Origin of the sequence: Pantoea sp. T14 (genome assembly GCF_036663535.1) — a bacterium.
Classification (GTDB): Bacteria; Pseudomonadota; Gammaproteobacteria; order Enterobacterales; family Enterobacteriaceae; genus Pantoea; species Pantoea phytostimulans.
The window spans coordinates 1-57,671 of record NZ_JAWUEB010000005.1 but is presented as its reverse complement, the minus strand read 5'-3'; the positions used below and the strand labels follow the sequence as shown (position 1 = coordinate 57,671).

Below are 57,671 nucleotides of genomic sequence, written 5' to 3'. Positions count from 1 at the left end.
ATGCCCATTTGCGTACCGTTACGCAGAATCGACGGTAGCCACAGCACGAAACCATACACGCCGATGCTCCAGGCGAAGTATTGCAAACACAGGATGATCACGTTGCGGTTACGGAAGGCTTCGCCGTAGTTACGTACCGCTTTGATATTCTCTTGCTCTTTCTGTAATTCAGCCTGTAAGGCCGCTTTTTCCGCTTCACTCATCCAGCGCGCCTGCGCCGGCTTATCTTGCACCAGGAACCACCAGGCAACGGCCCAGATCACCGCCGGAATTCCCTCAAAGATAAACATCTCGCGCCAGCCGAACGATTCAATCAGATAACCGGAAACCACCGACATCCACAGTACCGTGACCGGATTACCTAAAATCAGAAAGGTGTTTGCCCGCGAACGTTCTGACTTGGTAAACCAGTTGCTGATGTAAATCAGCATTGCAGGCATAACCGCGGCTTCCACCACGCCAAGTATAAAGCGAATGGCCGCCAGCATCGGAATGTTGCTTACTACCCCGGTCAGCGAGGCGCAGCCGCCCCACAAAATCAGGCACCAAAAAATCAGTTTTTTCACGCTACGGCGTTCAGCGTAAATGGCACCGGGGATCTGGAAAAAGAAGTAGCCGAGGAAGAACAGCGCGCCAAGTAGCGACGACATGCCTTTGGTAATGCCCAGGTCGTCGTTAATGCCTGCCGCAGAGGCAAAGCTAAAATTCGCACGATCCAGGTACGCCAGACTGTAGGTGATAAACACGATGGGCATGATGAACCACCAGCGTTTAGGCGCAATTGTCTGCTTTTTCATAGAAAAACCCTCTGTCAAAGCGATTGAGATGCAGGTTAGTATTCGCCCAATTGCTGACGCGTCGGCAAACCTTCGCTGTCGCCAATCACCTGAATCGCCAAAGAACCAATTTTGTTACCGCGGCGAATCGCCTGCGGTAGCGTTTTACCTTCCAGCAGCGCGCTAATGACGCCAACCGCGAAACCATCTCCAGCGCCGACGGTATCCACCACGTTGTCGACCAAAATGGCTTCTACCTGCCCTTTTTCGCCCTCCGCAGTTTTAAACCATGCGCCGTCACAGCCGGTTTTGATCACCACCGCTTTCACCCCTTTATCGAGGTAGAAGTCAGCGATAGCTTCCGGTTGACGATGGCCGGTTAAAATCAGCCCTTCATTTTCACCTGGCAGCACCCAATCGGCATATTCCGCTAAATGGTTAAGCTGCTTACGCATTTCATTTTCGCTGCGCCATAAAACGGGACGCAGGTTGGGATCGAAAGAGATCGTTTTGCCGCGTGCACGCATCTCTTTTGCCGTGTGTTTCAACAGCGCTAATGAACTGTCAGAAATCGCCGCCGCCACGCCGCTTAGATGCAGATGGCGCGCAGAGCCAAAATAGTCGTGATTAAAATCTTCCACCGAAAGGTGACTGGCTGCCGAGCCTTTACGAAAATACTCCACCAGCGGGTCAGAACCATCGTCCACTTTTGACTTAAGCTGAAAGCCGGTCGGATAGCGTTTATCACAGGCTACCTGCTGATGATCGATGCCTTCTTTATCAAGTTGCTGACAGATGAAGCGACCAAAGGTGTCATCACCGACACGGCTTACCCAGCCGACCTTCAAGCCGAGACGCGCCAGACCGATTGCCACGTTAAGTTCTGCGCCAGCCGCGCGTTTTACAAACGTTTCAGCAGCGGCCAGATCGCCGGTCTCACGCGCAACGAACATTGCCATCGCTTCGCCGATGGTCACAACGTCAAGCATGCCGGTTTGATGCGTTGTCATGTTTACTCCTTAAACGTTGCGCAGTAGCGCCACGTAATGACGTGTGACGGTCAACAAATCATTGCCTTCCAGCGGAAATTCAATACCGCGCGGTGCATTTTCTGGCAGCTTTTTCAACAGGTTTAGCCAGCTCTCATCCGCGTCGTCCAGCGCAATAGCGCGGAAGCTGTCGCCTTGCGCGACCGCCGCTTTAACATGGATATAGCTGACATACGCACCCAACTCAGCGGCAGCTTGCTCGGCGTTTTCTTGTGTCCAGCACCAGTTAGCCATATCGAACGTCATGCTAATGGGTAAATCTGCTTCGCTGACCGCAGCGAAAAAACGCTGAGACGGCGCCAGCTTGCCCTGTTCAGTTTGATCGTTTTCTACCGCCAGCTGGATATCGCTGCTGGCAAGAAGTGCGCGCAGCTGCTCGGTTGGCAGCGTTTGGAAGTTGCCCAATGCAATTTTCAAACGCTGAGCCTTTAACTGCTGCGCTTCTTCAAAGTAGTTCGTCAGCTGAGGATTTAATCCGCCGTCGTCACAAAACAGCGTATCGGGTACGGAATAGCTGGTACGTAACTGATGCTGCTCAATGGCTTTAGCCAGCGCAGGCAAGTCAGCCAGCGTGGCGTCATCAAACAGTTCGCGGCGGATTTCAACACCGTCTGCACCAGCCTGTTGAATGATCGGCAATAAGGCTAACTGACCACCCAGTGCGGCGATCTGCTGATGCCCATAGGCGGCGGTAACGACGATGATTTCTGCTTTCATGTTTTGCTCCTGCGGGGACATTCCCGTAACGAATATAAAAACGTTAGATGGAACCGGTTCCAAAGCAAAGAAGCAAAACTTGAAATTATGATCGTGCTCACGAAGTGAGCACGGCGTGGCGGGAAAGAGTCTTAAAAATTAGGGCAAACGCTGGCTGGAACCACGGATAATCAGTTCACCGGGAAAAACCTGTTCAACGATCGGCAGATCGTTGCTTTGAATACGGGCGATTAAGCGCTCCAGCGCTGCATAACCAATCTGCCAGGTCGGCTGTTTCAAGGTCGTGATGCCGACACCCGCTAAAGCGGCCCATTCCAGTTCATCAAAACCGAGTAGACCAATCTCATCGCCCCAACGCAGATTAATGCGTTGCAGAGCACGCGCGACTTGCAGGGTTAACGCGCCGTTAGCCGCCATCACCGCACTGCGCTTGCCCGCATGACGCTGGTAGAAAGCATTCAGGGCTGCATCCATTTCAGCGGGCTGATGCAGCGGCACTTCAGCGTTTTCATGCTGTATATGCGGGTAATCAGCGAGCACTTTTCGAAATGCCTGCAAACGCTCGCGACGCGTATTGACGCTGCCTAGCGGTTCGCTGAGAAACAGCAAGGCGTCATAACCGTTATCCACCAAATGACGCGTCGCCGTTTCAGCAGCTTCGGCATTATTCAGCCCAACCACATCACACGCAAAGTCAGGAATTTTACGGTCAATCAGGACCATCGGCAGCAAAGATTGTTGCAGGCGACTCAATACTTCTTCACGCATCCCAACGGCGTTGACCACAATGCCTTCCACCTGATAACTGCTGAGCAATTGCAAATAATGCTGCTCCAGATCCACTTCGTTATTGGTATTACACATCAGTAAGGTGAAGCCACATTCACGACAGGCCGCTTCAATGCCGCACATCACGTCCACAGAGTAGGGATTGGTGATATCGGCGATGATCAAACCAATTAGCCGGGTTCGGCCACGTTTTAGGCCGCGCGCCATCTGACTTGGGCTGTAGCTCAGGTCAGCAATAGCCTGCTCAATGCGGGCCTTGAGATCCACAGAAAGGAGATGTTGTTCACCGTTCAGATAGCGAGAAACACTGGTTTTTCCGGTTCGTGCCGCGTGAGCAACATCGCTGATAGTGGCGCGAGGCGGCCTGGTTTTCATGAAATACCCTGCTAAGTAAGAATCAGGCAGAGACTAGCACAGCCGAAGCCGGTCGCAAAAAACCGTTATGCGTGGGCCTGCAACTGTAGCCAGGGCTGCCAAAGGGTTTGTAATTGGTTTAACGGCGCACCATCAAGCAGAGATAAAACCATCTCCGCGACCCGTTCACCGATTTCATTGTTCGAGGCCTGCCGGATAGCAATAATCGGCTGATCGAGAATCGCATCACGCGGCAGACCATCCCAGGCAATCAACGTGACGGCATTGTCGCCCTGCAAACGGCCCGCTTGCTGGAGCGCCATCGCCGCGCCTTCCGCTAGTGGACTGCAATCGGTAATGATGGCCTGTGGCAGCTTGCCTTGCGCCAGCCAGGCGCAGGTTTGCTGATAGCCGCATCGCCGCGAAGGCGCAACCGCAGCCATAGCAAACGGTGGAATCTGGCCCAGAGCATCCAAATAACCCTGACGCCTGTCGCGCACAAACGTGCAGGGTTCGTTGCCGCCAAGCCAGGCAATCTGTTGCAGATTATTTTTCAGGCAATGATTTACCGCCAGCTGCGAACCGGCGTAGTTATCCACATCAAACCAGGCATAGGTTTGTGGTAAATCGCTGCGCCCCATGGCTAAAAAGTTAAAGCCCTTTTGTTGCAGTTGCAGTAAGCGCGGATCTTGCGGCGTGGTGTGAGTCACGATAATGGCGTCTACCGCACGGCTTCGCAGCATACGCGTTAAGGTAGGTTGGCTTTCTTTTGGCTTATTGGCGAGCAGGAGTAAGTCAATTTCATGGCGGGAAAGGCACTGATCCAGCGTCAGTAATATCTCGCTGAAGAAGCCATCACTCAATGGCGGCGCGCTGACCGGATACACTAAACCCACCGCATTAGCCCGGCCTGTTTTCAGATGACGAGCCGCCGCATTAGGGCGATAGCCGCGTCGGCGAGCTTCCTCTTCCACGCGCTGACGCGTTTCCTGCGCCACATCCTCGTAACCATTCAAAGCACGGCTTACGGTTGTCACTGAAAGACCTAATAGGGAAGCAATGGCTTTAAGCGACATGATGCGTTACTCACAGTTCGGATTTTGATCACGCTAGCATAAAGTTTAACCTGGCTCTATGTATCGGCACCTAACTGGAACTTATTGCGCACTTTTTACTCAAAGTTGTCGGAAAATGAGGTGAACATTAACGGTGTGCCCCCGGTTAAGAGGGCGACACAATTAACCAAGCGGCGTCAACGTAATCTCTACACGACGGTTCTGGGCTTTTCCATCTTCCGTGCTGTTGCTGGCGATAGGATTGTCCGGTCCCGCACCTTGAGTACGTAAACGATTATTCGCGACGCCCTGTCCAATCAACGTGCTGGCTACGCTTTCAGCGCGCTGCTGCGATAAACGCATATTCAGCGCACGCGTGCCGGTACTGTCGGTATAACCCACTACGTTAACAGCCGTTTTTGGATACTCTTTCAGGACCATTGCCACGCCAGACAGCGTATTGGTTCCCGCCGCTTTCAGGCTGCTGCTGTTGGAATCAAAGGTGACATTGTTTGGCATGTTAAGCATGATGTTATCACCCTGACGCGTCACGCTGACGCCCGTACCGCGCATCTTGTCGCGCAGTTTGGCTTCCTGTACATCCATGTAATAACCGACACCGCCGCCCAAGGCTGCGCCACCCGCAGCGCCAATCAACGCGCCTTTACCACGATCTTTCTTCGATGATGAAAGCACGCCTACGCCCGCGCCAACCAGTGCACCGAGGCCAGCACCCATGCCTGATTTACCCGCCTGAGATTCGCCGGTATAAGGATTGGTAGTACAGCCTGACAGGGCCAGGCTGCCGCTCAGTAACAAGGTAATCGCTAATAAATTTTTCTGCATTTTCGTTCCTTTACACTCTTCACAGTGGAGAAATGTCTCCTCTAAAACGGATCGATTATGCCGTGGAATGATGAGGAAAGGCGTGAGGGAAAGTCTTATTTTGTAAACAATGGCCGCTAAAGATTATCGGGATGGCAGAAACAGGTTGTTTGATGATCGTTAATCAGCCCGCAAGCCTGCATAAATGAATAACAGATTGTCGGGCCGATGAATTTAAAACCACGCGCTTTTAAGGCTTTGGAGAGCGCAATAGCCTGCTCTGACGTGGTGGGCGCTAAGCGGTAATCGGCGTGATGATGAACAATTGGCGCATTATCAACAAATTCCCAGACGAAACGGGCAAAATCTTCACCCTTTGCTTCCATTGCCAGATAAGCACGCGCGTTGGTAATAATGGCTGAAATCTTGCCGCGATGGCGAATGATGCCGCTGTTTAGCAGCAGTTGCTCGATATCATCCTCATTCATTAAGGCCACGATTTGCGGATCAAACCGACCAAAAGCTTCCCGATAATTTTCGCGTTTTTTTAGCACGGTAATCCATGACAATCCCGCTTGCTGCCCTTCCAGACATAACATTTCAAACAGCATTTTTTTGTCAGTTTGCGCGATTCCCCACTCTTTATCGTGGTACGCCAGATAGAGCGGATCCTGTGTTACCCAGCCACATCGTTGCATCGTAGTAATCCTGATTGTAGGAAAATTTTATCGAGACCCTTGATCTTAGGGACAATCGGTTAATAGTTAAACGACAGGCGCAATAACGATCCTTTAATCAAAGCGCCCGATCATTCCTTCAGCCTCGCCTGGAGAATTCATGTTGCAGAAAAGTCCGTGTACAGGCCAGCACTATCCAGTGCGGCTTTTTTGTAGTGCGTTGCTTTTAGCGATCATTCAACCCGCCTTTGCATGGGGTGGCGACTTTGCCCTGCATGACAATCAAAGTTCTACGGTCATCCCTCCCGACTACAACACCATTTTGGCGGAGAAAATCTCTCGCACTCCATTGGAATTTACCGACGAGCAGCAAGGATTATGGGATGCAGCGCTCAATGCGCCGGCATCGATCCCAATGGCATTGCGTAGCGAACCCGGCAGCGTTGGGGCAACGCCGCTAGGCACCCGTTTTAGTGCAGGCTGGGATTTGCCAATCAATCACTCGTTTACGACCGGTCCGGTGGCGCAATATGCTGTTGATCAGCGCCCGCTCACTTGCCCACAATGTGATTTCAGTGAGCGGCCCAATCACGATCAGGTCGCGAGTGTTGGCTGGCGCGTCGATTCAAAGTTAGGCTGGATTACGCCTTGGGCTCAGCTCAGTTACAGCCATCAGCTCGTGGAGGAGAATCTTAATTACCGTGCTGAAGACGATCCCAACAATCGTCAGGAGAATTGGGTAGACGTCAGCGTCGGGGCGCATATGCCGCTTAACAATAATCTGGCGGCTTTCGCCTCTTTTTCTCAAACCGATGCGCTGAATACCGGTGAACAGTTCATTTATAGCTTGGGTGTAAGCGCCAGCTTTTAAGGTGCGGCATAAAATGAGAAGGCGCGCGTGCTGAATGAAATATAATGAGCGCGCTAATCATAATACTGGTAACACTATGCGTGAAAATTTGACAATTATTGGCCGTGAAATGGCCGTTTTTATATTTGCAGCACTTTTCCTTATTTTGATGGTGGCGCCGATTTATATCGACGTTGCCTGGATGAATGATGCGCTGCATGAAACCTCCTTAACGGAAACCACCCAGGAAGCGTTACTGGCCATTGTGGCCGTGCTGTTCTTTGCTGCGGCGTACCAACGCCCTGAGCAGCGTGGCGCTTTAACCCTGATCGGCGGCTTTTACAGCTGTATGCTGATTCGCGAACTCGATTTCCTGTTTGACATTATTCATCACGGGAGCTGGGTATGGTTTTCGCTGGCCGTGACGGCTGGTTGCTTTGCCGTTGCGATTCGCTCACCGAAACGTACTCTGCAAGGTCTGGCGAATCTGCTGCAAAATCGCAGTTGGCCGGTAATGGCGAGCGGCTTTTTAGTCGTGCTGGTGTTTTCACGCCTGTTTGGTACGCATTATTTGTGGGAACACATGATGATGGATGGCTACAACCGCGTAGTAAAAAATATGGCGGAAGAAGGCACCGAATTGCTGGGATACAGTTTGTGCACGCTGGCGTCGGTACGTTATTTATGGCAAACCCGCCCGGTAACAGCCGCAGTTAGCGAGCCAGTCTTAAAACCCATGGCTTCTCATCGCAGCAAAGCGACGCCCATCACGTCGTCCTAAACGCCTCAGCGCTTTTTGAGCGATTCTGCGCGTTAAAAAAGGTACAATATGCACTTCTGCGTCGGACAGGTCATCTCTCCGGCGCAACGTGTTTGCTAACGTCAGGTCTCTTCATGTCAGTCAAAATCTTAACGTCAACGCTTATTGGCCTGGATGCTTTCCGTCAGGATCCACTTAACGCCCTTCAACAGGCTGACAAAGGCACGCTGGCGGTGTTAGAAGATTATGCGCCGGTGATGTACGCCATCACGCCGGAGCGTTTGGCGCAGCTCTTAGCGCTGGAAGCCGCCATACAGCAACCCAATGACGTGGCGCTGGATGACAGCCTGTTTAACGATGCGCCCGCCGCGATTCATACGCCGGTCGGCAAGTTTGCCATGTACGATGGCTGGCAACCGGACGCTGATTTTTCACGCCAAGCCGCAATTTGGGGCGTCGCACTCAGCGAATCGGTGACCGCCTCGGAGCTGGCTGCATTTGTCGCCTATTGGCAAGCAGAAGGCCGATTATTCCATCATGTTCAGTGGCAGCAAAAGCTGGCGCGTAGTATACAGATGAATCGCGCCGCTAACGGCGGGCAGCCTAAGCGTGACATTACGCAGTTGCCCAATCCCGACCGTACTATTCCCGATGGTTTCCGAGGTGAGTAATGAAAACGCCGACCGATCTCTTTAGCCGTCTGAAAAAAATGATGCCTGCCGGCACCCAACCTAAATTCACCAGTGGTGAAGATCTGCTGGCGTGGAATCAGGAACAAGGCCGCTTGCGTTCTGAAGCCATTGTGCGCGAAAACCGCGCGATGAAAATGCAGCGCATCATGGGCCGCTCCGGCATTCGCGAACTGCATATGAACTGCTCATTCGATAACTATCGCGTTGAGAATGAAGGCCAGCGTAAAGCGCTCGAACTGGCGCGACAATATTGCGCAGAGTTTGACGGCAGTATCGCCAGCTTTGTTTTTTCCGGCCGTCCTGGCACAGGTAAAAACCATTTAGCCGCAGCTATTGGCAACGATTTAATTTTACGCGGTAGAAGTGTGTTAATCGTTACGGTCGCCGATCTGATGTCCAGTATGAAAGGCACGTTTAGCGGCACCAGCGATATCACCGAAGAGCGGCTGATTCAGGATCTCAGCAGCGTCGATCTGCTGGTGATCGATGAAATTGGGATGCAAAGCGAATCGCGTTACGAAAAAGTGGTTATTAATCAGATTGTTGATCGTCGATCCTCATCAAAACGTCCTACCGGTATGTTGTCCAATCTCGACCACGCAGGTATGAATACTTTGCTGGGAGAAAGGGTGATGGATCGCATGCGCCTGGGCAACAGTCTTTGGGTGCGCTTCGACTGGGAAAGCTATCGCAGCCGGGTTCGCGGCGACGAATATTAAATCTTACTGCCCGCTTCGTCGGGCAGTTTTATTTCAGCCGCTGCCGTTTTAAAGTGCAGCGGGCAGACAGCATCACCTTCCATTTCCAATAACCGTGCCAGGACGCTGTTATCCTGACCAGAGATAAATCCCTTAATGCCGACGACGCTGCTGTGTTCGTTGGGCAGCCCTTCTGGAATCTGCGATGAACGTGCTTGATTATGCGGTAATGGCGCTGTATGCCCTGATGATCGTACTCATTACGCTATGGGCGATGCGGAAAGTGGGCAGCACGCGCGACTTTTTTACCGCTGGCGGCAAAATGCCATGGTGGCTTTCTGGCGTCTCGCATCATATGTCTGGCTACAGCGCCGCCGTCTTTGTCGCCTATGCCGCCGTTGCCTATAACATGGGCATCACGCTCTATTTCTGGTGGGCTTTGCCCATCTCCATCGCAGTATTCATTGGCTCACGGGTGTTTGCGCCACGTTGGGCGCGTTTGCGTATCCACATGAATATTGAATCGCCAATGGAATATCTCGTCACGCGCTACAATTTGCCAACGCAGATGGTGCTGGCGTGGAGCGGCGTACTGCTGAAAACCTTTGATGTCGGCGCCAAATGGGCCGCTATTGCGGTCATCATCAACGTATTTACCGGCATTGATCCGATCATCGGAATTTGCCTTTCTGGCGCCCTGAGCCTGTTTTATACCGTAATAGGCGGATTGTGGGCAGACGCCTGCAACGATTTTGGTCAGTTCATCGTGCAGTTTGTGGCGGCGATTGTCATGCTCATCGCCGTTGCCCTGCATTTGGGCGGTTTTCATGCTTTGCTGTCCATCTGGGATCATTTGCCAGTCGGCCACACGCAAATCGTGCAGGAACCCTACACGCTGGGGTTTATTTTTGCCTATTTCATTATTTACACGCTGAGCTACAACGGCGGCACCTGGAATTTGGCGCAGCGGTTTATTGCTGCTTCTGGGGGTCGCGAAGCGCGTAAAGCCGCCCTGCTTTCATCCGCGCTTTTCCTGATCTGGCCGCTGGTGCTGTTCTGGCCGATGTGGGCTGCTCCACTGCTCTATCCTGATCTTGCCGATCCGTCGCGTGCATATTCACTGATGGCTATGGAATTGCTGCCCAATGGCTTAGTCGGCCTGGTGTTGGTCGCTATGTTTACACATACGCTCTCAATGACCTCGTCTGATGCCAATGCCATCACCGCCGTTGTTACTCGCGATATTCTGCCCGGCATGATGCCGAACCTTTTCCAGCGCGGTAAAAGCTCTTTGCTGGTGGCGCGTCTCACCGCGTTTCTGTTCATTATTCTGACGTTAATTATCGCGATAAATGCCAGCCATTTTGGCGGCGTTTTATCGCTTCTGATTATCTGGTTTGGTGGCTTGGTCGGCCCCATTTCTATCCCTATGCTGCTCGGTTTGCTCCCGTGGTTTCGGCGCAGCGGCAGCGCGGCGGCGCTCACGAGTTGGGCCATTGGCGTTACGACCTTTTTCTACGTGAAGTTTGTATTGAACGATGTCAGTACCGCCACGCAGGTTGCCGCGCCCGTGCTCTCTTCACTGGTGCTGTTCACCGTAATGGGCTGGATGCGGCGCTCACCCGTTGATCCGCAGGTTGATGCACTTCTCCACGCACTTAATAGCGATCAGGGCATGCCGGAAAAATCGCGCTGGCCACAGGAAAGCTCCGTTTCGCCAGAGCGTTAATTGTGTAATGCCACGGCGATCGCCGCCGGTTATTGGGCGTTGTGTGAAACAGGGCATGAAAGTGTGGGGTGACGAATGCACAGACGCTGATACACTGAAACTCTTCTCTTCTGTTGAGTGAATGCGTCATGAAAGCCAGTGGCAAAGGGCCAGCATTATTGCGGCTAAATAACCAAAAGCGGGTGATGACGCAACTGCGCAGGATGCGCGTAACGTCACGCCAGGATCTCGCCCAAACCCTGTCGCTCAGTAAAAACACGGTTTCGTTGATCATTGATGACCTGTTGGAACAGGATCTTATCGAGGAGTTAGGCCCGGTCAGCGTGGCGACCGCAGGACGACCAAAGATTGAAATCACGCTGCGCCCGGAAAAGTTAAAAAGTGCTGGCGTGATGGTAGAGCGTAATACCATTCACTGGCGCGTCTGTGACTATTTTTCACAGGTACTTGCTGAAGAAACGCTACGCACTGACACCAGTAATCCCACTAAACTGCTGGCTGAACTGGCAATGGTTTGTCGTGAGATCAGCGATAAATTCCCCGACTTATTGGGCATCGGGCTGGGCTTTCCCGGCATTGTCGATCCGCAACGCGGCTGGATGCACCTTTCTACCCATCTCGGCTGGCAGGATGTCGATCTGCTCACCTCTCTGCGCAAACATGTCCGTATGCCTATCCGCGTCATGAATAACGTGAAAGCGGCAGCGCTGCTCTCTGTGCAGCAACTTGCGCTGACGACAGAAAGCAGCCACTTCTATCTGCGCATTTCGGAAGGTATTGGCGGTGCGTTAGTGCAGGATGGTGAGGTCTTTACCGGCAATAGCTGGACGGCGGGAGAAGCGGGCCATTTAACCGTACAACCAAACGGACCCCGTTGCAGCTGTGGCCGACAAGGTTGCCTGGAAGCTCTGATTAGCCAACCGGCGATAAAACAACAACTGGCTCAACGTCAGCCGGGCTTAACCTGGCAAAATCGAGAAAGCGCCCCAAAAATTGTGAATGAAGTGATGATGCAGGCGGGAAGTTTTCTGGGTAAGGCGCTGAGTCAAATCATGCTGCTGCTTAATCCGGCCAGCATCGTGATTGATTGCCCATGGAGTGCACATCTCGGGTTTTGCGAGGCAGTCAGCGGCGTGGCAGAGTCCAGCGCATTGGCTTTTACCTATCAACATACCGATCTGCATTTTCTGCAAACCCGGCTTAACCCGGCAAATGGATTGGCGCTAGCTGTGCTTGAGCAGTATGAGCAGCGAGTCAGTTAATCCATTCATTTTCCACATAAAGGGCAGCTTTCGCTGCCCTTTCATCTTATGAACGCGACTGATTAGCCGGTTCATTCACCAGAACGCCTTCCTCAGCCTCAACATTGAATTTCTCCAACACGCGCGCATGGATTTTTTCCAGCGGCACGCCCGCCGTTTCAGGTAAATAACGGAAGGTGAAGAAATACATGCCCACCGAGAAGATTGCGAACAACAGCAGCGGGAAGCCGCCATGGAAGACTTCAACCAGGTAAGGGTTGCTGTTCATAATCGGGAACGTGGTACTGATGATGAAGTTTGCCATCGACATTGCGCAGATTGAAATGCCCACGCAGATAGCGCGAATTTCAGTTGGGAAAAGTTCACCCAGCACCGTCCAGACAACTTGACCCCACGTGATGCCAAAGAACACCATGTAAGCGAATAAACCCACCACAGCCAGCAAGCCAGGCAAACGGTAATAAAACGCGACAAAGGTATACGCCAGGAAGATGGCAGAAGTGATGGCCCCAATCAGCAACAGCTTGCGACGTCCCATTTTATCAATTAATGACATGCCAATCAGCACACCCACAAACTGACAAACCGAGAGCCAGAAAGTTTGTAACAGCGCGGAATCGGTGCTGCTTGCGACATTTTTCAACAAGGTAGGACCGAAATATTGAATAACATTAATGCCGCTGATCTGGTTACCCACCGCTAATCCAATACCGATAATCAACAACGGCACGGTGGTTTTATTCAGGCGGAAGCGGGCTTTGTGCTGACTCGCGGCCTCTGTGGAGAACGAGCTTTTAATCTCCTGCAAAACGCTTTCTGCGTGATCGCGATTAGAGATTTTGCTTAGCGTATCCAGCGCCTCTTTATCTTTTCCCTTCAGAACGTTCCAGCGAGGGGATTCAGGAATGAAAGCGATAAAGAAGACAAACAGCGCACAGGGCACTAATGCGGTTGCCAGAATGTAGCGCCAGCCGATATCAATCATCATTTCTGGCAGCATCGATTTATTGATGAAGTAGTTGGTCAGCAAAACCACTGATTGCCCACCGACGCAGCACACGGCATATAACGCGGTAGTGCGACCACGAAACTTTGAGGGTGACAGCTCAGCAAGGTAAATGGGAGAAATCACCGAAGCCAGACCAATCGCCAGGCCGCCGAGAATGCGGAAAGCGACAAAGGTAACGAAGTTGTGCGCAATGGCGGTGCCAACTACCGAGGCGGTAAACAGCAGTGCGGTGATCGCGAGGGATTTTTTTCGGCCAAATTTATCGCTGAGTTTTGGCGCAATGAAGCAGCCCACCAGGCTACCGAGCAGAATATTTGACACAGCCCAACCGGTTTCAGCTGGTGATAACTGAAAATATTCACTTAGCGGCTCGATTGCACCGGAAATAATCGACGAGTCATATCCCATCAGCAGGCCGCCAAATGCAGCGACCGTACAACAGAGCATGACGTATTTCATGTTGTAGCGTTTTTGCCGGGTATCCATCTTTCAAGCTCCTGTTCTCTACTGCCTGAACGTATCCAGTTCAGAAAGAGGAGTCGTTATTGTCTTCGGGTTTAGCGGCTTCAGAGTGAAAGCACACATGAAATATATTTTCTAAATCGATCAATTTGGATTAATTTTTCCAAAAGTGTGAGCGGGGTTGGAATATTTCGTGATAGTAAAGATGGGAAACTATCAATTTTTGCCTTTAGGAACAGTAGGATAAACAGATAAAACCAAAAAAAGAGAAAACTATCAGTGATTACAAATGATTAACCCCTGAGAAAGTAACACGCTTACTTTTCAGAAAACTAAGCCAGTATGCTTGATGAAAATTTTTATTTAGAGAAATCATAAAGATAAGAAACAAGCTTTGACTATTTCATGACGTTCAGCTCAAAAACCTGTAGCGAAAAAGAACAGAAATTAAGACGGGAATTGATTTCTTCCCAAAAGATATGAAATTATTTTTCCATTATGGAGAGAGATAAAAAGAGAGAGTTGGAAGCGTTGAAGCTGTGCATTGCTTAACAGCCGCGTAAATAGCTGCGGTGTTTTCTGATTGGGATGCGATTACAGGAGTTAGTAATAACTTTAATCTCTTGATTTTAAACAACATTTTCATTTTTTGAAACTTATACCCCCAAAGATACCCCCAATTTGATAGTGTTCTTAACTTTGCAGCCACAGTAAAACCTCTTGCTCTTATAACGGATTGTAGAAACTGCTGCTTAGTTTGCAATGTCTGCTAAATGGTTATTTTTTTTCTTATTAAATCAGGCTGAATTCATTCGATCTATCATATGCATGTGATTTTTATAATCTTTTAATTTTGATTTTAGGATTAAATCTGTTCATTATTAATGGCGACTAATGTTTTTAAATCCTCTCATGCAGCAATTTGAAGATGATTGAAGTTAAGGAGAACCATATATGCCTAAGATAAATGTATATTTTTCTGACTTTTTTAAAGTAGCACCTGAAAAGATTAAGAGTTATGGTGCATTTAACATATCACTAATTAATGACCTTCCATTATTTATAGACCCATTTTTATTATTTAACAGCGATAACGGTCAGTATAAGAAACTACATAATGAGATAATCAACTATGTTGCTTTTCTAAGAGATGTTTCTGGAGGCAGAAAGCTCAGTAAAGGCCTTATTAGTAGCTGGTTCCTTTTTCCCGAAGTGAAGCAAAATTGGTTTGGCTACAGCATCGTTGGTAATGGTGGAAGTGGATTAGGCCCAGATTTCGCGAAAGCTTTAAATGCAAGCTTTTCCAATATACTGTCAAATTTTGGTAAAGAAGAAATCACCTCTGGTAGTCATTTAGAAAAACTATGCCTTATTAAAAGTGGAGTTGGTAAGGATAGTGTAAGCGATTTTACTACAAATTTAATCAAGTCTTTTTTGTTGGAATATACACAGGATTTTTCTACAAAAAACATAAACAAAAATTTTCTTAAAGAATTCAATGTAGAAAAAGTCCATTTCAACTATGAAACAAGAACGTGGGTGAATAAAAAATTCACTTTGCCATCTTATAATGATGACTTTGTACTGTTGACACCGAGAGATATTCTCACCAAAGATGAAACTTGGATTAACCGTAATGACATGATTGCTGATTTTAGAGACGTTTGTAATAGCATTCCTAATGAACAGTTGAGGGACCAACTTAGCGAATATTTTAATAGATGCCTTCCCGACAAGGCAAAGAAAAAGGATCTTGAAGCGGCTGCAGACTTAGTTATTAAAGATAATCCTACTTTCATTGACTATTATATTAAAATGAAAGAGAAGCAAAGTCGCTCTGCACATGAAAGGAGTATGGAAAAAGTTCTTGAATCAGAGAATGTTTTTATAAATAAGGTTCAAAAATTCATTGATTCAATTTTTGAGCATAACAACGATTTTTTCCACGAAAATCATGATACTTTAGAAGAATCGTATAATCGTGTTATGTATTTAAAACAAGTGATTGAAAATAACAATGGCTATAAGATTTTTTATCTGAAAGGCAACCCTATCAAGCGTGAGTCAGACTTGCAATTAATGTTTAGACTTACATGGTATGCTTCTGTATCTGATGTTAATAGTGAAGTTGACAATGGAAGGGGGCCTGTTGATTACAAAGTATCACGAGGTTCTAAAGACAAGACATTAGTTGAATTTAAATTGGCAAGCAACTCCAAGTTAAAACAAAATTTAGCCAATCAAGTTAAAGTATATGAGAAAGCAAATCAGACAAAGAAATCAATAAAGGTTATTCTGTATTTTACTGATGAAGAATTAAGTAGATTAATTTCTGTGTTCAAAGAACTTAAAATAAAAGAAGGAAAAGAACTTGTTATAATTGATGCTAGACCTAATAAGGTTTCAGCGTCAAATGTAAAGGAAGAAGATTGATTTAATTAATTTAAAACGGTCTGTTATTTAAACTGATAGACCGTATAAAATTTTAACTATATTGCTCCACATTTCTTTTCGGAGGGAGAACAACGCAACCCCCTGCATCTACGACAATACGATTGTGGGATTAGCCTTTCATTTTCCATCGTTCTAAATCCGAAAAATTCCTCTATTTTATTTAAGTCATTTGTTGCTTGTAGCTTACAGCAAGGGCAAATAGCTTGGATTTGATATGACATTCTTACATTCCTTTAAAATGGCAATTCCAATGATGCATCTGTTACCTCAAAACCTTTGCGCGCAATGCTATCCCCCGACACGCCTGCCCGATTTATGCGTCGCTTTTTAAGCAACTGCATGATGGTAGGCCGTGCCAGATGGGCTACTAAGGGTGTTGCTAGCGAGCAAAATCTGCATGCAAATCCATGCACCCTATGCATGCACACCTATTTATACTCGTCACCATGCAGAAAATCTTTAGAGTTATGACAAAAAAATCCCCGCTAGTTGGCAGGGATTGCAGAGGATTTGTGATCAGTGTCGGAATGCGGAACCGTAACGCCCCAGCGGCTGCCGTTGCCGTGTTGGCGGCGGCGGGGCGGCAATCTGTTCTGGTTCCGGTGGACTAGTAATCACCTTGACGATGTTCTCATGCGTTTTTGAAAATGCTGGAACACTCCAGATTCGTGCACTAATGATAAGCTTCCTTCACCTGTTCAGAAAGGTAGTGGCTGCTTTTAACGTGGGACGAATGGCGGCAGAACGGGCAGCTCATCATTGTTTGTTCCCCTTATCGCGACGCTTTATTTCAGCCCATTACTCAGCTTATGAACCGATGCTGGGCTGTTGTACAGATGCATATCAACACCGCTCAGGGCGGGGTTAATCACATCGCAAAAGCTCGCGCATGCGACCTTGATCAATTTCTTCACACGGTTTCAACCTGCCTACGCCATTCCAGTAGATACTGAGCGCGTCATCATTCCACGCAATAGGAGCAGGTCATGTTCATAGGCATTGATCTCGGCACGTCGGGTATCAAGGTGGTGTTAGTCGACGCGCACAGCAATGTGCTGGCCAGTCAAACGGAAAAACTCAGCGTGTCCCGGCCTAAACCGCTGTGGAGCGAGCAAGATCCTGAAGCATGGTGGCAAGCGCTAGACAGCGCAATGCAGGCGCTGAGCAAAGATCACCCTCTGCGCGACGTTAAAGCAATAGGGCTGAGTGGACAAATGCACGGTGCAACGTTGCTGGATAAGGAGTCTCGCGTGCTGCGCCCGGCCATTTTATGGAATGACGGTCGCAGCGCTGAACAGTGTCGTGAGCTGGAAGAGAGAGTGCCGAATTCACGTCACATCACCGGTAACCTAATGATGGCAGGCTTTACCGCGCCAAAACTACTTTGGGTACAGCAGCATGAACCCCATATTTTTCGCCAGGTCGCTAAAGTACTGCTGCCAAAGGATTATCTGCGCTGGCGTTTGAGTGGCGATTTCGCCACCGATCTTTCCGACGCGTCGGGCACGATGTGGCTGGATGTGGCGCAACGCGACTGGAGCGATGAAATGCTTCATGCCTGTAATCTGACGCGTGAGCAGATGCCGCGCCTGTTTGAAGGAAACGCGATCACCGGTACGCTGAATGCTGAACTCGCGACGCGCTGGAAGATGAACGCGGTGCCGCTGGCTGCGGGCGGTGGTGATAATGCCGCCGGTGCGATAGGCGTGGGCATGGCGGAGCCGGGGCAAGGCATGTTGTCGCTGGGCACATCCGGCGTCTATTTCGTCGTGAGCGACGGCTATCTCAGTAATCCCGAACGGGCGGTCCATAGCTTTTGTCATGCATTGCCGCAGCGCTGGCATTTGATGTCGGTGATCTTGAGTGCGGCGTCATGTCTTGATTGGGCCGCCGCGCTAACCGGTTGTGAAGACGTTTCGCAATTATTAAACGAAGCGGAACAGGCCAAAACGGATGTGTCACCGCTGTGGTTTTTGCCTTATCTTTCTGGCGAGCGCACGCCGCATAACAATCCTGAAGCTAAAGGCTGTTTCTTTGGTTTCACCCACCAGCATGGTCGGGCTGAACTCGCGCGTGCCGTGTTGGAAGGCGTGGGGTTCGCGTTAGCGCAAGGCATGGATGCCGTGCATGACTGTGGCGTCACGCCAGAGAGTATTATGCTGATCGGCGGTGGCGCACGCAGCGCAATGTGGCGGCAAATGTTGGCAGATATCAGCGGACAGACGCTGGATTATTGTCACGGCGGCGACGTGGGGCCTGCATTGGGCGCGGCACGTTTGGCGCAGTTGGCGGTCGATCCTGATGCTAAGGCCTCTACATTGGTGCTGGCTCAGCGCCATCAGCCTGATGCGGAACGCTTCGCTCGTTATCAGCCAATGCGCGAGACGTTTAGCCGGTTGTATCAGCAGTTACAGCCTTTAATGACGTGAGGAAGAAGTCAGTGATGGAGCAGCATCCTCTTCCCCCGCTTTGCGGGGGAAGGCCGGAATGGGGCCAGCGCACCTAGCCAAACTTAACCAATTGCGCCTAACGCATCTTCCTTGCTCTGCTTTTTCGGCAGTAAAAATAGCGTGGCGAGGATATCCAGCAGATAAATCAGCGCCAGCAAGGTAATCGCTGCAACGAAAGAGAACTTACTCGCCAACAGGCCGATCACTACTGGGCCAAAGCCGCCAACGCCGCGTCCGAGGTTGAACAATACGTTCTGCGCTGTGGCGCGCGCCTGTGGTGGGAAGGTGTCAGAAATCAGCGCGCCATAGCCGCCAATCATGCCATTCACAAACATGCCCATCAGCGCACCGGTAAACAGCATCACGGTGGGATCGCGCAGTTGCGCATAGATGATGACCATCGCCACCGCACCAAACTGATACAGCAAAAAAATCTTCCAGCGCGCAAAGCGATCCGCCAACACGCCAAACAGCCAAATACCAAACGTCATGCCGACCACGGTAACTGCCGTCCACAAGCCCGATTTGGTCAGGCTAAAGCCAAAGTTGGAGGAGAGATAGCTTGGCATCCAGATCATCAAACCGTAATAACCGAAGTTCTGTACTGAGCAAAGAATGAAGATGCCGAGGCTGGCTTTTGTGGTATCACGATCGCGAACCAACAGTTTGAGTCGCGCCATAAAAGACAAGGAAGGAACGTGCTTTACCTGCTGCGTGTAACCTTCCGGTTCGCCCATGCTGCGGCGAATGGCAAAGGAAACAATCGCAGGCAGCAAACCAACCAGGAACATGCCGCGCCAGCCAATCACGCTCAATAACGGTGGCGTGATAAACGCAGCCAGCAATACGCCAAGCTGCCAACCGATGCCCACCCACGCTGATGCGCGATTGCGCTTCTCTTCAGGCCAGGCTTCAGCAATTAACGCCATGCCGATACCGAATTCGCCCCCTAATCCCACGCCAGCCAGCGTGCGATAAGCCAACAAATCCCAGTAACCTTGCGCGACTGCGCACAGGCCGGTAAACACCGAAAAAACCAAGATGGTGATAGTCAGCATACGAATGCGGCCAAAGCGGTCGCTGAGATTGCCAAACACAATGCCGCCGATAACTGCGCCGATCAATGTCCAGGTCACTAACGACCCCGCTTGTGACGGATCAAGCGCCAGTGACACGCTAATAGCGGGCAACATAAAACCAAGGATCAGCAGATCAAATCCGTCCATGGCGTAACCACTAACGGCAGCCAGCATGGCTTTAGCAGGCGTGGCGCTCTGCCTGGAGTGGGGAGAAGAAGACATCAATTGGCACCTAAAAGGGGAAAGTGCCGCAAGTATAAAGGAGTGAGGGGGGCAACAGGAAACCCGTGCGTCAGAACAACGCACGGATTAAATCACATCAGGAAGGTTTATTGCTGCCGTCGTCACCGGAAAGCAGTTCATCTAACCGGTCACCGCCAACATGGCGGAAATCCTGACCTTTAACGAAGTAGAAGATGATTTCACAGATGTTCTGACAGCGGTCCCCGATGCGTTCAATGGCGCGAGCGCAGAACAGGGCGGTCAATACGCTTGGGATAGTGCGCGGATCTTCCATCATGTAAGTCATTAACTGACGCACAATGCCTTCGTACTCTTTATCGACTTTCTTGTCTTCACGATAGATTTCAATCGCTTCGTTAAGATCCATACGCGCAAAGGCATCCAGCACATCATGCAGCATCTGCACCGTGTGGCGGCCCAATGATTCCAGGCTCACCAACAGCGGCATATGCTGTTGACCAAACTTTTCCAGCGCGGTGCGGCTGATTTTCTCAGCCACATCACCGATGCGCTCCAGCTCAGAAATCGTTTTGATGATCGCCATCACCAAGCGCAGATCGATGGCGGTTGGCTGACGTTTGGCGATGATGCGCACGCAGGCTTCATCAATCTCCACTTCCATCATGTTGACCTTCTGGTCACCGTCGATGACGCGCTGTGCCAGTTCGCCGTCCAGATTGTGCATCGCGGTAATCGCATCCGTCAGCTGCTGCTCGACCATGCCGCCCATGATCATCACTTGGGTACGAATGTGTTCCAGCTCCGCATTGAACTGCCCGGAGATATGTTTATTCAGATTCAAATTGTCCATGGCAATCTCCTGACAAATCAGCCGTAGCGGCCAGTAATGTAATCTTCAGTTTGTTTCTGCGCAGGCTTAGTGAACAGCGTGTCGGTATCGCTGAATTCAATAAGTTCGCCCAGATACATAAATGCGGTGTGGTCGGAACAACGCGCCGCCTGCTGCATGTTGTGGGTAACAATCACCACGGTGTAATCCTGCTTCAGCTCGGTGATTAGCTCTTCAATGCGCCCGGTGGAGATCGGGTCGAGCGCGGAACAAGGCTCATCTAACAGCAGAACTTCCGGGCGAATGGCGATGCCGCGAGCAATGCACAGGCGCTGCTGCTGACCGCCGGAAAGACTGTAACCGCTCTGATGCAGCTTGTCTTTGGTTTCATTCCACAGCGCCGCTTTGGTCAGCGCCCATTGCACGCGCTCGTCCATGTCAGCCCGCGACAGCTTCTCAAACAGACGCACGCCAAAGGCAATGTTGTCATAAATCGACATCGGGAACGGGGTTGGCTTTTGAAACACCATACCCACGCGAGCGCGTAACAGCGCGATATCCTGATGCGTGGCCAAAATGTTATCGCCATCCAGCAGGATGTCCCCTTCAGCACGCTGTTCAGGGTAGAGCGAATACATTTTATTGAAGGTGCGCAGCAAGGTGGATTTGCCGCAGCCCGACGGGCCGATAAACGCCGTAACCTGATTTTTAGCAATATCCAGATTAATATTTTTCAGCGCGTGAAACTTGCCGTAATAGAAGTTCAGATTACGGACCTGAATTTTATCGGCAGATGAAGTCGCGTTACGCATTGTTCGTCTCTCTTAAACGGTGCCGCGCAAGGCAGCACCGGAAGTTAACCGTGTTTACCTTTGGCGAAAATCACACGCGCTATGATATTCAGTAGCAGCACGCACAAGGTAATAATCAGTACGCCAGCCCAGGCCAGGCTCTGCCATTCGGCAAACGGGCTCATAGCGAATTTAAAAATGGTGACCGGCAAGTTAGCCAGCGGCTGCATCATGTCGGTGCTCCAGAACTGGTTCGACAGCGCAGTAAACAGCAGCGGTGCGGTTTCACCGGCGATACGCGCGATGGCCAGCAGCACACCGGTGATAATGCCCGACACCGAGGCTTTTAGCGTGATGGCTGAGATCATCTTCCATTTTGGCGTACCCAGCGCGTAAGCCGCTTCTCGCATGGTATCGGGTACCAATCGCAGCATATTTTCCGTAGTACGGATCACGATCGGGACCTGTAACAGTGCCAATGCAATCACACCAGCCCAACCGGAGAAGTGCTGCATCTGCGCCACCACGATGGTGTAGACAAACAGGCCGACCACAATCGACGGCGCTGACAGCAGAATGTCGTTGATGAAACGAATCACTTCCGCCAACCAGTGTTTACGCCCATATTCAGCCAGGTAAACGCCCGCCAGGATGCCCAGCGGTGTACCGAAAAAGGTCGACCAGAAAATCAGCAGGCCGCTGCCCGCTAAAGCATTGGCTAAACCGCCGCCTGCCGTATTCGGTGGCGGCGTGGATTCGGTAAACAGTTCCCACGACAAACCATCCAGCCCGCGTGAAACGGTGGTATAGAGAATCCATACCAGCCAGAACAGGCCAAAAACCATGGTCAGTAGCGACAGCGTCAGCGCAATCTTGTTTTTTGTACTGCGCCAGGACTGCATTTTGCGGCGTGACTGCTCAAGCTCAGTGCGCGCCTGCAATTCAATTGTTGTCATGAGCGCGCTCCTTCACTTTTCGCCAGGCGTAAAATCATCAATTTAGAAATCGCCAAAACGATAAACGTGATCACAAACAGGATCAGACCCAGCTCCATCAGTGCGGCAACGTGAACGCCGGACTCTGCCTCCGCGAACTCATTCGCCAACGCCGAGGTAATGCTGTTACCCGGCATAAACAACGAGGCACTATCGAGTTGGTAGGTGTTCCCGATGATAAAGGTCACTGCCATGGTTTCACCGAGGGCGCGGCCCAGCCCCAACATGATGCCGCCAATCACACCGTTTTTGGTGAACGGCAGCACGATGCGCCAGATCACTTCCCAAGTGGTGCAACCGATGCCGTAAGCAGACTCTTTCATCATCACCGGGGTTTGCTCAAACACATCACGCATCACCGAGGCGATGTAAGGGATGATCATGATGGCGAGGATCACGCCTGCCGCGAGGATACCAATACCGAAAGCCGGGCCGGTAAACAGCTCGCCAACAATCGGAATGCCTGACAGCACTTCACCCACCGGCGTCTGAAAGTACTCTGCAAACAGCGGAGCGAAAACAAACAGGCCCCACATGCCGTAAACGATACTTGGAATGGCCGCCAGCAATTCGATGGCAGTACCGAGCGGGCGACGTAACCAGTTCGGAGAGAGTTCAGTCAGGAACAGCGCAATACCAAAACTCACCGGTACCGCAATGACCAAGGCGATGACAGAGGTAACGATAGTGCCGTAGATCGGTACCAGCGCACCAAATTGTTCGTTAGGCGCATCCCAGGTTTTGGTCCATAAAAATGAGAAACCAAATTTCTGAATGCTTGGCCAGGAGGAGATAATCAGGGAGACAATAATGCCGCCCATCAGCAACAGCACAATGATCGCGGAGAGTTTTACCAGCGCGCCGAAAATCTTGTCGCCTTGCTTGCCTGGAGCTTTGAATGCCGGCTTCGTTGCAGCCATAGAAGTCTCAGTCTTCAGAGGTTATCAGGGCGGCTCAACGCCGCCCATGAGGTCTGAACGAACAGATGTCCGATCAGGGTCATTCACTTACTGGTAAAGCGCTTTGCCAGAACTGTCTTTGATATTGGCTTTCCAGGCAGAGCGAATTTGTTCAGTCACGCTGTCTGGCAAGGTGGCGTAATCCAGGCTGGTGGCGGTTTTATCACCATTTTTATAGGCCCAGTCGAAGAACTTCAGCACTTCGCTACCTTTGTCAGCGTTAGCCTGATCCTTGTACAGCAAAATGAACGTGGTTGAAGAGATTGGCCAGGCGTCGTCGCCTTTCTGGAACGTCAGATCCTGGGCAAAAGATTTGCTCCAGTCTGCGCCTTTCGCGGCATTGCTGAAGCTGGTTTCGCTTGGTGCAACCGCTTTGCCATCGGCATCCATCAGCTTGGTGTACGTCAGGTTGTTCTGTTTGGCATAGGCATATTCAACGTAACCAATTGAACCAGGCAGACGCTGTACAAACGCCGCCACGCCATCGTTCCCTTTTCCGCCTAAACCGGTCGGCCAGTTAACGGTGTTGCCTTTACCAATTTTGCTGTTCCACTCTTCATTCACTTTCGCCAGGTAGCTGGTGAAAACGAATGAGGTGCCGGAACCGTCAGCGCGGCGAACCACGTTGATGTTAGTTTCTGGCAGTTTGACGCCTGGGTTCAGCTTGGTAATCGCCGGATCGTTCCACTTTTTAATGGTGCCCAGATAGATGTCGCCGACGGTTTTGCCATCCAGCGTCAGTTCGCCCGATTTGATGCCCGGCAGGTTAACCGCCAGCACTACACCACCGATCACGGTTGGAAACTGGAACAGGCCATTTTTTTGCAGATCTTCATCTTTCATTGGCGCATCTGACGCACCAAAATCCACGGTCTTGGCGATAATTTGTTTCACGCCACCCGAAGAACCAATACCCTGATAGTTGATTTTGCTACCTGTGGCTTGCTGATATTCTGCTGCCCACTTGGCATAAACCGGCGCCGGGAACGTCCCGCCTGCGCCCGTCAGATCGGTGGCTGCATAAGCAGAGACCGCGCTTACGGCGAAGGTGGCGGCGAGGATTCGGGCTACGGTGCTACGCATCAGTGTCATGTTCCCTCCAGGGGAGTTAATCTCAGGCTCAAAGCCGTTTTAGTAAGATTTTGTGATTGCTGCTGGAGGGAAAATAGGACAGTTTGGTTACAGTGAAATGTACGAAATATGACAGTTATATGACAGCGTGCAGAAATGAAGCGGGCCCACATCGGGGCCCGTTTTTTATTCCACCGTAACCGATTTTGCCAGGTTACGCGGTTGGTCGACGTCGGTGCCTTTGATCAACGCGACGTGATAAGAGAGCAGTTGGAGCGGCACGGTGTAGAAGATTGGCGCAATCACCTCTTCCACATGCGGCAATGGAATGATCTTCATTCCTTCGCTGTCGCTGAAACCGGCATCTTGATCGGCAAACACATACAGCAAACCGCCGCGTGCGCGAACTTCCTCTATGTTCGACTTCAGTTTTTCCAGCAGCTCATTGTTCGGCGCGACCACAATCACAGGCATATCCGCATCAATCAGTGCCAGCGGGCCATGTTTCAGTTCACCTGCCGCATAGGCTTCTGCATGAATATAGGAGATCTCTTTCAATTTCAGCGCCCCTTCCATCGCGATCGGGTATTGATCGCCACGGCCAAGGAACAGCGCATGATGTTTATCAGAGAAACCTTCAGCCAGGTTTTCGATCAGCTTATCCTGCGCCAGCATCTGTTCAATGCGGCTTGGCAGCGCTTGTAGACCGTGCACAATTTCATGTTCAGTCTCAACAGACATACCATTCAGGCGACCCAGCTTTGCCACCAGCATCAGCAACACAGCGAGCTGGGTAGTAAACGCTTTGGTCGATGCCACACCGATTTCAGTGCCCGCTTTGGTCATTAACGCTAAATCAGATTCACGCACCAGCGATGAACCCGCTACGTTGCACACCGCCAACGAACCGAGATAGCCCAGCTCTTTAGACAGGCGCAGCGCGGCCAGCGTGTCGGCAGTTTCACCCGACTGTGACAAGGTGATCAGCAGGCTATTTTTGCGCACCGCCGATTTGCGATAGCGAAATTCAGAGGCGATTTCCACATCACAAGGAATATTAGCCAGCGACTCAAACCAGTAGCGCGACACCATCCCCGAGTTGTATGACGTGCCGCAGGCAATAATCTGGATATGCTCAACCTGGCTCAGCAATGTTTCGGCTTGTGGGCCCAATTCGCTGAGATCAACTTCTCCGTGGCTAAAACGACCGGTTAAGGTGTTTTTGATCGCCATTGGCTGCTCGTAAATCTCTTTCTGCATATAGTGGCGATAGATGCCTTTGTCACCCGCATCGTACTGCACGTTCGATTCAATTTCTGCACGCGTGACCTGCTGGCCTGCGCGATCAAGAATAGTCACGTCGCGGCGAGTCACTTCAGCGATATCGCCCTCTTCCAGGTAGATGAAGCGACGCGTTACCGGCAGCAGCGCCAGCTGATCGGAGGCGATAAAGTTTTCGCCCACGCCACGTCCAATCACCAGCGGACTGCCCGAACGAGCCGCCACCAGCAGCGAGGGATCGCGGCTGTCCATGATTACCATGCCATACGCACCACGCAGCTGAGGAATGACACGCAATACCACTTCACGCAGCGATCCGCCCTGCTTCTGCTCCCAATGCACCAGATGCGCCACCACTTCGGTATCGGTTTCTGAGGCAAAGTGATAACCGCGACCGATCAGCAATTCACGCAGCGGTTCATGGTTCTCAATAATGCCGTTGTGCACGATGATGATGTGCTCTGAAATATGCGGATGCGCATTGGCCTCTGAGGGTTCACCGTGCGTTGCCCAACGCGTGTGAGCAATCCCGGTACCCCCGATTAGCGGCTGCTGTTCTGCGGCTTCAGCCAGTTTGTGTACTTTTCCTAAACGACGCAGGCGCGTGACGTGCCCTTGGCGATCCACCACGGCCAAACCTGCCGAGTCATACCCGCGATACTCAAGACGACGCAGACCCTCTAACAGAATTTCTGCGATATCGCGTTGTGCTACTGCACCAACAATTCCACACATAATAGTTTCCTGACTTCATGGCTCTTCGCCATTTTCGTTGTCATACGACCTGATTTCCGGCTTTGCCGGTTCCCCGAGCCTTGTAGAGAGTGGGGATTATAGTTTTGGACGTGCAGCGGCTCGCTCAAGGCGAGCCGTAAAAAAATTTATTTTTTCTTCTGCGGACGTTGCCATCCCGCTTTGTGATTCTGCTCTTTACGGTTATAGACCAGCTCAGCGCCAGTGACATCCTTCATTACCGTGGTACCTGCCGCGATTGTCGCCCCCGCAGCCACCGTTACCGGTGCGACCAGTTGCGTATCCGAACCAACAAAGACGTCATCACCGATAATAGTTTTAGACTTATTCGCGCCGTCGTAATTACAAGTGATGGTACCTGCGCCAATGTTTACATTAGCGCCAATCTCAGCGTCGCCCAGATAAGAGAGGTGGCCTGCTTTAGAGCCTTTGCCCAAGCGCGCTTTTTTCATTTCGACAAAGTTGCCAACGTGCGCGGCTTGCGCCAGCTCGCTGCCGGGACGCAGGCGAGCGAAAGGACCCACCGTACATTCCTGAGCGAGATTCGCATCCTCGATCACCGAATAGGGGCTGATTTCGCAATCATCGCCAATCACACTGTTTTTAATGATGCAGCCCGCACCGATTTTAACGCGATGGCCCAACGTCACCTGACCTTCAATAATGACGTTAGTATCGATTTCGATATCGCGACCGTGTGCCAGCGTACCGCGCAGATCAAAGCGCGCCGGATCGCGCAGCATAACCCCAGCCAACAGCAGCTTCTCCGCTTGTTCAGCTTGATAGGTGCGTTCCAGGGTTGCGAGTTGCAGGCGGTTATTCACGCCATCCGTTTCGCTGATGCGTGCCGGATGCACCGCATTGATCAGTCGGCCTTCCTGGTGCGCTAACGCAATAATGTCAGTGATGTAATATTCACCCTGCGCATTGTTGTTGGTGAGCTGTGCCAACCAGCGTTTTAAATCACCGCCATTGGCGATCAGGATGCCAGTGTTGATTTCATTAATAGAGAGTTGTGTAGGTGTGGCGTCTTTTTGTTCAATAATTCCAACGATTGTTTCATTCTCACGCACAATGCGGCCATATCCGCTTGGATTATCTAGCACTACTGTGAGTAATCCGATACCACCTTGTGGTTTCGCATCACGTAAACGCTGTAACGTGGCCTCTGATATAAGAGGAACGTCTCCGTACAGCATCAGAATGTCTTCATCGTCGGCAAAAAATGGCGCTGCCTGCTGCATTGCATGGCCAGTGCCTAATTGCTCAGCCTGTAATACCCAGTTCAAGGCACTGTCGGTTAACGTTGCTTTGAGTCGATCGCCGCCGTGCCCATAAACCAGATGAACATGCTGCGCACCAAGACCTTTGGCGGCGTCAATCACATGCTGAACCATCGGCTTACCTGCCAAAGTATGTAAAACTTTTGGCACATCGGAATACATACGTGTGCCCTTGCCAGCGGCAAGGATCACCACACTCATCGCGCTAATAGACATAATCATCCTGACTGAATTTTTGACTGCGGAAAGTTAAACGGTTTAGGGTTGAGATTACTACATTTTTCTCGGGCCGAAATTAGGTAGGCTCTTGCTTCATGGCTTTTAGACAAAAAAAATGCCAGCCCAAAGGGCTGGCATTTCGTGACGCATAAAGCCGGATTACATCGCTTTTTTGGTCAGCTCGATCACGCGCAGTTTAGCAATGGCTTTCGCCAGCTCGGCAGAGGCTTGAGCATAATCCACGTCGCCGTGGCTGCTGTTGATGTGCTCTTCTGCTTTACGTTTTGCTTCCAGAGCACGCGCTTCGTCCAGATCGGTACCGCGAATTGCGGTATCGGCCAGAACGGTGCTGCTACCCGGCTGCACTTCCAGCACGCCGCCAGAGAGGTAAATAAACTCCTCTTCGCCGTGCTGTTTCACGATACGGATCATTCCAGGCTTAATGGCAGTCAGAAGCGGGGCGTGACCAGGAAAAATCCCCAGCTCACCTTCGCTACCTGACACCTGGATTTTCTGTACCAGACCAGAGAATAACTGCTGCTCTGCGCTGACAACATCCAGGTGATAAGTCATAGCCATATCTTTCCTCCCGGGAAACCGTTATTACAGTTTCTTCGCTTTTTCTACCGCTTCGTCGATAGAACCGACCATGTAGAAAGCCTGCTCTGGCAGGTGGTCGAATTCACCGTCCATGATGCCTTTAAAGCCACGGATGGTGTCTTTCAGCGAAACGTATTTGCCCGGTGAACCGGTAAATACTTCGGCCACGAAGAACGGCTGAGACAGGAAGCGCTGAATCTTACGCGCACGTGCCACCAGCAGTTTGTCTTCTTCAGACAGCTCGTCCATACCAAGGATGGCGATGATGTCTTTCAGTTCTTGATAACGCTGCAGCAGTGACTGCACGCCACGAGCAACATCGTAGTGCTCCTGACCAACAACCAACGGATCCAGCTGACGGCTGGTAGAGTCCAGCGGATCAACTGCTGGGTAGATACCCAGAGAAGCGATCTGACGGCTCAGCGTTACGGTTGAGTCTAAGTGGGCGAAGGTGGTCGCTGGAGACGGGTCAGTCAAGTCATCCGCAGGAACGTAAACGGCCTGAACAGAGGTGATTGAACCGGTCTTGGTGGAGGTAATACGCTCCTGCAACACACCCATCTCTTCTGCCAGCGTTGGCTGATAACCTACCGCAGATGGCATACGACCCAACAGAGCAGATACTTCCGTACCGGCCAGGGTATAACGATAGATGTTGTCGATGAACAGCAGAACGTCGCGGCCTTCATCACGGAATTTTTCCGCCATGGTCAGACCGGTCAGTGCAACGCGCAGACGGTTACCCGGCGGCTCGTTCATCTGGCCATACACCAGTGCAACTTTATCGATAACGTTGGAGTCAGTCATTTCGTGGTAGAAGTCGTTACCCTCACGAGTACGCTCACCCACACCAGCAAATACCGAATAACCTGAGTGCTCAGCCGCGATGTTACGGATCAGCTCCATCATGTTTACGGTTTTACCTACACCCGCACCACCGAACAGACCGACTTTACCGCCCTTAGCGAACGGACACATCAGGTCGATAACCTTGATGCCGGTTTCCAGCAATTCCTGCGAGTTTGACTGATCTTCATAAGAAGGTGCTGCGCGGTGAATAGAGGCGATCTCTACTGCACTGCCGTCTTCTTCTTTCAGCTCGCCTTTCATGTCGATTGGCTCGCCCAGCACGTTCATGATACGGCCCAGGGTCGCTTTACCGACGGGAACCTGAATCGGTTTCTGCAGGTCGTTAACTGCCAGACCACGCTTCAGACCGTCAGACGTACCCATTGCGATGGTACGTACTACGCCGCCGCCCAGCTGCTGCTGTACTTCCAGCACCAGACGAGCATCACCATTCTGAACCTCGAGGGCGCTGTACACTTTTGGTACCGCGTCCTGAGGGAATTCGACGTCAACAACGGCGCCGATAATCTGGACAATCTTTCCAGTTGCCATCTTGAATCCTCTACCTAATTCCAAACCTGGTTAAACCGCGGAGGCCCCCGAGACGATCTCGGTAAGTTCCTGGGTGATGCTGGCCTGACGAGCTTTGTTGTATACCAACTGCAGCTCTTTGATCAGATTTCCGCCGTTATCGGTTGCGGCTTTCATCGCTACCATACGTGCGGCCTGCTCACTGGCCAGATTTTCCACCACACCCTGATACACCTGCGATTCGACATAACGACGCAGCAGGGTATCCAGCAGCGCTTTCGGATCGGGTTCGTACAGGTAATCCCAGGTCTTCGCCTTCATCTCTGCTTCACCTTCCGCTGGCGGTAACGGCAGCAGTTGGGTAATGGTCGGAGTCTGAGACATGGTGTTATTAAACTTGTTGCTGACGATATACAGCTTGTCGATGCGGCCTTCATCATAAGCCTGCAACATCACTTTTACTGGGCCAATCAGTTCTGACAGGGAAGGTTTATCTCCCATGCCGCTGACTTGCGCCACGATGTTGCCACCTACAGAGCCGAAGAATGACATCCCTTTGGAACCGATAATCGCCAGATCGCTCTGCACGCCTTTATCAGACCAGGATTTCATCTCTGCCAGCAATTTTTTGAACAGGTTAATGTTCAAACCACCACAAAGCCCGCGGTCAGTTGAAACGACCAGGTAGCCGACGCGCTTGACGTCACGCTCTTGCAGGTAAGGGTGCTTGTATTCCAGATTACCTAACGCAAGGTGACCAATCACTTTGCGCATGGTGTCTGCATACGGACGGCTGGCTGCCATGCGTTCCTGCGTTTTACGCATTTTGGAGGCGGCGACCATTTCCATCGCTTTGGTGATCTTCTGCGTATTTTTTACGCTTCCGATCTTACTACGTATCTCTTTTGCGCCGGCCATTAGCTTCTCCTCAAAGCCTTGCGGCTTGCCTTTTCAGACAAGCCGCCAGACATTACCAGGACTGGGTTGCTTTGAACGTATCGAGCAGGCCTTTCAGCTTCGCTTCGATTTCGTTGTTAAAGTTGCCAGATTGGTTGATTTCCTGCATCAGCTCGGCGTGATCGCGATCGGCGAAGGCCAGCAGTGCAGCTTCGAAGCTGCCGATTTTAGCAATTTCAACGTCGTTCAGATAACCGCGCTCAGCAGCGAACAGAACCAGACCCTGTTGCGCAACAGACATCGGCGCATACTGTTTCTGCTTCAGCAGCTCGGTCACTTTCTGACCGTGGCTCAGCTGTTTACGGGTTGCATCGTCCAGATCAGAAGCGAACTGCGAGAACGCAGCCAGTTCACGATACTGTGCCAGCGCGGTACGAATACCACCGGACAGTTTCTTGATGATCTTGGTCTGCGCTGCACCACCCACACGGGATACCGAAATACCTGGGTTAACGGCCGGACGAATACCGGAGTTAAACAGGTTGGATTCCAGGAAGATCTGACCATCAGTAATCGAGATTACGTTGGTCGGAACGAACGCAGAAACGTCACCCGCCTGAGTTTCGATGATTGGCAGCGCGGTCAGAGAACCGGTTTGGCCTTTCACTTCACCGTTGGTGAAACGCTCAACGTAATCAGCGCTTACGCGTGATGCACGTTCCAGCAGACGAGAGTGGAGATAGAACACGTCGCCAGGGAAAGCTTCACGACCTGGTGGACGGCGCAGCAGCAGTGAAATTTGACGGTAAGCGATAGCCTGCTTAGACAGGTCATCGTACACGATCAGTGCATCTTCACCGCGGTCACGGAAGTATTCGCCCATCGCACAACCTGCGTACGGAGACAGATACTGCAGTGCTGCAGATTCTGAAGCAGAAGCAACCACCACGATGGTGTTCGCCAATGCGCCATGCTCTTCCAGCTTACGCACCACGTTAGAAATGGTTGATGCTTTCTGACCAATCGCAACGTAGACACATTTAATGCCTGAATCACGCTGGTTGATAATGGCATCGATCGCCATCGCGGTTTTACCGGTCTGACGGTCACCGATGATCAGCTCACGCTGGCCACGGCCGATTGGAATCATCGCATCGACAGATTTGTAACCGGTTTGAACCGGCTGGTCGACTGACTGACGGTCGATAACACCCGGAGCAATCACTTCAACTGGCGAGAAGCCGTCGTTGTCGATTGCGCCTTTACCGTCAATAGGTGCACCCAGAGTGTTCACCACGCGGCCCAGCAGGCCACGGCCAACTGGAACTTCCAGGATACGGCCAGTACACTTAACTTTCATGCCTTCGGCAAGGTCAGAGTACGGACCCATCACCACTGCACCTACAGAGTCACGCTCGAGGTTCAGGGCGATAGCGTAACGGCTACCCGGCAGGGCAATCATCTCACCCTGCATGACATCGGCCAGGCCGTGTACGCGGATGATACCGTCACTTACAGAAACGATAGTACCTTCGTTGTGAGCTTCACTCACGACATTGAACTGAGCAATGCGCTGCTTGATCAGTTCGCTGATTTCGGTGGAATTCAGTTGCATATGCTCCAGTCCCCTTAAGACTGCAAGACGTCTGCCAGACGCTCAAGACGGCCGCGTACGCTGCCATCAATCACTAGATCACCCGAACGGATGATCACGCCTGCCATTACGGACTTATCAATTTTGCAATTCAGCTTAACTTTGCGTGACAGACGTTTTTCCATCGCGGTGCTGATTTTAGTCAGCTGGTCGTCACTCAGTGTACTGGCAGAAATCACGTCAACTTCCGCTGTCGCTTCATGGGCGTCACGCAGTTGAATGAATTGATCCAGTACAGCTGGAAGCGCTGTCAAACGTCCGTTTTCCGCCATCACCTTAATCAGGTTCTGCGCGGGTTCATCCAGTTGATCACCACAGACTGCGTTGAAAGAAGCAGACAAAGCTTCCGGCGCCAAAGCACCGGAAAGGAGTTCTGCCATCTGTTCATTGCGAGCCACTTCTGCGGCAAACGCCAACATTTTTTGCCAGCGTTCAATACTTTGATGCTCAACAGCAAAGTCAAAAGCTGCTTTGGCGTAGGGGCGAGCTACAGTAATTAGATCAGACATCAGCCCCTCCCTCCTTACAGTTCAGCGACCAGTTTATCAACGATGTCGCTGTTAGCAGCTTCATCCACGGAACGTTCGATGATCTTCTCGGCACCAGCTATTGCCAGCAACGCGACTTGCTTACGCAGTTCTTCACGTGCACGTTTACGCTCAGCATCAATTTCAGCCTGCGCTTGTTCAACGATTCGATTACGTTCGTTCTCAGCTTCGGTTTTGGCTTCGTCCATGATCTGCGCGCGACGCTTGTTCGCTTGCTCGATAATGACCTGGGCTTCTTCTTTGGCTTTTTTCAGCTGGTCGGTCGCATTAGCCTGCGCGAGATCCAAATCTTTCTTCGCGCGTTCAGCAGAAGCAAGGCCTTCAGCAATTTCTTTCTGGCGCTTTTCGATGGCAGCCATAATCGGTGGCCATACGTACTTCATGCAGAACGCGACAAACAGGATGAACGCGATGGCCTGGCCGAGGATTGTTGCATTAATGTTCACAGCACAATGCCTCTAATTAAGTATTTAACTTTTCTGCCGTTATCAAAGATAAACGGCAGAATCCGTTCACTCGTACACAACATGTGATGAGTGAACAAAGGGCTTTAGGCGACAGCAAACATCACGTAGAGACCCAGACCAACAGCGATCATCGGGATTGCATCCACCAGACCCATTACAACAAAGAACTGCGTGCGCAGCAGAGGAATCAGGTCAGGCTGACGAGCAGCGCCTTCCAGGAATTTTCCTCCGAGGATGCCGATACCGATCGCAGCACCGATTGCCGCCAGGCCCATCATCACAGCGGCAGCCATGTACAGCAGATCCATATTCAGGTTTTCCATGACAGTCTCCAGTTTGTTTCAGTTAAACGCTTAGTGTTGAGAAAAAAATCAATGTTCTTCAGATGCCATCGACAGATAGACAATCGTGAGGACCATGAAAATGAAAGCCTGTAGCGAAATGATCAGGATGTGGAAAATGGCCCAAGGCACATTCAGCAACCACTGTGACCACCACGGCAACAGACCGGCAATAAGGATAAAGATCAGCTCACCCGCATACATGTTACCGAACAGTCGCAAACCGAGAGAAACCGGTTTAGACAGCAGGCTCACACCTTCCAAAATCAGGTTGATAGGGATGAAGATCGGGTGATTAAAAGGCTGCAGCGTCAGCTCTTTCGTGAAGCCGCCAATGCCTTTCATTTTGATGCTGTAGAACAGAATCAAAATAAATACGCCCAACGCCATAGACAACGTGATGTTCACGTCTGCAGACGGCACGACGCGCAGCGCCGGCAGGCCTAAGAAATGCTCACCAATATATGGCAGCAGATCGATAGGTAGCAGATCCATGAAGTTCATCAAGAAGACCCAGACAAAAATTGTCAGAGCCAGCGGGGCGATAAGTTTGCTCTTACCGTGATACATGTCGCGAACGTTGTCATCAACGAACCCAACAACCAACTCGATAGCCGCTTGTAATTTCCCTGGCACACCGCTGGTGACGGTTTTCGCCACTTTACGGAACAACACCAGGAAAACCAGTCCCAGCACCAGAGAGAAAAACATGGAATCGATATTTAATACCCAGAACGTCGCGGGAGCGTCGTGCGGATTCACTAACTCGAAAGTACGCAGGTCCAGCTGAAGGTTATTCAGATGGTGTCCTATGTATTCTTGCGGAGTAGAGATTTCTCCTGCAGCCATGATGCCTCTTACCCTTTGTTGTTAATTACCGCCGGTGCCAACATCTGAACCACCAGCACCGATAACCAGGTTATTCCGAGAGGCCAGAAGACCGCTCCGAATACACCCAACGCCACAATGAGCAAAATGATGGTCGCGAACACTTTGGCTATTTCACCCAAAGCGAAGCTCCACGCGACTCGCCCCGAAGCCGGGGTTTGCCCCTGCAGGCGCCAGGCTAAAAACAAAAACAACACGTTTGGCAGCCAGGCTGCCGCTCCGCCAGCCAGAGCAGAAACGCCCCAGTGGACATCTTTCAGAGCAAAGAGTGCACCGATGATGACAGTCGTCACCAGCTGAATAACCAGCAGGGTTCGGGCGTATTTCACACTGTAAAGAGACACTGACATGACGCTGATACTCTCCTGCCCCGTTAGGGGTATGTCGCGTGTCGTATAAGACTGCCTTTACTCATTTGAGTCAAGCAGCAAAAGCCGTGCAAATTATACGGGCCGCACCTGCGATTTCAATCGCTAAGTAGCGAAAAGGTGAACAATTATTTAAATTTCTTTCCGAGCGCCTATTTTTCCAAAGATTAATCCGCTGGAATTGGCAGGCCATCTACTGAAAATGCAGCCAGGACTTGCTTTTAAAGCGTGCTTTAGATCACATAATAAGCATCTGACCTACAATAACTTTTGTGACAATACCCAATTTACCGTTTTTAACAGGCAGTTATTTATTTAACTATCATCAAGTTATAAATAGTGTCAGGTCGCAAATCTCTTATTATCGATAAAAACATGTTGTTGACATCGAAGAGTGCAATAAGAGTGCGTAATTCATATTACGCACGCCAAGTTATTACTGCGATATATTTTCCGACGTGACTATCAGTATTCAGATGAACGGCAATATAAGTGATCTTTCTGATAAATAATTGTGAATTAAAGGTTAAATGTAACAGAGTTTTTCGGATAATTTCCGTTGGCTTTTTTAACCTTATTCCTGCGCACCTTTAATAAAAAACGCGCACGATAAAAGAATCAACTGCCGTTTTTTTAGCCACATTTTTTGCTAAGACGAAACCTTAACCTTCCCTTAATCCACAATCTTTAAATGCCTATTCGCGACCAATGATGACCAGATGACGTTCACCATCCAACTGAGGCACTTTCAACTCGACAACAGCATCTAACGTGTATCCGGCAGGCAACGAAGCAATCTCATCGTCTGGGCGAACGCCTTTCAAAGCAAAGAAGCGTCCTTCTGGCGCAGGCAGATGATGACACCAGTTCACCATGTCCTCCAGCGAGGCAAAAGCGCGGCTAATAACGCCATCAAAAGGCGGCTCCGAAGGAAACTCCTCCACCCTACTCTGCACAGGCGTGATGTTTTCGAGACCAAGTTCGTGCTGTACCTGCCGTAAAAACCGTACACGCTTTCCCAAACTATCAAGCAGCGTGAAATGTGCTTCTGGCATGACGATCGCCAGCGGAATGCCTGGCAAGCCCGGCCCGGTCCCTACATCAATAAAGCGCGAGCCTTTCAAATGTGGTGCAACGACGATGCTGTCGAGAATGTGGCGCACCAACATTTGCTGTGGATCGCGTACTGACGTCAGGTTGTAAGCTTTATTCCACTTATCCAGCAGCGATACGTAGCCAATCAGCTGCTGTTTTTGTTGATCGGAGAGGGAAATATTAGCTGCTTGCAGCAGCGAGGTGAGTTTGTTAATCACAGCGTGAGTCCAGTCAGCGGGGGCGAGTTGCCTCGCCCCGTTTCAGGTCAGGCGCTTTTGCGCAGCAGACCCTGTTTTTTCAAATAGATGAGCAAAATCGAGATGGCGGCTGGTGTGATACCAGAAATGCGTGAAGCCTGACCGATTGACGTCGGTTTATGATCGTTCAGTTTGGCAATCACTTCATTCGACAAGCCATTAACCTGACGATAATCGAGATCGACCGGCAGTAAGGTATTTTCATTACGCTGCTGGCGATCAATCTCTTCCTGCTGACGCGCAATGTAACCTTCGTACTTTACCTGAACCTCAACCTGTTCAGCAGCCTGCGCATCTGACAGAGCTGGGCCAAACCCGTTCAACGTCATCAATTTCAGATACGTCAGTTCTGGACGACGCAGCAGATCTTCACCGCTGGCTTCTTTAGTCAACGGCGCGCTCAGCACGGTATTCACGTCAGCAACGTTTTCTGATTTCGGGTGTACCCAGATATCACGTAGACGCTGACGCTCTTGCTCAATGGATTCCAGTTTCTGATTAAAACGCGCCCAGCGAGCGTCATCCACTAAACCGAGCTCGCGGCCAGTTTCAGTCAAACGCAGATCGGCATTGTCTTCACGCAGCATCAAACGATACTCCGCGCGTGAAGTGAACATGCGATACGGCTCTTTGGTGCCAAGCGTGCAGAGGTCGTCAACCAACACGCCCAGATAAGCTTGATCGCGACGTGGAGCCCAGCCTTCTTTGTCGGCAGACTGACGTGCGGCGTTCAGACCTGCTAATAATCCCTGCGCGGCGGCTTCTTCATAACCGGTAGTGCCGTTGATTTGTCCGGCAAAGAACAGGCCGTGAATATATTTGCTTTCCAGCGTCTGCTTAAGATCGCGCGGATCGAAGAAATCATACTCAATGGCATAGCCTGGGCGAATGATCTTCGCATTTTCCAGCCCTTGCATAGAGCGAACGATCTGCATCTGTACATCAAACGGCAAGCTGGTTGAGATGCCGTTTGGATAAATTTCGTTACTGGTCAAGCCTTCAGGCTCAAGGAAGATCTGGTGCGCATTACGATCGGCAAAGCGCATCACTTTATCTTCGATCGATGGGCAATAACGTGGGCCGATCCCTTCGATGATCCCAGCATACATTGGGCTACGATCGAGGTTATTGCGGATCACGTCATGGGTTTTTTCGTTGGTATATGTGATCCAGCACGGTACCTGTTGAGGATGCTGTGAAGCATTCCCCATGAACGAGAACACCGGCATTGGATTATCGCCATGCTGCGGCGACAACACGCTAAAGTCGATGGATCGTGCGTCAATACGCGGCGGCGTACCGGTTTTAAGGCGGTTTACACGCAGTGGTAAAGCTCGCAGGCGTTTTGCCAGCGGGATGGAAGGTGGATCGCCAGCACGGCCACCGCTGTAGTTATCCAGCCCGATATGAATTTTTCCATCGAGGAAAGTCCCTACCGTAAGAACCACCGTTTTTGCACGGAACTTCAGGCCCATTTGCGTCACAGCACCCACGACACGATCGTTCTCGACAATCAGATCGTCAACCGCCTGCTGGAAGATCATCAGGTTGGGTTGGTTCTCAAGTGCAGTACGTACTGCCTGACGGTAAAGCACGCGATCCGCCTGAGCACGTGTCGCTCGGACGGCGGGCCCTTTACTCGCGTTTAGTATCCTAAACTGAATACCTGCCTGGTCGATCGCACTGGCCATCAAACCGCCTAAGGCATCCACTTCCTTCACCAAATGTCCTTTGCCAATGCCACCGATCGCCGGATTACAGGACATTTGTCCAAGCGTATCAATGTTATGGGTGAGTAACAGGGTTTGCTGACCCATTCGAGCAGCAGCCATAGCGGCTTCTGTACCCGCATGACCACCACCAATTACGATGACGTCAAAAGGATCTTGATAAAACATGAAGTGGTACCTCGTTGATGGACATTCAGGGATCGTTCTCCCTTGGGCCGTGGATTCTACTTAAATTCAGCGCAGGGGGAAAGCGATGGGATCGTCAGTGTTTAAAAGAAAGGATCTTTATTCTGTATATGATCTTCTTGTTAGATCTCTTATTAGGATCGCGATCTGTTGTGGATATGTCTCAAAAAAGCTCATGAAACAACAGGATGTATAAGATCACTAGCTGTTAATGATCGGTGATCCTGCAACGTATAACCTGAGATCAAAATGGCTAGTTATCCACAGCTCAAAAAATAGACTTGGGTTGTTCTTTGGATAACTACTGGTTATACGCAGGAAAAAGGGGTAGTTATCCACAATCAGATGGCTTTCAAATGCATAAAATCAGCATCTTCCACTGGGGATCGTGGCTAATTCCCGATCCTCAGCCAGATCAAATCAAGCTTTTCCAGTCCGCGATCCACTCTTCAGCTGGATCTTCAGGAATCTCATGCTCAAGAACATCGATTTCCAGGCGCTCGCCAATACGTTGAGCACCACGCACGATCAATAGCGTTTCTATATTACGGATCGCGCCACAAAAAAGATCGTACTCGTGATTGCCAATACCAACGGCACCGAAGCGCACGCCAGACAGATCGGGCTGGCTTTCATTAATAGCGTCATAAAACGGCACAAGATTATCAGGCAGTTCACCTGCGCCGTGAGTAGAGGAGACAATCAGCCAGACGCCTTCCTGCGGCACTTCATCCAGTTCCGGCCCATGCAGCATCTGCGTTGAGAAGCCAGCTTCCTGCAATTTTTCTTCGAGATGTTCAGCGACATATTCGGCGCTTCCCAAGGTGCTGCCACTGATTAAAGTAATATCGGCCATCATGCTCTCCTGAACTAAAGGCGAGCATTGTACGCTGTGATCAAGCAGTGATCCACCTGTGGACAACAGGGTTAATAGATCGGAGGATGCGAACGCAGCCGTTGGGAGACGGCGCATTCACAGGGGATAAGGTTGTGCACAAGGCAGGGGATGGATCAGGGTTTGATGGTGCGCATGATCGGGTTTTGCAGCGAGATCAGCGTTTCAGTCGACTGAATTTCGTCAATTGTCTGTATCTTGTTGATCAGTACCTGCTGCAGCGCATCAATAGAACGACACATCACTTTAATGAAGATGCTGTAATGGCCGGTGGTATACCAGGCTTCAACAACTTCATCCAGTGCATCAAGCTTGCTCAGCGCAGCAGGATAATCGCGGGCACTTTTCAGGATAATGCCGATAAAACAGCACACATCGAAGCCCAACTGTCGTGGATCGATTTCAACGCGCGTACCTAGAATAATTCCAGCCTGTTTCATCTTTTCTACGCGCACATGAATGGTGCCCGGACTGACGTTGAACTGTTTTGCCAGTTCAGCATATGCCGTGCGTGCGTTGTCCAGCAGCGCATTCAAAATGCCGCGATCCAGGTTATCCAGTTGCAGATGTTCGGCCATTGCCATCCTCTTTATGTTACTTCTTCATTGAACTGTTGAGAATGTGCAGCAAAACGGGGGATTAGGCAATGTATCGGCAGCGGTGAATACCGCTGCCGGGTAGATTAACGCTTACGCCAGAGGGTTAATTGCGCCTGCGTGTGTTGAAATTTACGCGCCGTTTCACGGATAACAAACGGCACATCCTGTGGTGCGCCAACCTGTTCAAAATCCGCCGCTAAAAGACGCTGCAGCGCTTGTAAGGTCGTTAGCGCTTCGCCATTTTCGCGCACGCCACCAAGCCAGTTCTCTTTTGGCGTGAACGCTTCCAGCCAGGTATAAGGCGAAGAGAGAGCGAGCATACCGCCCGAACGGATCATGGGCGTGATGTCCTGCAGGAAACGCTTCGGCTGGCGCAGGCGATCAATCAGGTTGGATGCCAACACCAAATCATATTGCTGTGGTTGCGGCTTCAGGTTACAGGCATCACCCTGCACAAACTGGATCCGCTGCGCGAACTCGCTTCCCATATTCAAATCTTTCAAGCGCACCTGACGATATTCCACCAGCTCACCTTCTTCAGGCACCACATAGCGGAACTCTTCGCCACTGGCTAACTGCAGCGCCACATCAATGAAGCGTGCTGAATAATCCATACCTACAACGCTGTCGAAGTGACGAGCCAGTTCAAAGCTGGCACGCCCGGTGGCACAGCCGATGTCCAATGCCTTGCCACGTAAAGAGGTGTGCTGCAACGCCAGATTCACCAACGTTTCTGCATAGTTCTCTACGCCGAAATAGCATGGACCATATTGGAAGTCGAGATATTGCGACACCATACTGTCGGTTTCATACGGGTTAATCGTCATGCTCTCTTGATGTGAAGAGACAACATAACGAAAACCCGCATGCTGGAAAAAGTGGCGACGGAAAGCGTAGCGCGCCGACTTCAGCGCTTCATTACCGGTGGAGATCCAACTGCCGCCTTTGATTAAGGTATGTTTACCGTCAAAGGTTGGCGTTGAGAAGTCATCGTATAAAGGATGCACTCTAAAGCCTTCAAAGCCGCTAGTCGGCGTTGTCGTCCATTGCCAGACATTGCCGATCACGTCGAAAAAGTTACCTTGCGGGAATTGATCAACGGGACTGGAAGAGGCCCAATACGCCAGGTTTATATTACCCGGTGCGCGTTCCCAGTTCGGCTGATCGCCTTCAACCTGCTCACGCAACTGCGCCCATTCCGCTTCGCATGGAAGCTGAATAGATTTTCCGGTTTGGTCAGCTTTCCAGCGGCAAAAAGCGGATGCTTCCAATTGATTCACCTCGGCTGGCCAATCCCATGGCATGGTCACCTCTTCCGTCATCAAGCGCAGTTTCAGCTGATCGGGCATCGTTGGGGTGCCGACCCAGAAAGTAGGCATTTCTGCCTGCGCAAATTCGCGCCAGCCTAAGCCTTCATTATCCCACCAGCGTACATCCTGATAACCGCCCGCGCTGATGAATTCAAAAAACTCAGCATTACTCACCAGCATTTTGCTGGCCTTAAACGGCTTCAGTCCGACGTGCTGCGTTCCATATTCGTTATCCCAGCCGTAAGTATCATCGGTTTTACCTAAGGTAATGCGGCCGCCGGGCATTTCAACCAGCGTGTTGGCGGGAACGCTATTGCGAGCATGACGCGCGTTTGGGCAAGCGGGCCATTGCGGCTGAGGTTTGACCCATTCAATAGGCAGTTGGCGTATCAATACACTGGAGGTTTCCAGATGAATACGCTCATGTTCAATGCCCATCAAAATAATCCACGCTGGGCTGTCCCAGCTGATCGGCAATTCCAACGGCATGGTTTGAATAAATTTACTGATCAGCGCTTTTACGCTGCCGCGGTAATCACGTACTTCTTCGATGGTTGGCCATTCATAATGGTCGTCGTTGAGATCATCCCAGCTCATTTCATCAACGCCAATCGCCATTATCGCTTCTATGCGATCGTCTAAGCGTGCATCAATGTAGCGACCCGCCATGAGCTTATTAATGTAAAAAGTGGCGGTATGACCAAAATAGAAGATCAGAGGATGGCGCAGTGGGATGGCTTTATTGAACCAGGCGCGCTGATCGGCAAGACAGGTAAACAAGTCTTCGTACTGTTCCCAGGTTTGGGTAAAGTACGCTAACAGTTCGGCACGTTTTTGTTCTACGTTATGGCCGGAGAGCAGCAAAGTACGCGTCGGCGCAAGCAGATCGCGATGAGATTGGGCTGGTGTCACAGAAAGCTCCAGATTGCTGAGTAAGTAAATGCGATTACTCACTATAGCAAATAAGGATTTCTGCCTGATGACTTAGCGCCGCCAGTGACGCAACAGGCGGCTTTTCATTCCGGTATCGAATCGCCAGATATGATCAAAAATGCGCAAAATACCGGGTTTGCCATGCGTCGACATAGCGACAGCATGGAAGCGTTGCTGATGATGACGCTGACGTTGTTTTATCGCGCTGATGACCTCTTCCGGCAGGCGCTGAGCGATAAAATCAGACACAATAACGGCATCAGCTTCCTGCCAGATAGTGCCTTCCATACGTTTTACCACCGACGACAAACACGCGGCCAGATCGGTGCCGCCACGAAAACGCTGGCTAAGAAAGCGAATCGCCTGCTCCAGACCATCATCGCCGGTTAATTCATAGCCAATGACATCGTGAGCAAACAACATGATGTAGCAGCGACGGCGATCGGCCAACGCCACTTTTAGCAAAGCCAGGCAGAAGGCTTTGGCGCAGCGTTCATTGAACCCGCCCATGGAACCCGACGTATCAACACAGACAATGAACGGACCGCGCGGCTGCTCTTCATGCTGCTGGTGGCTTACCGGGCGCATCGTCACCTTTTCGTGCCAGGCATCGCCCTGCAACTTATAAGTCAGTAACCGTTTTTCCACCAGCCGCCGATAAAACTCTAACTCCAGCTCGCTGATACTCAGCGCGGCCAGCTCTGGCGGCAGAAGACGCAGCACATCATCACTTTGATGAATACCGCTGACCTCTTCTGGCACAGCATCAGGTTCATGCACCAGATGATGAAAGGCTTCCATCGGCGCCTCTTTTGACGGCACTGATTTTGCTTCGCGACTGCGACCCAGTTGTTGGGCCAGCTTCATTAGCTCCGGCTGCTGCGCCAGAAAATCGCCATATTGCAGCATCAACTCATAATCGCCGTGTTGTAGCGACGACTTACTCATATCCCATAACCGGCCCGCTGCGGCTTCATCATCGTCACTTAACAGGGGTGCGAGTTGGCCGCTTAGCGCCATGCGCTGCTGCAACTCTGCTATCAGGCGTTCACGCTGCTGTTCCAGCAATTGCTCATTCAACGTCAGAGTTTGCAACGTCAGGCTAAGCCGCCAGCGCTGTAAAAAAAGCGTGTGCTGCGCCGAGCTGAGCTGGCGTGCTTCAGTGTGGTGAAGCAGCCGATTGGCTTCTTCTATAAAAGGGGAAGGCAGGCGATCCAGCGTATCTAGCGTGTCCGAAAGCTGGTGGTTAAATTCGTGGTGGCTGAGCAGTTGCACCCGTTGAAAGAGCTGAAATTCCTGCGACAGCATTTCCGGCACGGGCGTGGCTTTGAGTTCCGCATTAATTTCTGCCTTCCAGCGCGGCACATCGCGCAACAGCGCTTTCTTCAGGCCCGGAAACTTTTCAAAGAACAGAGCAAATTGGGGAGACGCCAGCAGCGCGATAATCAACTCTTCAATCAGTTCAGTTTCGCCGATTGAAAGCAGCGTGCTTAGCGTCTCAACCGAAATCATTTACGCGCCTGTTTTAGCTGTTCTGCTACATCTTGCAGGCTGCTTTCAACCCGCGCAAACCAGTCATCGCTGATAAATAAACAGCGCTGGTGTTGGCTAAACAGATGGCGCTGGGCGCGAAGTTGCGCATCCAACTCATCCAGCGCTTCAACGATTTCAGTGGGCAATTCATTGTTGTTGCTAATACCCGGCAGCGTCAGGCGAGTCGCTTGCAGGCTAACATCACGTACCGCCAGGCAATGCTGCGCATCAACCAGTAAATCCACCGTTTGAGCAAAACCGATACCGTTGAGTTTGCCGCGAACGTCGCCCCCTTTCAGCAGCCATTGATTAAGTGCATCACGCGCAATAACAATGTGCGTGACCTGCATGTCATGCAGCGTCAGCGGCTGTTGCAGCATTAAAGTGAGTTGTTCATCAGTAAACGTTTCGGGCAGATCGTAATGCGGCTTGCGGCTGAACATTCCGCTGTGTTTCTCCAGGGTGATCGCCTGTGACACGCTTTGTTGCTGCTGCAACGCCATACGGCGCGTTTTGATTTGCTGAAGTTTGAGCAGCATCGGCTGCTGTTGCCAGGCGTGCTGAGTCATCAATTGATCGATTTCACGATCCAGCAATTGCATTGAGGCGACATCGTGCCACAAGCAATCTTTCAGCAGGATCAAATCAATCGGCGCAATGGTGGTTCGGCCACTGTAAAACGCGCTGGCCTGCAACAGATGAATCGCTTTTTTCCAACGACGATCGGAGATGTAAGGCGCTTGCGGCTGATTTTCCAGCTGCTGGCGCAGTTGATAGATCAGTTCAAAAACGTTGTCCGGTAAATTGACCTGACTAATGCCTTGCTGCCATTGCAGATACTCTTCGTCGCTGATGCGCAGCCCTTCCGCTACCGGATTGGCGTTTTCATCTTGCTGGTGGGTTAACATGCTGCGGAAGTTCTGTTTCTCATGCACGTTATCCAGCCACAGGCGGATTAACATGCGGTCATACAGCGCTTCCAGTCCGCTGTCCGCTTCAGGCAATTCGTTGGATGCAGTCACCAGCAGACGCATCGGGATTTTTTCTTCGCTATCACCATTACGGAAGCGGCGTTCGTTAATGGCCGTAAGCAGCGTATTCAAAATCGCCGGGCCGGCTTTCCATATTTCATCAAGGAAAACAATCTCGGCATCCGGCAAATAGCCTTTAGTAAGACGCTGATAACGCCCTTCATCTTTTAGTGCCTGAATCGACAGCGGACCAAACACCTCTTCCGGCGTAGAAAATCGGGTCATCAGGTATTCAAAGGCGCGAGCATTCTGGAAGGCGTATTTCAGGCGGCGGGCAATCAGGCTCTTTGCAATGCCCGGCGGCCCCAGCAGGAATACGCTTTCACCGCTCAGGGCGGCCAGCAAGCAGAGGCGAATGGCATGATGACGCTCATATAAGCCTTTTTCTAATGCGTTGCTGAGGCGAGAAATTCTTTCTGCCAAAAGATGGGGTTGAGCCATAATCACATCATTGTCCTTAGGATCATCAAGCTGCCGCGCTTAGCGAACGCAACACTTTATAGATTATGATGCGTGAAAGCGTTGATAGCTGTCAGCTTTTTTGTTTCAGAAGGTTCAACAAGGCTTAAACCCCGCTTAACCCGCTTATTTTAAGGTAAAAAGAGCCGGATGGCAGATAACCAGACGGTTTACAAGGATGGGATTTTTTTGGAATACGTGCATACTGTGCGCTTTTTAGAGGCTTGAGCGAGCGGTTTTGTGCCTCTTTGACTCCAACAAAAGATAACTCTATGAGCTCGGATAAGAAGCAGTCGCTTGGTGGATTAACGCTGGCCGCTATTGGTGTAGTTTACGGAGATATCGGTACCAGTCCGCTGTATACCTTGCGTGAATGCCTTTCAGGTCAGTTCGGTTTTGGTGTGGAACGTGAAGCCGTATTTGGTTTTCTGTCACTGATTTTCTGGCTGCTGGTATTGGTGGTGTCGCTTAAGTACATCAGCTATGTCATGCGTGCCGACAACGCGGGTGAAGGCGGAATTTTAACGCTGATGTCGCTGGCAGGCCGCAATACTGGCGCTCGTGCCACTGCTGTGCTGGTGATTATGGGGCTGATTGGTGGCAGCTTCTTCTACGGTGAAGTGGTGATCACGCCCGCTATTTCTGTGATGTCAGCGATAGAAGGGCTGGAGATTGCTGCACCGTCGCTGGATCCCTTTATCGTACCGCTTTCTATCGCCGTATTAACGCTGCTGTTTATGATTCAAAAACATGGCACTGGCATTGTCGGTAAACTGTTTGCACCGGTGATGTTGCTGTGGTTTTTGGTGCTGGCGGTGCTGGGCGTCAATGGCATCATGAAAAACCCAGAAGTGTTGCAGGCGCTGAATCCGGCACATGCGGTTAACTTCTTTTTGCACTACAAAACCATCTCATTCTTTGCGCTTGGCGCGGTGGTGCTGGCGATTACCGGTGTTGAAGCGTTGTATGCGGATATGGGGCATTTCGGCAAAATACCGATTCGACTCGCCTGGTTCTCGGTGGTGCTGCCTTCACTGGTGCTGAACTATTTTGGTCAGGGTGCACTCCTGCTCAGCGATCCCGCAGCGATAAAAAATCCGTTCTTCCTGCTGGCACCAGAATGGGCGCTGATTCCTATGCTGATCCTGGCCACGCTGGCAACGGTGATTGCTTCACAGGCGGTGATTTCTGGTGTGTTCTCGTTGACGCGTCAGGCGGTTCGTCTGGGTTATTTGCCAGGCATGCGTATCATCCATACTTCAGAAATGGAATCGGGTCAGATCTACATTCCGGTTATCAACTGGGTGCTCTATTTTGCTGTGGTGATTGTCATCGTCAGCTTTGAACATTCAAGTAATCTGGCAGCGGCGTATGGTATTGCGGTAACTGGCACTATGGTGCTGACATCCATTCTCTCCTGCACTGTGGCGATCAAAAACTGGCATTGGCAGAAGCTAGCGGTTGGCGTCATTTTGGTACTGATGCTGTGTATCGATATTCCGCTGTTCACTGCCAACCTGGTTAAGATTTTCTCCGGTGGCTGGCTGCCGCTTTGTCTGGGATTAGTGATGTTTATCATCATGACAACCTGGAAAAGTGAGCGTTTCCGCCTGTTGCGACGTCTGCATGAGCATGGAAATTCACTTGAAGCGATGATCGCGTCACTCGAGAAATCACCGCCGGTTCGCGTACCGGGCACTGCGGTCTATATGTCGCGTGCACTGAATGTGATTCCTTTCGCTATGCTGCATAATCTCAAGCACAACAAAGTGTTGCATGAACGTGTGGTGTTATTAACGTTACGTACGGAAGATGCGCCTTACGTGCATAATGTACGTCGCGTCACGATTGAGCAGCTCTCACCCACATTCTGGCGCGTTGTCGCGAGCTACGGCTGGCGTGAAACGCCGAACGTGGTAGAAGTTTTCCATCGTTGCGGGTTAGAAGGTTTAAACTGCCGCATGATGGAGACTTCATTCTTTATGTCGCACGAATCGCTGATTATGGGTAAACGTCCGTGGTACTTGAGGTTGCGCGGCAAGCTGTTCCTGGCGCTGCAACGAAACGCATTACGTGCGCCTGATCAGTTTGAGATCCCGCCCAATCGTGTGATTGAGCTGGGAACGCAGGTCGAGATTTAAGCGGGTGCGCCACTGATTAGGGCGTGAGATGACCAGCGCAAGGTGACGCACAATCCGCCGCCTTGCCGCTGGTTAAAGGCAATCTGCATGTCATGAAGATGCGCAATGTTGCGCACAATGGATAATCCCAAACCGCTACCGCTTTTTTCCTGTCCCGCTGGCCGCCAAAAACGTTCTCCTAAGCGCTGTAAATCGGCTTCACTCACGCCTGTACCGTTATCCTCAATGCGTAAGCTATTGGCTTCCAGCCAGAGATCAACGTCACTTCCCGCAGGCGTGTAGCGAATCGCGTTATCCAACAGATTGCGCACCAGCAGCGAGAGCAGTAACGGGTGTCCCTGAATTACCGGTTCAGCCTGCGCGTGTAAGCGTAGCGTTACCCCAGCGTTGTCAGCCAACGGCAATTGAGCAATGAGCGTATCTTGCAAGGTTCGTTGTAGATCAACCGACTGAAAAGCACTGCGGGCGTCATCCGCTTCGACGCGCGAAAGAGTCAGTAATTGATCCACTAATCGCGTGGCGCGCGTAATACCGGCATCCAGTTGTTGTAATGCATGGGTACGCATGGCTTCATCATCAGCGGCAAGTTGAATCACTTCACTCTGAACCTGAAGTGCGGCCAATGGGCTGCGCAGTTCGTGGGCTGCGTCGGAGGTAAAGCGGCGTTCGCGATGCATCATGGCGCTGATACGGCTGAACAAGCCATTTAATGCCACGATCAGCGGCTGTACCTCTTTAGGTAAAGGTTTGGGGTTTAAGGGGGTGTCATCATCGGGCTCACGCTGGGTGAGCTGCTGCGCCAGCCGCTTCAGGGGACGCAACTCATACCACACCAGGCCAATGAGCAATAACAGCATCAGCGGCAGCGCGATCAGCCACGGCAAGACGCTGGCGTTGACCAAATCTTTTGCCATGTCATCGCGATATTCCCATTCCTGACCGACAATCACGCGGAACTGCTGGTCCTCGGTGGTCAGCCAGACAAAGCGCCAGCGATCGTCATCATTATCTAAACGTCCATCACGGAAGCCCTGATAATCTGCTTCAAACGGGAGATGTTTGCCGTTATCGCCATCATTAAGCACCTGTTTGCCATCGCGAGAAAAAACGGCAAACGCCAACGCATCATCATCCTGATCGCCACGATTATGACGTAGCAGCCGTTTGGTTTTAGGCAGAGAGACATTATCCAGTGTGGCAAAATCCAGGCTAAGCAGGCGCTTAGCGAGCAGCATCTGTTGAGTATCGAACAGTTCATTGATGGTTTCACGCGTTTGATACCATGCGCTCAGGCTGGCGCTGCCCCAGCAAACGCCCAGCAGCAAAACAAAGCCAATGCCAAGGCGCAGGAACAGGCTCATTGATCGCATGCCGCTTCCCCCAGCGTATAACCCACGCCGTGAACGGTGCGAATGAAACGGCTGCCCAATTTTTTGCGCAGATGATGAATGTGGACTTCTATCGCATTGCTGGAAACGTCGTCATCCCAGTTATAGAGCTTCTCTTCTAGCTGGCTGCGCGTCAGGACGCGACTGGGGTTAAGCATAAATAATTCGAGCAGTGCTAGCTCACGGCTTTTCAGTTCAATCGCTTCGCCGTTCATCATCACGCTGTGGTGGCCGGGCGAGAGCACCACATTGCCGTGGCGCAGTTCGGGTTGAACCTGACCATGACGACGACGAATCAATGCCTGTAAACGTGCTGCCACCTCAGTTAGGGCAAAAGGTTTGCAAAGGTAATCATCTGCACCGAGCTGTAAACCTTCGACTCGCTGATCCAGCGCGTCGCGCGCGGTGAGAATCAGCACCGGCACATCGTGGCCCTGCTGGCGCCATTGACGCAAAATATCCAGTCCGTCACGTTCCGGCAGAGAGAGGTCGAGAATGACCGCATCCCAGGGTGCAGCGGCTAACGCCTGAAATCCTGCTTCGCCGGAGACAAACCAGTCAACGCTGAATCCTAATTTGCTCAGTCCCGCTTTGATGCCATCGCCAATTAAGCGATCGTCTTCGATTAATAAAATGCGCATCGATTTTCCCCCGATAGAAAGGGCTTTATACGAAGCACAGCCAAGCTTGTACAGCAGCTTTCACTCTATTTCGGCTATTTTTTATCCTTAAGATCCTGTTAAGAACCTTGTGCTTAACTGTATGCATCAAAACGAAATACATTCATGGACAAGAGGTGGAATGATGAAAAAGCAAGCCGCACTGTTAGCTGTTGTTATGTTGGCCTCTGCGCCGGTTTTTGCTGCTCAGCAAGGTGGATTTGTCGATCCTAATGCGCCTGCTGCCCAGGTTAAACAAGGTGGGTTTAATGCGGACAACACCAGCGTTGTCACCGTAAAACAGGCTGAAGAGATGAAAGATGACAGCTGGATCACTGTACGTGGTCAGTTGGAAAAGCAGATTGGTGACGAGGATTATCAGTTCCGTGATCAAACCGGCACCATGAAAGTCGAAATTGATCACAAGCGCTGGAATGGACAGACCATTTCGCCGAAAGACCGCGTTGAGTTGACGGGTGAGCTAGACAAAGATTTCAACAGCATTGAGCTGGACGTTAAGCAAGTGAAGAAACTGCCTTAAATCCTGCTTTCAGGACCGCTGCGGCGGTCCATTCTTTCCTTTCTCCTGTCCCCTAAGACAAATTCTCTCCCGCTGAAGCGAAACGTTTCGATAGCGATCACACTTCTTTCATTTGCCGATTGAGTTGCTTTATACATTTCATACACTGCAGCCAGCGAAACGTTTCGCTGTGGAGTGAATAGATGAAAAAAGGTCGCTTGTTAAACGCTGAACTCTCTCATGTGATTGCCCGCTTGGGTCATACGGATACGCTCACCATTGCCGATGCAGGCTTGCCGATTCCGGCCGGGCCACAACGTATTGACTTGGCGCTTACGCCGGGCACGCCCGATTTTATGCAGGTGGTCAATGCTGTCACGCTGGAGATGCAGGTAGAAAGTGCCCTGATTGCGGAAGAGATTAAGCTGCACAATCCGCAGCTCCACAGCGCGCTGCTCGCTGTGCTCGAAGCCTTGCAACAGCACCAGGGGAATACCATCGCGGTACGTTACACCAGCCATGAACAGTTCAAACAACATACTCAGCGTAGTCAGGCGGTCATTCGCAGCGGAGAGTGTTCTCCGTATGCGAATGTCATCCTGAGCGCCGGTGTGACCTTCTGAGGCCGCTATGCAACCGTTACTGCAACTCATCGGGATTGAAAAATCGTTCCCTGGCGTGAAAGCGTTGAAAAGTGCTTCGCTGGCTGTTTACCCCGGACGCGTTATGGCGCTGGTGGGAGAAAACGGCGCGGGCAAATCTACCATGATGAAAGTGCTGACCGGCATCTACAGCCGTGATGCGGGATCGCTAAAGTGGCTGGGGAAAGAAACCACCTTTAGCGGACCAAAAGCTTCCCAGGAAGCGGGCATCGGTATCATTCATCAGGAACTTAACCTGATTCCTCAACTTAGCGTGGCGGAGAATATTTTCCTTGGCCGCGAATTCGTCAACCGCTTTGGTCGCATCGACTGGAAACGTATGCATGCCGAAGCGGATGCCTTACTGAATCGGCTTAACCTGCGTTTTAACAGCCACAAGCTGGTGGGCGATTTGTCGATCGGCGATCAACAAATGGTGGAGATCGCCAAAGTCATCAGCTTTGAGTCGCAGGTCATTATCATGGATGAGCCGACTGATGCGCTCACCGACACCGAAACGTTATCGCTGTTTAACGTGATCAACGAATTAAAAGCGCAGGGCTGCGGCATTGTTTATATCTCGCATCGTATGAAAGAAATTTTCGAGATATGCGATGACGTCACCGTGTTCCGCGATGGCCAGTTTATTGCCGAGCGTGCGGTAAGTGATCTTACCGAAGAGAGCCTGATCGAGATGATGGTCGGACGCAAACTGGAAGATCAATATCCTCGCCTCGATCAAGCGCCAGGCGACGTGCGTTTAAAAGTAGAAAACCTTAGCGGACCAGGCGTAAACGGCGTCAGCTTCACGCTGCGTAAAGGCGAAATCCTTGGCATCTCCGGTTTGATGGGCGCGGGTCGAACCGAATTAATGAAAGTGCTGTACGGGGCATTGCCGCGTAGTGAAGGCAACGTGTTATTGGATGGACGCGAGGTCGTCACGCGTTCACCGCAGGATGGGTTGGCAAACGGCATCGTTTATATATCGGAAGATCGTAAACGTGACGGTTTAGTGCTGGGTATGTCAGTAAAAGAGAACATGTCTTTAACCGCGCTGCGTTATTTCAGCCGCGGCGGTGGCAGCCTGAAGCATGCTGAAGAGCAACTTGCGGTAGGCGATTTTATTCGTCTGTTTAACGTCAAAACCCCGTCGATGGAGCAGCCGATTGGCCTGCTTTCTGGCGGTAATCAGCAAAAAGTGGCGATTGCGCGTGGTTTGATGACGCGGCCCCATGTGCTGATCCTTGATGAACCAACGCGCGGTGTTGATGTTGGCGCAAAAAAAGAGATTTATCAGTTAATTAACCAGTTCAAAGCCGAAGGGCTGAGCATTATTTTAGTGTCGTCGGAAATGCCGGAAGTGTTAGGCATGAGCGATCGCATTCTGGTGATGCATGAAGGCCATTTAAGCGGCGAATTTACCCGTGAAGAAGCCACTCAGGAAAGCCTGATGGCGGCAGCCGTTGGCAAGCAACACAGCGAGGATTTAGTTGTATGAGTACCCAAACCTTACCTTCCAGCCGTCGCTGGTTCAGCAAAGAGTGGCTGCTGGAGCAAAAATCGCTGATTGCGCTGATCGTGTTGATTGCCGTTGTCGCGAGCCAAAGTCCGAACTTCTTTACCATCGCTAACGTGTTCAACATCCTGCAGCAAACCTCGGTCAACGCCATTATGGCGGTGGGCATGACGTTGGTGATTTTAACCTCTGGCATCGATCTCTCGGTGGGCTCGTTACTGGCGCTAACCGGCGCGGTAGCTGCATCGCTGGTGGGGCTGGAAGTCAATGCGCTAACGGCGGTAGCGGCCTCGCTGGCGCTGGGTGCTGCAATTGGTGCAGTAACGGGCACGATTGTGGCGCGCGGCAAAGTGCAGGCGTTTATCGCCACGCTGGTAATGATGCTGCTGCTGCGTGGCGTCACGATGGTTTATACCAACGGTAGCCCCATTAATACCGGCTTCAACGATAACGCTGATCTGTTTGGCTGGTTCGGTATCGGCCGCCCGCTGGGTATTCCCACGCCGGTCTGGCTGATGGCGATCGTGTTTATCGTTGCCTGGTACATGCTGCATCACACCCGCCTTGGACGTTACATCTATGCATTGGGTGGCAACGAAGCGGCAACGCGCTTATCCGGCATCAATGTGAACCGCGTCAAAGTGATCGTCTATTCCCTGTGCGGCATGTTAGCGGCGCTGGCAGGCACCATTGAAGTGGCGCGCTTGTCCTCAGCGCAGCCAACGGCAGGAACCGGTTATGAGCTGGATGCTATCGCTGCGGTGGTGTTAGGTGGAACCAGCCTGGCAGGCGGTAAAGGGCGGATTGTCGGCACGTTAATTGGTGCGCTGATTTTGGGCTTTCTGAACAACGGCCTGAACCTGATGGGCGTTTCTTCGTACTACCAGATGATCGTTAAAGCGGTGGTAATCCTGCTCGCGGTGCTGGTGGATAATAAAAGCAGTAAATAACTCTGACCTTTACACAGGATGAAATGATGAAAAAGTTGACCGCACTGGCTGTCATTCTTGGCGCTACATTAAGTGCTGGCGCAATGGCAAAGGAGACTATCGCGCTGGTTGTCTCTACGCTGAATAACCCATTCTTTGTTGCGTTGAAAGATGGGGCGCAAAAAGAAGCTGACAAGCTGGGTTACAACCTGGTCGTGCTGGATTCGCAAAACAACCCAGCAAAAGAGCTGGCTAACGTGCAAGATTTAACAGTACGCGGCACCAAGCTGCTGCTGATTAACCCAACAGATTCCGATGCAGTTGGCAATGCAGTGAAAATGGCTAATCAGGCCAAGATTCCTGTTATCACCCTTGATCGTGTGGCATCACAAGGCAGCGTGGTGAGTCACGTTGCCTCTGACAACCGTTTTGGCGGCAAAATGGCAGGTGACTACATCGCTAAGAAAGTCGGTGAAAATGCAAAAATCATCGAACTGCAGGGCATTGCTGGCACTTCTGCGGCGCGCGAACGTGGCGAAGGCTTTAAACAAGCCGCCGATGCGCACAAATTCCAGATCCTTGCCAGCCAGCCGGCAGATTTTGACCGTACTAAAGGTCTGAACGTGATGCAGAATCTGTTGCAGGCGCATCCTGACGTGCAAGCTGTGTTTGCCCAGAATGATGAAATGGCGTTAGGTGCACTGCGTGCGCTGCAAACTGCGGGTAAAACAGATGTGATCGTGGTCGGCTTTGACGGCACTGCTGATGGCGTTAAAGCGGTTGAAGCGGGCAAACTGTCAGCGACTGTGGCACAGATGCCGGACAAAATTGGCATGATTGGCGTTGATACCGCTGATAAAGTGCTAAAGAGCGAAAAAGTGCAGGCGGTTAATCCAGTTGACCTGAAGCTGGTTAGTCAATAAATCAAAGAAAAGCAGGGCATTGCGCCACCTTTCCGGTGGCGCACTCTTTCTGGATCATTCCCTATGAGCAAAAACTCAAAACTGACCGTTCTTGGCAGCATCAATGCTGATCACATCCTTAATTTGTCGCACTTTCCGCGTCCCGGTGAAACGGTGATCGGGACGCAGTATCACATTGCGTTTGGTGGCAAAGGGGCGAATCAGGCCGTTGCCGCTGGGCGCGCAGGCGCGGATATCGCGTTTATCGCCTGCGTGGGCGCTGATGATATTGGCGAGCGCATTCGTCAGCAGCTGGCGCAGGACAACATTGACGTTGCGTCAGTGGAAAGCGTTGAGAATGAATCTACCGGTGTGGCGATGATTTTCGTGAATGGCGAAGGCGAGAACAACATTGGTATCTATTCAGGTGCAAATGCCGCGTTAACGCCAGCCTGCGTTGAACGTCATCAGCAAATCATTGCGCAGGCTGATGCGTTATTAATGCAACTTGAATCACCGCTGGAAAGCGTATTGGCGGCAGCCAAAATCGCCAGTCAACATCAAACGCAGGTCATTCTCAATCCTGCCCCAGCGACCAGGCTGTCAGATGAACTGCTCGCGTTGATTGACATCATTACCCCGAACGAAACCGAAGCAGAAATCCTGACGGGGATTGCGGTAAAAAGTGATGACGATGCGGCCCAGGCAGCTAAAGCGCTGCATGCGAAGGGCATTGAAACAGTGTTGATTACTCTCGGGCGTCGTGGCGTATGGCTGAGTGAACAGGGCAATGGCCAGCGTATTGCGGGTTTCAGCGTCAAGGCCGTAGACACCATCGCGGCGGGCGATACGTTTAATGGCGCGTTTATTACTGCACGGTTGGAAGGTCAAGCTATGCATAATGCAGTGCGCTTCGCCCATGCTGCCGCTGCCATTGCCGTAACGCGTCCGGGCGCGCAGCCTTCCGTGCCGTGGCGCGCGGAAATCGATGATTTTTTGCAACAGCAGGATTAAGCGCTTGGCTACCATGAAAGATGTCGCCCGTAGAGCGGGCGTCTCAACCTCAACCGTTTCTCACGTTATTAATAACAATCGTTTTGTGAGCGAGGGCGTACGTGAAAAAGTTGAGCGAGTCATCCGCGAACTGAACTATGCGCCTTCAGCGTTGGCACGCAGCTTGAAGATCAACCAAACGCACACTATCGGCATGCTGCTTACCGCCAGCAGTAACCCATTTTATGCCGAAGTGGTACGCGGCGTGGAAGACAGTTGTTATGAACGCGGATACAGTCTGATCTTGTGTAATACTGCAGGCGATGAGCAGCGGATGAATCGTAGCCTGGAAACCTTGCTGCAAAAGCGTGTTGATGGTCTGCTGATCATGTGCACGGAAAGTCATCTACCTTCAGCGGATATTCTCAACCGCTATCCTTCTATTCCTACCGTAATGATGGACTGGGCGCCGTTTGAAGGGCGCGGCGACATTATTCAGGATAATGCCTTACTGGGCGGCGAACTGGCCACGCAGCATTTAATCGACAGCGGTTATACGCAAATCGCCTGCATTGCGGGACCACTGGATAAAACCCCGGCGCGCATGCGTCTTGAGGGTTATCAGAATGCGATGGCGAAAAATGGTCTGGATATCTTGCCGGGATATATAGTGAAGGGAGATTTTGAATTCCAGGGCGGCTACAACGCGATGATTGAGCTGCTCGCGCTTGAAACCCCTCCTCAAGCGGTGTTCACCAGTAACGATGCCATGGCGGTTGGCGTTTATCATGCGTTGTATCAGGCGGGATTGCAGATTCCTCAGGACATGGCGGTGATGGGCTATGACGATATCGAACTGGCGCGTTATTTATCGCCGCCGTTAAGTACCATCCATCAGCCAAAAAATGAACTGGGCGAGTTGGCGATTGATACCTTGATCCATCGTCTGCGCGATCCCGACGTCAGCCAGCAAACGTTGGTGCTGACGCCGGAACTGATTGTACGCGGCTCCGCTTAAGCCTTTTTCTTCTTTTTATCGCGATTGCTGATCAAATTGCGGCCATCGCCATTGCGCAGCATCATGAATGTCAGCGCTGACAATACGGTGACCACACCCATTGTCAGGAAGGTCTCATGGAATTGCTGCACAGTGCTGGTTTCAAACTCCTGATAAAAGCGCAGCACCGCGGCGCTGACGGCAACACCAAAACTGATCGCCAGCTGCTGCGTTACGGCAAGCACGCTGTTGCCGCCGCTGGCGTTGTCATCATCTAAATCGGCCAAAGTTATGGTGTTCATCGCCGTAAACTGTGTCGACATTGCCATGCCAAGAATAAACAGCGGTATTAATAAGAGGAAAACGCTTTCTGCGGGTGACTGTAGCGAAAACGTGGCGATCAGAATACCGATAATGACGGTGATGCTGACTAACACACGACGATAGCCAAACCAGCGCAGCAACTGCGTTACCGTTGATTTAGCCAAAATCGATCCGATTGCGGTAGGTGCCATCATACATCCAGCAATAATCGCCGAATAACCAAAACCAACTTGCAGCATCAATGGCATGAGAAACGGCACGCATCCAGTACCCAGACGCGAAGCGATATTGCCAATAATGCCGACTGAGAAGGTGCGGGTTTTAAACATGGGTAGGCTGATCAGCGGTGAAGGATGACGGCGCGCATGCATTATATAAAGAAGAAGTAATAAAACTCCGCTGCACAATATGCCTGCGGCCAGCCAGGCAGAGACGATACGCTCACCAAATAACTCAATACCGATTGAGATCATCACTAATCCAAAGCCAAACAGCATAAAACCAAGGAAATCGAAGCGACGTTTAGGCGTGGTGAAGTCCGGCATATATTTTCGCGCATAGAAAATGCCAAGAATGCCGACAGGAATGTTAATCAGGAATATCCAGTGCCACGTGGCGTAAGTCACCATTACCCCACCGAGCAGAGGACCCAGTATTGGGCCGACCAAACCCGGCATAGTGACAAAATTAAGCACAGGCAATAATTCACTGCGCGGATAGGCGCGTAACAAAGCAAGTCGCGCAACGGGCATCATCATCGCACCGCCGACACCCTGAATAATGCGCGAGATAACCAGCATTGAAAGCGTTTGTGAGAATGCGCAAGCCAGTGAACCCAACGTAAATAGCGAAACCGCCACAATAAATACTTTGCGCGTGCCATAGCGATCGGCAAGCCAACCGCTGACGGGAATTAGCATGGCAACAGTCAACGTATAACTAATGACGGCGGATTGCATCGCAAGGGGAGAACGTTCAAGGCTGGTGGCTATAGCAGGTAAAGCGGTGTTGAGAATGGTGGCATCCAGTGCCTGCATGAAAAATGCCATGGCAGCTATCCATGGCAGACCGGCCATACTGCGCGCGGATCGAATCATTGAGCATCCTTTTAAGGGTTATCCAGCAGTAAGATTGAAAAAGAATAGCATTGGCAACAATGCTGGGTATGCGCGTTTTTGCTATTTGAGCGGTTTTCTGTGCGTTATTCCGGCAGGAAATGCCTGTTTTTAACCCGTTCGTTTAAAAAAGAGACGGTCAGTAATTTTATTCAAAGAAATACTTGTCAGCCCGGAAGAACTCCCTATAATGCGCCTCCACTGACACGGCAAACCGGCAACGGGCTGGCGGTTCAGGAGACACAGGAAACTGGGTCGCCGGAGAAAACTTCTGAAAAAGGGGTTGACTCTGAAGGAGAGAAG

Annotated in this window: 53 protein-coding genes (1 of these 53 running past the window's edge); 17 read left to right on the top strand and 36 right to left on the bottom strand. The window is 51.1% G+C overall.

The genetic code is table 11. The annotated features are described in order from the left end of the window. From SC127_RS01380 to SC127_RS01350, 7 genes are all read right to left on the bottom strand, one after another. On the bottom strand, positions 1-797 hold the 5' portion of the coding sequence (locus SC127_RS01380) for an MFS transporter (protein ID WP_243079800.1). The gene continues 484 nt to the left of window position 1, outside the view; the window shows 797 of its 1,281 coding nt (coding positions 1-797); it begins with the start codon at positions 795-797; the stop codon falls past the left edge of the window. A 35-nt stretch (positions 798-832) separates the two neighbouring features. Beyond that, positions 833-1,786, bottom strand: coding sequence for a sugar kinase (locus SC127_RS01375; RefSeq protein WP_215848081.1), 954 nt, complete (start codon positions 1,784-1,786; stop codon positions 833-835). Positions 1,787-1,795: 9 nt separating this feature from the next. Continuing rightward, positions 1,796-2,542 carry a sugar phosphate isomerase/epimerase family protein gene (locus SC127_RS01370; RefSeq protein ID WP_332624917.1) on the bottom strand — a complete coding sequence of 249 codons (747 nt, stop codon included), beginning with the start codon at positions 2,540-2,542 and terminating at the stop codon, positions 1,796-1,798. 138 nt (positions 2,543-2,680) lie between these two features. Beyond that, the gene (locus SC127_RS01365; RefSeq protein WP_215848082.1) at positions 2,681-3,706 is read right to left on the bottom strand and encodes a LacI family DNA-binding transcriptional regulator; all 1,026 of its coding nucleotides are present in this window, start codon (positions 3,704-3,706) and stop codon (positions 2,681-2,683) included. A 65-nt stretch (positions 3,707-3,771) separates the two neighbouring features. After that, positions 3,772-4,761 carry a LacI family DNA-binding transcriptional regulator gene (locus SC127_RS01360; protein WP_332624916.1) on the bottom strand — a complete coding sequence of 330 codons (990 nt, stop codon included), beginning with the start codon at positions 4,759-4,761 and terminating at the stop codon, positions 3,772-3,774. A 162-nt stretch (positions 4,762-4,923) separates the two neighbouring features. Next, positions 4,924-5,586 carry an OmpA family lipoprotein gene (locus tag SC127_RS01355; RefSeq protein ID WP_215848084.1) on the bottom strand — a complete coding sequence of 221 codons (663 nt, stop codon included), beginning with the start codon at positions 5,584-5,586 and terminating at the stop codon, positions 4,924-4,926. 116 nt (positions 5,587-5,702) lie between these two features. Continuing rightward, on the bottom strand, positions 5,703-6,263 hold the full coding sequence (locus SC127_RS01350) for a DNA-3-methyladenine glycosylase I (protein WP_243079804.1): 561 nt from the start codon (positions 6,261-6,263) through the stop codon (positions 5,703-5,705). Positions 6,264-6,402: 139 nt separating this feature from the next. Here SC127_RS01350 and SC127_RS01345 point away from each other — a divergent pair, with 139 nt between their 5' ends. The 6 genes from SC127_RS01345 to SC127_RS01320 all read left to right on the top strand — a co-directional run bounded on the left by SC127_RS01345 (position 6,403) and on the right by SC127_RS01320 (position 12,233). Further along, positions 6,403-7,113: an autotransporter domain-containing protein gene (locus SC127_RS01345; protein ID WP_215848086.1), complete on the top strand. Its 711-nt coding sequence runs from the start codon at positions 6,403-6,405 to the stop codon at positions 7,111-7,113. A 76-nt stretch (positions 7,114-7,189) separates the two neighbouring features. After that, positions 7,190-7,873: a hypothetical protein gene (locus SC127_RS01340; RefSeq protein ID WP_332624915.1), complete on the top strand. Its 684-nt coding sequence runs from the start codon at positions 7,190-7,192 to the stop codon at positions 7,871-7,873. 113 nt (positions 7,874-7,986) lie between these two features. After that, a complete protein-coding gene (gene dnaT / locus SC127_RS01335; RefSeq protein WP_215848087.1) occupies positions 7,987-8,523 on the top strand; it encodes a primosomal protein DnaT in 537 nt (178 codons plus the stop codon). Continuing rightward, entirely contained in the window at positions 8,523-9,263 is a 741-nt protein-coding gene (dnaC, locus tag SC127_RS01330) for a DNA replication protein DnaC (RefSeq protein WP_332624914.1), read from the top strand. Before dnaT ends, dnaC begins: the two co-directional genes overlap by 1 nt. A gap of 184 nt (positions 9,264-9,447) precedes the next feature. Then, positions 9,448-10,971, top strand: a complete 1,524-nt coding sequence (locus SC127_RS01325) for a sodium:solute symporter family protein (RefSeq protein WP_332624913.1) — start codon at positions 9,448-9,450, stop codon at positions 10,969-10,971. 128 nt (positions 10,972-11,099) lie between these two features. Continuing rightward, positions 11,100-12,233 carry an ROK family protein gene (locus SC127_RS01320; protein ID WP_215848089.1) on the top strand — a complete coding sequence of 378 codons (1,134 nt, stop codon included), beginning with the start codon at positions 11,100-11,102 and terminating at the stop codon, positions 12,231-12,233. A gap of 46 nt (positions 12,234-12,279) precedes the next feature. Here SC127_RS01320 and SC127_RS01315 read toward each other — a convergent pair whose 3' ends face one another. Then, positions 12,280-13,728 carry a sugar porter family MFS transporter gene (locus tag SC127_RS01315; protein WP_243079807.1) on the bottom strand — a complete coding sequence of 483 codons (1,449 nt, stop codon included), beginning with the start codon at positions 13,726-13,728 and terminating at the stop codon, positions 12,280-12,282. Between the two features lie 930 nt (positions 13,729-14,658). On the opposite strand from SC127_RS01315, the gene SC127_RS01310 reads away from it, so the two are divergent. Further along, entirely contained in the window at positions 14,659-16,137 is a 1,479-nt protein-coding gene (locus SC127_RS01310; RefSeq protein WP_332624912.1) for a hypothetical protein, read from the top strand. A gap of 694 nt (positions 16,138-16,831) precedes the next feature. Here SC127_RS01310 and SC127_RS01305 read toward each other — a convergent pair. Next, positions 16,832-16,915 (bottom strand): ogr/Delta-like zinc finger family protein, encoded by an 84-nt coding sequence (locus SC127_RS01305; RefSeq protein WP_332624939.1) that lies wholly within the window; start codon positions 16,913-16,915, stop codon positions 16,832-16,834. 229 nt (positions 16,916-17,144) lie between these two features. Between SC127_RS01305 and xylB the strand changes: the two genes are divergently transcribed. Next, positions 17,145-18,587 (top strand): xylulokinase, encoded by a 1,443-nt coding sequence (gene xylB, locus SC127_RS01300; RefSeq protein WP_332624911.1) that lies wholly within the window; start codon positions 17,145-17,147, stop codon positions 18,585-18,587. An 83-nt stretch (positions 18,588-18,670) separates the two neighbouring features. On the opposite strand, the gene SC127_RS01295 is transcribed toward xylB, so the two are convergent. From SC127_RS01295 to ravA, 24 genes are all read right to left on the bottom strand, one after another. Further along, entirely contained in the window at positions 18,671-19,909 is a 1,239-nt protein-coding gene (locus SC127_RS01295) for an MFS transporter (RefSeq protein ID WP_243079809.1), read from the bottom strand. 97 nt (positions 19,910-20,006) lie between these two features. Next, the gene (gene phoU / locus SC127_RS01290) at positions 20,007-20,741 is read right to left on the bottom strand and encodes a phosphate signaling complex protein PhoU (protein ID WP_215848091.1); all 735 of its coding nucleotides are present in this window, start codon (positions 20,739-20,741) and stop codon (positions 20,007-20,009) included. 17 nt (positions 20,742-20,758) lie between these two features. Next, positions 20,759-21,532 carry a phosphate ABC transporter ATP-binding protein PstB gene (gene pstB, locus SC127_RS01285; RefSeq protein WP_215848092.1) on the bottom strand — a complete coding sequence of 258 codons (774 nt, stop codon included), beginning with the start codon at positions 21,530-21,532 and terminating at the stop codon, positions 20,759-20,761. Positions 21,533-21,576: 44 nt separating this feature from the next. Further along, complete coding sequence (pstA, locus tag SC127_RS01280; RefSeq protein ID WP_243079810.1) at positions 21,577-22,467, bottom strand: phosphate ABC transporter permease PstA; 891 nt, start codon at positions 22,465-22,467, stop codon at positions 21,577-21,579. Next, a complete protein-coding gene (pstC, locus tag SC127_RS01275) occupies positions 22,464-23,426 on the bottom strand; it encodes a phosphate ABC transporter permease PstC (protein WP_332624910.1) in 963 nt (320 codons plus the stop codon). Before pstC ends, pstA begins: the two co-directional genes overlap by 4 nt. Before the next feature lie 87 nt (positions 23,427-23,513). Further along, the gene (pstS, locus tag SC127_RS01270) at positions 23,514-24,557 is read right to left on the bottom strand and encodes a phosphate ABC transporter substrate-binding protein PstS (protein WP_215848095.1); all 1,044 of its coding nucleotides are present in this window, start codon (positions 24,555-24,557) and stop codon (positions 23,514-23,516) included. A 165-nt stretch (positions 24,558-24,722) separates the two neighbouring features. Further along, positions 24,723-26,552, bottom strand: a complete 1,830-nt coding sequence (gene glmS / locus SC127_RS01265) for a glutamine--fructose-6-phosphate transaminase (isomerizing) (protein WP_243079812.1) — start codon at positions 26,550-26,552, stop codon at positions 24,723-24,725. A 146-nt stretch (positions 26,553-26,698) separates the two neighbouring features. Next, the gene (gene glmU / locus SC127_RS01260; RefSeq protein WP_332624909.1) at positions 26,699-28,069 is read right to left on the bottom strand and encodes a bifunctional UDP-N-acetylglucosamine diphosphorylase/glucosamine-1-phosphate N-acetyltransferase GlmU; all 1,371 of its coding nucleotides are present in this window, start codon (positions 28,067-28,069) and stop codon (positions 26,699-26,701) included. Between the two features lie 162 nt (positions 28,070-28,231). Beyond that, positions 28,232-28,651, bottom strand: a complete 420-nt coding sequence (locus tag SC127_RS01255; protein WP_215848098.1) for a F0F1 ATP synthase subunit epsilon — start codon at positions 28,649-28,651, stop codon at positions 28,232-28,234. Between the two features lie 24 nt (positions 28,652-28,675). Next, positions 28,676-30,073 (bottom strand): F0F1 ATP synthase subunit beta, encoded by a 1,398-nt coding sequence (gene atpD / locus SC127_RS01250; RefSeq protein WP_215848099.1) that lies wholly within the window; start codon positions 30,071-30,073, stop codon positions 28,676-28,678. Between the two features lie 30 nt (positions 30,074-30,103). Beyond that, complete coding sequence (gene atpG, locus SC127_RS01245) at positions 30,104-30,970, bottom strand: F0F1 ATP synthase subunit gamma (RefSeq protein ID WP_215848100.1); 867 nt, start codon at positions 30,968-30,970, stop codon at positions 30,104-30,106. 52 nt (positions 30,971-31,022) lie between these two features. Next, positions 31,023-32,564: a F0F1 ATP synthase subunit alpha gene (gene atpA / locus SC127_RS01240; RefSeq protein ID WP_215848101.1), complete on the bottom strand. Its 1,542-nt coding sequence runs from the start codon at positions 32,562-32,564 to the stop codon at positions 31,023-31,025. A 14-nt stretch (positions 32,565-32,578) separates the two neighbouring features. After that, positions 32,579-33,112: a F0F1 ATP synthase subunit delta gene (atpH, locus tag SC127_RS01235; protein WP_215848102.1), complete on the bottom strand. Its 534-nt coding sequence runs from the start codon at positions 33,110-33,112 to the stop codon at positions 32,579-32,581. Between the two features lie 14 nt (positions 33,113-33,126). After that, a complete protein-coding gene (atpF, locus tag SC127_RS01230; protein WP_215848103.1) occupies positions 33,127-33,597 on the bottom strand; it encodes a F0F1 ATP synthase subunit B in 471 nt (156 codons plus the stop codon). A 104-nt stretch (positions 33,598-33,701) separates the two neighbouring features. Beyond that, positions 33,702-33,941: a F0F1 ATP synthase subunit C gene (gene atpE, locus SC127_RS01225; protein WP_003849523.1), complete on the bottom strand. Its 240-nt coding sequence runs from the start codon at positions 33,939-33,941 to the stop codon at positions 33,702-33,704. A 48-nt stretch (positions 33,942-33,989) separates the two neighbouring features. After that, the gene (atpB, locus tag SC127_RS01220; RefSeq protein ID WP_215848104.1) at positions 33,990-34,808 is read right to left on the bottom strand and encodes a F0F1 ATP synthase subunit A; all 819 of its coding nucleotides are present in this window, start codon (positions 34,806-34,808) and stop codon (positions 33,990-33,992) included. Positions 34,809-34,816: 8 nt separating this feature from the next. Next, complete coding sequence (gene atpI, locus SC127_RS01215) at positions 34,817-35,197, bottom strand: F0F1 ATP synthase subunit I (RefSeq protein WP_215848105.1); 381 nt, start codon at positions 35,195-35,197, stop codon at positions 34,817-34,819. A gap of 713 nt (positions 35,198-35,910) precedes the next feature. Beyond that, positions 35,911-36,528, bottom strand: coding sequence for a 16S rRNA (guanine(527)-N(7))-methyltransferase RsmG (rsmG, locus tag SC127_RS01210; RefSeq protein ID WP_215848106.1), 618 nt, complete (start codon positions 36,526-36,528; stop codon positions 35,911-35,913). A gap of 47 nt (positions 36,529-36,575) precedes the next feature. Continuing rightward, positions 36,576-38,465: a tRNA uridine-5-carboxymethylaminomethyl(34) synthesis enzyme MnmG gene (gene mnmG, locus SC127_RS01205; RefSeq protein ID WP_243079814.1), complete on the bottom strand. Its 1,890-nt coding sequence runs from the start codon at positions 38,463-38,465 to the stop codon at positions 36,576-36,578. A 433-nt stretch (positions 38,466-38,898) separates the two neighbouring features. Then, entirely contained in the window at positions 38,899-39,339 is a 441-nt protein-coding gene (mioC, locus tag SC127_RS01200) for an FMN-binding protein MioC (RefSeq protein WP_332624938.1), read from the bottom strand. Positions 39,340-39,494: 155 nt separating this feature from the next. Then, positions 39,495-39,956, bottom strand: a complete 462-nt coding sequence (gene asnC, locus SC127_RS01195; protein WP_215848108.1) for a transcriptional regulator AsnC — start codon at positions 39,954-39,956, stop codon at positions 39,495-39,497. 104 nt (positions 39,957-40,060) lie between these two features. Next, a complete protein-coding gene (gene ovoA / locus SC127_RS01190) occupies positions 40,061-42,199 on the bottom strand; it encodes a 5-histidylcysteine sulfoxide synthase (protein ID WP_332624908.1) in 2,139 nt (712 codons plus the stop codon). 72 nt (positions 42,200-42,271) lie between these two features. Continuing rightward, a complete protein-coding gene (gene viaA, locus SC127_RS01185) occupies positions 42,272-43,732 on the bottom strand; it encodes an ATPase RavA stimulator ViaA (RefSeq protein ID WP_243079816.1) in 1,461 nt (486 codons plus the stop codon). Continuing rightward, on the bottom strand, positions 43,729-45,225 hold the full coding sequence (gene ravA / locus SC127_RS01180; protein ID WP_243079817.1) for an ATPase RavA: 1,497 nt from the start codon (positions 45,223-45,225) through the stop codon (positions 43,729-43,731). Before ravA ends, viaA begins: the two co-directional genes overlap by 4 nt. A gap of 290 nt (positions 45,226-45,515) precedes the next feature. On the opposite strand from ravA, the gene kup reads away from it, so the two are divergent. Beyond that, the gene (kup, locus tag SC127_RS01175) at positions 45,516-47,384 is read left to right on the top strand and encodes a low affinity potassium transporter Kup (protein ID WP_243079818.1); all 1,869 of its coding nucleotides are present in this window, start codon (positions 45,516-45,518) and stop codon (positions 47,382-47,384) included. Here kup and qseC read toward each other — a convergent pair. Beyond that, positions 47,381-48,754 (bottom strand): quorum sensing histidine kinase QseC, encoded by a 1,374-nt coding sequence (gene qseC / locus SC127_RS01170; protein WP_332624907.1) that lies wholly within the window; start codon positions 48,752-48,754, stop codon positions 47,381-47,383. The two genes, kup and qseC, sit on opposite strands and share 4 nt — an antisense overlap. Next, complete coding sequence (qseB, locus tag SC127_RS01165; RefSeq protein ID WP_332624906.1) at positions 48,742-49,413, bottom strand: quorum sensing response regulator transcription factor QseB; 672 nt, start codon at positions 49,411-49,413, stop codon at positions 48,742-48,744. The genes qseC and qseB overlap by 13 nt, the downstream gene beginning before the upstream one ends. A gap of 163 nt (positions 49,414-49,576) precedes the next feature. Between qseB and SC127_RS01160 the strand changes: the two genes are divergently transcribed. The 7 genes from SC127_RS01160 to rbsR all read left to right on the top strand — a co-directional run bounded on the left by SC127_RS01160 (position 49,577) and on the right by rbsR (position 55,950). Beyond that, positions 49,577-49,972 (top strand): YgiW/YdeI family stress tolerance OB fold protein, encoded by a 396-nt coding sequence (locus SC127_RS01160; protein ID WP_215848367.1) that lies wholly within the window; start codon positions 49,577-49,579, stop codon positions 49,970-49,972. A 182-nt stretch (positions 49,973-50,154) separates the two neighbouring features. Next, a complete protein-coding gene (rbsD, locus tag SC127_RS01155; protein WP_215848109.1) occupies positions 50,155-50,574 on the top strand; it encodes a D-ribose pyranase in 420 nt (139 codons plus the stop codon). A gap of 7 nt (positions 50,575-50,581) precedes the next feature. Continuing rightward, complete coding sequence (rbsA, locus tag SC127_RS01150; RefSeq protein ID WP_332624905.1) at positions 50,582-52,090, top strand: ribose ABC transporter ATP-binding protein RbsA; 1,509 nt, start codon at positions 50,582-50,584, stop codon at positions 52,088-52,090. Next, complete coding sequence (rbsC, locus tag SC127_RS01145) at positions 52,087-53,058, top strand: ribose ABC transporter permease (protein WP_215848110.1); 972 nt, start codon at positions 52,087-52,089, stop codon at positions 53,056-53,058. The genes rbsA and rbsC overlap by 4 nt, the downstream gene beginning before the upstream one ends. 26 nt (positions 53,059-53,084) lie before the next feature. Next, complete coding sequence (gene rbsB / locus SC127_RS01140) at positions 53,085-53,960, top strand: ribose ABC transporter substrate-binding protein RbsB (RefSeq protein ID WP_215848111.1); 876 nt, start codon at positions 53,085-53,087, stop codon at positions 53,958-53,960. A 63-nt stretch (positions 53,961-54,023) separates the two neighbouring features. Beyond that, a complete protein-coding gene (gene rbsK, locus SC127_RS01135) occupies positions 54,024-54,953 on the top strand; it encodes a ribokinase (RefSeq protein WP_215848112.1) in 930 nt (309 codons plus the stop codon). 13 nt (positions 54,954-54,966) lie between these two features. After that, positions 54,967-55,950 carry a ribose operon transcriptional repressor RbsR gene (gene rbsR / locus SC127_RS01130; RefSeq protein WP_243079827.1) on the top strand — a complete coding sequence of 328 codons (984 nt, stop codon included), beginning with the start codon at positions 54,967-54,969 and terminating at the stop codon, positions 55,948-55,950. Here the strand turns inward: rbsR and mdtD are convergent. Continuing rightward, positions 55,947-57,350 (bottom strand): multidrug transporter subunit MdtD, encoded by a 1,404-nt coding sequence (gene mdtD / locus SC127_RS01125; RefSeq protein WP_215848113.1) that lies wholly within the window; start codon positions 57,348-57,350, stop codon positions 55,947-55,949. The genes rbsR and mdtD overlap by 4 nt on opposite strands. 99 nt (positions 57,351-57,449) lie before the next feature. Between mdtD and SC127_RS01120 the strand changes: the two genes are divergently transcribed. After that, positions 57,450-57,671 (top strand): hypothetical protein (locus SC127_RS01120; RefSeq protein ID WP_332624904.1); only part of this gene is annotated, 222 nt, incomplete at its 3' end.

Coding starts and splice junctions, on each gene's coding strand:
- SC127_RS01375 (WP_215848081.1), bottom strand. CDS start 1,786: ATGACAACGCATCAAACCGGCATGCTTGACGTTGTGACCATCGGCGAA.
- SC127_RS01370 (WP_332624917.1), bottom strand. CDS start 2,542: ATGAAAGCAGAAATCATCGTCGTTACCGCCGCCTATGGGCATCAGCAG.
- SC127_RS01365 (WP_215848082.1), bottom strand. CDS start 3,706: ATGAAAACCAGGCCGCCTCGCGCCACTATCAGCGATGTTGCTCACGCG.
- SC127_RS01360 (WP_332624916.1), bottom strand. CDS start 4,761: ATGTCGCTTAAAGCCATTGCTTCCCTATTAGGTCTTTCAGTGACAACC.
- SC127_RS01355 (WP_215848084.1), bottom strand. CDS start 5,586: ATGCAGAAAAATTTATTAGCGATTACCTTGTTACTGAGCGGCAGCCTG.
- SC127_RS01350 (WP_243079804.1), bottom strand. CDS start 6,263: ATGCAACGATGTGGCTGGGTAACACAGGATCCGCTCTATCTGGCGTAC.
- SC127_RS01345 (WP_215848086.1), top strand. CDS start 6,403: ATGTTGCAGAAAAGTCCGTGTACAGGCCAGCACTATCCAGTGCGGCTT.
- SC127_RS01340 (WP_332624915.1), top strand. CDS start 7,190: ATGCGTGAAAATTTGACAATTATTGGCCGTGAAATGGCCGTTTTTATA.
- dnaT (WP_215848087.1), top strand. CDS start 7,987: ATGTCAGTCAAAATCTTAACGTCAACGCTTATTGGCCTGGATGCTTTC.
- dnaC (WP_332624914.1), top strand. CDS start 8,523: ATGAAAACGCCGACCGATCTCTTTAGCCGTCTGAAAAAAATGATGCCT.
- SC127_RS01325 (WP_332624913.1), top strand. CDS start 9,448: ATGAACGTGCTTGATTATGCGGTAATGGCGCTGTATGCCCTGATGATC.
- SC127_RS01320 (WP_215848089.1), top strand. CDS start 11,100: ATGAAAGCCAGTGGCAAAGGGCCAGCATTATTGCGGCTAAATAACCAA.
- SC127_RS01315 (WP_243079807.1), bottom strand. CDS start 13,728: ATGGATACCCGGCAAAAACGCTACAACATGAAATACGTCATGCTCTGT.
- SC127_RS01310 (WP_332624912.1), top strand. CDS start 14,659: ATGCCTAAGATAAATGTATATTTTTCTGACTTTTTTAAAGTAGCACCT.
- SC127_RS01305 (WP_332624939.1), bottom strand. CDS start 16,915: ATGAGCTGCCCGTTCTGCCGCCATTCGTCCCACGTTAAAAGCAGCCAC.
- xylB (WP_332624911.1), top strand. CDS start 17,145: ATGTTCATAGGCATTGATCTCGGCACGTCGGGTATCAAGGTGGTGTTA.
- SC127_RS01295 (WP_243079809.1), bottom strand. CDS start 19,909: ATGTCTTCTTCTCCCCACTCCAGGCAGAGCGCCACGCCTGCTAAAGCC.
- phoU (WP_215848091.1), bottom strand. CDS start 20,741: ATGGACAATTTGAATCTGAATAAACATATCTCCGGGCAGTTCAATGCG.
- pstB (WP_215848092.1), bottom strand. CDS start 21,532: ATGCGTAACGCGACTTCATCTGCCGATAAAATTCAGGTCCGTAATCTG.
- pstA (WP_243079810.1), bottom strand. CDS start 22,467: ATGACAACAATTGAATTGCAGGCGCGCACTGAGCTTGAGCAGTCACGC.
- pstC (WP_332624910.1), bottom strand. CDS start 23,426: ATGGCTGCAACGAAGCCGGCATTCAAAGCTCCAGGCAAGCAAGGCGAC.
- pstS (WP_215848095.1), bottom strand. CDS start 24,557: ATGACACTGATGCGTAGCACCGTAGCCCGAATCCTCGCCGCCACCTTC.
- glmS (WP_243079812.1), bottom strand. CDS start 26,552: ATGTGTGGAATTGTTGGTGCAGTAGCACAACGCGATATCGCAGAAATT.
- glmU (WP_332624909.1), bottom strand. CDS start 28,069: ATGTCTATTAGCGCGATGAGTGTGGTGATCCTTGCCGCTGGCAAGGGC.
- SC127_RS01255 (WP_215848098.1), bottom strand. CDS start 28,651: ATGGCTATGACTTATCACCTGGATGTTGTCAGCGCAGAGCAGCAGTTA.
- atpD (WP_215848099.1), bottom strand. CDS start 30,073: ATGGCAACTGGAAAGATTGTCCAGATTATCGGCGCCGTTGTTGACGTC.
- atpG (WP_215848100.1), bottom strand. CDS start 30,970: ATGGCCGGCGCAAAAGAGATACGTAGTAAGATCGGAAGCGTAAAAAAT.
- atpA (WP_215848101.1), bottom strand. CDS start 32,564: ATGCAACTGAATTCCACCGAAATCAGCGAACTGATCAAGCAGCGCATT.
- atpH (WP_215848102.1), bottom strand. CDS start 33,112: ATGTCTGATCTAATTACTGTAGCTCGCCCCTACGCCAAAGCAGCTTTT.
- atpE (WP_003849523.1), bottom strand. CDS start 33,941: ATGGAAAACCTGAATATGGATCTGCTGTACATGGCTGCCGCTGTGATG.
- atpB (WP_215848104.1), bottom strand. CDS start 34,808: ATGGCTGCAGGAGAAATCTCTACTCCGCAAGAATACATAGGACACCAT.
- atpI (WP_215848105.1), bottom strand. CDS start 35,197: ATGTCAGTGTCTCTTTACAGTGTGAAATACGCCCGAACCCTGCTGGTT.
- mnmG (WP_243079814.1), bottom strand. CDS start 38,465: ATGTTTTATCAAGATCCTTTTGACGTCATCGTAATTGGTGGTGGTCAT.
- mioC (WP_332624938.1), bottom strand. CDS start 39,339: ATGGCCGATATTACTTTAATCAGTGGCAGCACCTTGGGAAGCGCCGAA.
- asnC (WP_215848108.1), bottom strand. CDS start 39,956: ATGGCCGAACATCTGCAACTGGATAACCTGGATCGCGGCATTTTGAAT.
- viaA (WP_243079816.1), bottom strand. CDS start 43,732: ATGATTTCGGTTGAGACGCTAAGCACGCTGCTTTCAATCGGCGAAACT.
- ravA (WP_243079817.1), bottom strand. CDS start 45,225: ATGGCTCAACCCCATCTTTTGGCAGAAAGAATTTCTCGCCTCAGCAAC.
- kup (WP_243079818.1), top strand. CDS start 45,516: ATGAGCTCGGATAAGAAGCAGTCGCTTGGTGGATTAACGCTGGCCGCT.
- qseC (WP_332624907.1), bottom strand. CDS start 48,754: ATGCGATCAATGAGCCTGTTCCTGCGCCTTGGCATTGGCTTTGTTTTG.
- qseB (WP_332624906.1), bottom strand. CDS start 49,413: ATGCGCATTTTATTAATCGAAGACGATCGCTTAATTGGCGATGGCATC.
- SC127_RS01160 (WP_215848367.1), top strand. CDS start 49,577: ATGAAAAAGCAAGCCGCACTGTTAGCTGTTGTTATGTTGGCCTCTGCG.
- rbsD (WP_215848109.1), top strand. CDS start 50,155: ATGAAAAAAGGTCGCTTGTTAAACGCTGAACTCTCTCATGTGATTGCC.
- rbsA (WP_332624905.1), top strand. CDS start 50,582: ATGCAACCGTTACTGCAACTCATCGGGATTGAAAAATCGTTCCCTGGC.
- rbsC (WP_215848110.1), top strand. CDS start 52,087: ATGAGTACCCAAACCTTACCTTCCAGCCGTCGCTGGTTCAGCAAAGAG.
- rbsB (WP_215848111.1), top strand. CDS start 53,085: ATGAAAAAGTTGACCGCACTGGCTGTCATTCTTGGCGCTACATTAAGT.
- rbsK (WP_215848112.1), top strand. CDS start 54,024: ATGAGCAAAAACTCAAAACTGACCGTTCTTGGCAGCATCAATGCTGAT.
- rbsR (WP_243079827.1), top strand. CDS start 54,967: ATGAAAGATGTCGCCCGTAGAGCGGGCGTCTCAACCTCAACCGTTTCT.
- mdtD (WP_215848113.1), bottom strand. CDS start 57,350: ATGATTCGATCCGCGCGCAGTATGGCCGGTCTGCCATGGATAGCTGCC.